The organism is Flavobacteriales bacterium, from assembly GCA_016715895.1.
Lineage (GTDB): Bacteria > Bacteroidota > Bacteroidia > Flavobacteriales_F > PHOS-HE28 > PHOS-HE28.
Map to the genome: position 1 here is coordinate 171,454 of JADJXH010000004.1, position 57,671 is coordinate 229,124.

Annotated in this window: 49 protein-coding genes, 1 tRNA gene and 1 riboswitch (2 of these 51 only partly in view); of the genes, 17 read left to right on the top strand and 33 right to left on the bottom strand. The window is 66.0% G+C overall.

All coding sequences use genetic code 11. The features are described 5' to 3' along the window. Positions 1 to 244, top strand: partial view of a DUF5615 family PIN-like protein gene (locus IPM49_09355; GenBank protein ID MBK9274732.1) — the 3' portion only. 110 nt of this gene lie to the left of the window's left edge; the window shows 244 of its 354 coding nt (coding positions 111-354); its start codon lies off the left edge, out of view; its stop codon occupies positions 242 to 244. 159 nt (positions 245 to 403) lie between these two features. Here IPM49_09355 and frr read toward each other — a convergent pair whose 3' ends face one another. From frr to kbl, 8 genes are all read right to left on the bottom strand, one after another. Beyond that, complete coding sequence (frr, locus tag IPM49_09360; protein MBK9274733.1) at positions 404 to 958, bottom strand: ribosome recycling factor; 555 nt, start codon at positions 956 to 958, stop codon at positions 404 to 406. Between the two features lie 208 nt (positions 959 to 1,166). Beyond that, entirely contained in the window at positions 1,167 to 1,877 is a 711-nt protein-coding gene (locus IPM49_09365) for a UMP kinase (protein ID MBK9274734.1), read from the bottom strand. Between the two features lie 72 nt (positions 1,878 to 1,949). Continuing rightward, on the bottom strand, positions 1,950 to 2,780 hold the full coding sequence (locus tag IPM49_09370; GenBank protein ID MBK9274735.1) for an elongation factor Ts: 831 nt from the start codon (positions 2,778 to 2,780) through the stop codon (positions 1,950 to 1,952). Between the two features lie 35 nt (positions 2,781 to 2,815). Next, positions 2,816 to 3,595 carry a 30S ribosomal protein S2 gene (gene rpsB / locus IPM49_09375; GenBank protein MBK9274736.1) on the bottom strand — a complete coding sequence of 260 codons (780 nt, stop codon included), beginning with the start codon at positions 3,593 to 3,595 and terminating at the stop codon, positions 2,816 to 2,818. Between the two features lie 150 nt (positions 3,596 to 3,745). Continuing rightward, positions 3,746 to 4,132 (bottom strand): 30S ribosomal protein S9, encoded by a 387-nt coding sequence (gene rpsI, locus IPM49_09380; GenBank protein ID MBK9274737.1) that lies wholly within the window; start codon positions 4,130 to 4,132, stop codon positions 3,746 to 3,748. Position 4,133: 1 nt separating this feature from the next. After that, positions 4,134 to 4,589, bottom strand: a complete 456-nt coding sequence (gene rplM, locus IPM49_09385) for a 50S ribosomal protein L13 (GenBank protein ID MBK9274738.1) — start codon at positions 4,587 to 4,589, stop codon at positions 4,134 to 4,136. Positions 4,590 to 4,781: 192 nt separating this feature from the next. Further along, positions 4,782 to 8,189: a beta-propeller fold lactonase family protein gene (locus tag IPM49_09390; protein MBK9274739.1), complete on the bottom strand. Its 3,408-nt coding sequence runs from the start codon at positions 8,187 to 8,189 to the stop codon at positions 4,782 to 4,784. 90 nt (positions 8,190 to 8,279) lie between these two features. Continuing rightward, a complete protein-coding gene (gene kbl / locus IPM49_09395) occupies positions 8,280 to 9,473 on the bottom strand; it encodes a glycine C-acetyltransferase (GenBank protein MBK9274740.1) in 1,194 nt (397 codons plus the stop codon). 173 nt (positions 9,474 to 9,646) lie between these two features. Between kbl and IPM49_09400 the strand changes: the two genes are divergently transcribed. Further along, positions 9,647 to 10,552, top strand: a complete 906-nt coding sequence (locus IPM49_09400) for a hypothetical protein (protein ID MBK9274741.1) — start codon at positions 9,647 to 9,649, stop codon at positions 10,550 to 10,552. 4 nt (positions 10,553 to 10,556) lie between these two features. On the opposite strand, the gene gatC is transcribed toward IPM49_09400, so the two are convergent. Next, positions 10,557 to 10,853, bottom strand: a complete 297-nt coding sequence (gene gatC / locus IPM49_09405; protein ID MBK9274742.1) for an Asp-tRNA(Asn)/Glu-tRNA(Gln) amidotransferase subunit GatC — start codon at positions 10,851 to 10,853, stop codon at positions 10,557 to 10,559. Then, the gene (locus IPM49_09410) at positions 10,840 to 11,652 is read right to left on the bottom strand and encodes a 1-acyl-sn-glycerol-3-phosphate acyltransferase (GenBank protein MBK9274743.1); all 813 of its coding nucleotides are present in this window, start codon (positions 11,650 to 11,652) and stop codon (positions 10,840 to 10,842) included. The genes gatC and IPM49_09410 overlap by 14 nt, the downstream gene beginning before the upstream one ends. A 50-nt stretch (positions 11,653 to 11,702) precedes the next feature. On the opposite strand from IPM49_09410, the gene trpS reads away from it, so the two are divergent. The 7 genes from trpS to rodA all read left to right on the top strand — a co-directional run bounded on the left by trpS (position 11,703) and on the right by rodA (position 19,972). Next, positions 11,703 to 12,680: a tryptophan--tRNA ligase gene (trpS, locus tag IPM49_09415; protein ID MBK9274744.1), complete on the top strand. Its 978-nt coding sequence runs from the start codon at positions 11,703 to 11,705 to the stop codon at positions 12,678 to 12,680. 105 nt (positions 12,681 to 12,785) lie between these two features. After that, a complete protein-coding gene (gene purH / locus IPM49_09420) occupies positions 12,786 to 14,318 on the top strand; it encodes a bifunctional phosphoribosylaminoimidazolecarboxamide formyltransferase/IMP cyclohydrolase (GenBank protein ID MBK9274745.1) in 1,533 nt (510 codons plus the stop codon). Between the two features lie 9 nt (positions 14,319 to 14,327). After that, entirely contained in the window at positions 14,328 to 15,353 is a 1,026-nt protein-coding gene (locus IPM49_09425) for a rod shape-determining protein (GenBank protein MBK9274746.1), read from the top strand. 98 nt (positions 15,354 to 15,451) lie between these two features. Then, positions 15,452 to 16,282, top strand: a complete 831-nt coding sequence (locus tag IPM49_09430; GenBank protein ID MBK9274747.1) for a rod shape-determining protein MreC — start codon at positions 15,452 to 15,454, stop codon at positions 16,280 to 16,282. Further along, positions 16,279 to 16,803, top strand: a complete 525-nt coding sequence (gene mreD, locus IPM49_09435; GenBank protein MBK9274748.1) for a rod shape-determining protein MreD — start codon at positions 16,279 to 16,281, stop codon at positions 16,801 to 16,803. Before IPM49_09430 ends, mreD begins: the two co-directional genes overlap by 4 nt. Beyond that, a complete protein-coding gene (mrdA, locus tag IPM49_09440) occupies positions 16,800 to 18,653 on the top strand; it encodes a penicillin-binding protein 2 (protein MBK9274749.1) in 1,854 nt (617 codons plus the stop codon). The genes mreD and mrdA overlap by 4 nt, the downstream gene beginning before the upstream one ends. Continuing rightward, a complete protein-coding gene (gene rodA / locus IPM49_09445; protein ID MBK9274750.1) occupies positions 18,650 to 19,972 on the top strand; it encodes a rod shape-determining protein RodA in 1,323 nt (440 codons plus the stop codon). Before mrdA ends, rodA begins: the two co-directional genes overlap by 4 nt. 52 nt (positions 19,973 to 20,024) lie before the next feature. Here rodA and IPM49_09450 read toward each other — a convergent pair whose 3' ends face one another. Genes IPM49_09450 through IPM49_09475 form a run of 6 tightly spaced genes read right to left on the bottom strand, consistent with a single transcriptional unit; the run spans position 20,025 to position 26,308 of the window. Continuing rightward, positions 20,025 to 22,109: a peptidylprolyl isomerase gene (locus IPM49_09450; protein MBK9274751.1), complete on the bottom strand. Its 2,085-nt coding sequence runs from the start codon at positions 22,107 to 22,109 to the stop codon at positions 20,025 to 20,027. Positions 22,110 to 22,151: 42 nt separating this feature from the next. Next, entirely contained in the window at positions 22,152 to 23,429 is a 1,278-nt protein-coding gene (locus tag IPM49_09455; GenBank protein MBK9274752.1) for an HlyC/CorC family transporter, read from the bottom strand. Between the two features lie 8 nt (positions 23,430 to 23,437). After that, a complete protein-coding gene (locus tag IPM49_09460) occupies positions 23,438 to 23,647 on the bottom strand; it encodes a hypothetical protein (protein ID MBK9274753.1) in 210 nt (69 codons plus the stop codon). 6 nt (positions 23,648 to 23,653) lie between these two features. Continuing rightward, entirely contained in the window at positions 23,654 to 24,238 is a 585-nt protein-coding gene (gene lptC, locus IPM49_09465) for an LPS export ABC transporter periplasmic protein LptC (GenBank protein ID MBK9274754.1), read from the bottom strand. Next, a complete protein-coding gene (locus IPM49_09470; protein MBK9274755.1) occupies positions 24,235 to 25,590 on the bottom strand; it encodes a hypothetical protein in 1,356 nt (451 codons plus the stop codon). Before IPM49_09470 ends, lptC begins: the two co-directional genes overlap by 4 nt. Next, positions 25,505 to 26,308 (bottom strand): type III pantothenate kinase, encoded by an 804-nt coding sequence (locus tag IPM49_09475; protein MBK9274756.1) that lies wholly within the window; start codon positions 26,306 to 26,308, stop codon positions 25,505 to 25,507. Before IPM49_09475 ends, IPM49_09470 begins: the two co-directional genes overlap by 86 nt. Before the next feature lie 60 nt (positions 26,309 to 26,368). Here IPM49_09475 and IPM49_09480 point away from each other — a divergent pair. After that, positions 26,369 to 26,444: transfer RNA gene (locus IPM49_09480), tRNA-Phe, on the top strand. 34 nt (positions 26,445 to 26,478) lie between these two features. Here IPM49_09480 and IPM49_09485 read toward each other — a convergent pair. After that, positions 26,479 to 27,072 carry an HD domain-containing protein gene (locus IPM49_09485; GenBank protein ID MBK9274757.1) on the bottom strand — a complete coding sequence of 198 codons (594 nt, stop codon included), beginning with the start codon at positions 27,070 to 27,072 and terminating at the stop codon, positions 26,479 to 26,481. Positions 27,073 to 27,121: 49 nt separating this feature from the next. Between IPM49_09485 and IPM49_09490 the strand changes: the two genes are divergently transcribed. Together IPM49_09490 and IPM49_09495 are read left to right on the top strand one after the other, a co-directional pair. Further along, entirely contained in the window at positions 27,122 to 28,072 is a 951-nt protein-coding gene (locus tag IPM49_09490; protein MBK9274758.1) for a hypothetical protein, read from the top strand. Continuing rightward, the gene (locus tag IPM49_09495; GenBank protein MBK9274759.1) at positions 28,072 to 29,604 is read left to right on the top strand and encodes a 2,3-bisphosphoglycerate-independent phosphoglycerate mutase; all 1,533 of its coding nucleotides are present in this window, start codon (positions 28,072 to 28,074) and stop codon (positions 29,602 to 29,604) included. The genes IPM49_09490 and IPM49_09495 overlap by 1 nt, the downstream gene beginning before the upstream one ends. A gap of 10 nt (positions 29,605 to 29,614) precedes the next feature. Here the strand turns inward: IPM49_09495 and IPM49_09500 are convergent, their stop codons facing one another. The 5 genes from IPM49_09500 to IPM49_09520 all read right to left on the bottom strand — a co-directional run bounded on the left by IPM49_09500 (position 29,615) and on the right by IPM49_09520 (position 39,305). After that, positions 29,615 to 30,709 (bottom strand): T9SS type A sorting domain-containing protein, encoded by a 1,095-nt coding sequence (locus IPM49_09500; GenBank protein ID MBK9274760.1) that lies wholly within the window; start codon positions 30,707 to 30,709, stop codon positions 29,615 to 29,617. A 278-nt stretch (positions 30,710 to 30,987) separates the two neighbouring features. Next, positions 30,988 to 31,194: a T9SS type A sorting domain-containing protein gene (locus IPM49_09505; GenBank protein MBK9274761.1), complete on the bottom strand. Its 207-nt coding sequence runs from the start codon at positions 31,192 to 31,194 to the stop codon at positions 30,988 to 30,990. Positions 31,195 to 31,214: 20 nt separating this feature from the next. After that, on the bottom strand, positions 31,215 to 33,443 hold the full coding sequence (locus IPM49_09510; GenBank protein MBK9274762.1) for a choice-of-anchor L domain-containing protein: 2,229 nt from the start codon (positions 33,441 to 33,443) through the stop codon (positions 31,215 to 31,217). 1 nt (position 33,444) lies between these two features. Beyond that, positions 33,445 to 36,111 (bottom strand): choice-of-anchor L domain-containing protein, encoded by a 2,667-nt coding sequence (locus tag IPM49_09515; protein MBK9274763.1) that lies wholly within the window; start codon positions 36,109 to 36,111, stop codon positions 33,445 to 33,447. 107 nt (positions 36,112 to 36,218) lie between these two features. Beyond that, positions 36,219 to 39,305 carry a choice-of-anchor L domain-containing protein gene (locus tag IPM49_09520; GenBank protein MBK9274764.1) on the bottom strand — a complete coding sequence of 1,029 codons (3,087 nt, stop codon included), beginning with the start codon at positions 39,303 to 39,305 and terminating at the stop codon, positions 36,219 to 36,221. Between the two features lie 168 nt (positions 39,306 to 39,473). On the opposite strand from IPM49_09520, the gene IPM49_09525 reads away from it, so the two are divergent. The 5 genes from IPM49_09525 (at position 39,474) to IPM49_09545 (ending at position 44,942) form a co-directional block, all read left to right on the top strand. Beyond that, entirely contained in the window at positions 39,474 to 40,853 is a 1,380-nt protein-coding gene (locus tag IPM49_09525; GenBank protein MBK9274765.1) for a dipeptidase, read from the top strand. Positions 40,854 to 40,882: 29 nt separating this feature from the next. Next, positions 40,883 to 41,332, top strand: a complete 450-nt coding sequence (locus IPM49_09530; GenBank protein ID MBK9274766.1) for an LEA type 2 family protein — start codon at positions 40,883 to 40,885, stop codon at positions 41,330 to 41,332. Positions 41,333 to 41,506: 174 nt separating this feature from the next. Continuing rightward, a complete protein-coding gene (locus tag IPM49_09535; protein ID MBK9274767.1) occupies positions 41,507 to 43,537 on the top strand; it encodes a thioredoxin domain-containing protein in 2,031 nt (676 codons plus the stop codon). Beyond that, entirely contained in the window at positions 43,534 to 44,430 is an 897-nt protein-coding gene (locus IPM49_09540) for a hypothetical protein (protein ID MBK9274768.1), read from the top strand. The genes IPM49_09535 and IPM49_09540 overlap by 4 nt, the downstream gene beginning before the upstream one ends. Beyond that, positions 44,427 to 44,942, top strand: coding sequence for a hypothetical protein (locus IPM49_09545; GenBank protein ID MBK9274769.1), 516 nt, complete (start codon positions 44,427 to 44,429; stop codon positions 44,940 to 44,942). Before IPM49_09540 ends, IPM49_09545 begins: the two co-directional genes overlap by 4 nt. Before the next feature lie 5 nt (positions 44,943 to 44,947). Here IPM49_09545 and tsaB read toward each other — a convergent pair whose 3' ends face one another. The 11 genes from tsaB to IPM49_09600 form a co-directional block, all read right to left on the bottom strand. Then, entirely contained in the window at positions 44,948 to 45,631 is a 684-nt protein-coding gene (gene tsaB / locus IPM49_09550) for a tRNA (adenosine(37)-N6)-threonylcarbamoyltransferase complex dimerization subunit type 1 TsaB (protein MBK9274770.1), read from the bottom strand. Positions 45,632 to 45,634: 3 nt separating this feature from the next. Beyond that, the gene (locus IPM49_09555; GenBank protein MBK9274771.1) at positions 45,635 to 47,050 is read right to left on the bottom strand and encodes a TolC family protein; all 1,416 of its coding nucleotides are present in this window, start codon (positions 47,048 to 47,050) and stop codon (positions 45,635 to 45,637) included. Between the two features lie 114 nt (positions 47,051 to 47,164). Next, positions 47,165 to 48,394 carry an OmpA family protein gene (locus tag IPM49_09560; GenBank protein ID MBK9274772.1) on the bottom strand — a complete coding sequence of 410 codons (1,230 nt, stop codon included), beginning with the start codon at positions 48,392 to 48,394 and terminating at the stop codon, positions 47,165 to 47,167. A 33-nt stretch (positions 48,395 to 48,427) separates the two neighbouring features. Continuing rightward, positions 48,428 to 51,244, bottom strand: coding sequence for a methionine synthase (gene metH, locus IPM49_09565; protein ID MBK9274773.1), 2,817 nt, complete (start codon positions 51,242 to 51,244; stop codon positions 48,428 to 48,430). Between the two features lie 354 nt (positions 51,245 to 51,598). Then, positions 51,599 to 52,390 carry a site-specific DNA-methyltransferase gene (locus IPM49_09570; GenBank protein ID MBK9274774.1) on the bottom strand — a complete coding sequence of 264 codons (792 nt, stop codon included), beginning with the start codon at positions 52,388 to 52,390 and terminating at the stop codon, positions 51,599 to 51,601. Between the two features lie 101 nt (positions 52,391 to 52,491). Beyond that, on the bottom strand, positions 52,492 to 53,493 hold the full coding sequence (locus tag IPM49_09575) for a homocysteine S-methyltransferase family protein (protein ID MBK9274775.1): 1,002 nt from the start codon (positions 53,491 to 53,493) through the stop codon (positions 52,492 to 52,494). Positions 53,494 to 53,743: 250 nt separating this feature from the next. Then, a riboswitch (SAM riboswitch) is annotated at positions 53,744 to 53,885 on the bottom strand. Between the two features lie 49 nt (positions 53,886 to 53,934). Continuing rightward, positions 53,935 to 55,638, bottom strand: a complete 1,704-nt coding sequence (locus IPM49_09580; protein MBK9274776.1) for a hypothetical protein — start codon at positions 55,636 to 55,638, stop codon at positions 53,935 to 53,937. Positions 55,639 to 55,812: 174 nt separating this feature from the next. Further along, positions 55,813 to 56,256 (bottom strand): hypothetical protein, encoded by a 444-nt coding sequence (locus IPM49_09585; GenBank protein ID MBK9274777.1) that lies wholly within the window; start codon positions 56,254 to 56,256, stop codon positions 55,813 to 55,815. Between the two features lie 19 nt (positions 56,257 to 56,275). Next, positions 56,276 to 56,650 (bottom strand): type II toxin-antitoxin system VapC family toxin, encoded by a 375-nt coding sequence (locus IPM49_09590; protein ID MBK9274778.1) that lies wholly within the window; start codon positions 56,648 to 56,650, stop codon positions 56,276 to 56,278. Continuing rightward, a complete protein-coding gene (locus IPM49_09595) occupies positions 56,640 to 56,816 on the bottom strand; it encodes a hypothetical protein (GenBank protein MBK9274779.1) in 177 nt (58 codons plus the stop codon). Before IPM49_09595 ends, IPM49_09590 begins: the two co-directional genes overlap by 11 nt. Positions 56,817 to 56,851: 35 nt before the next feature. Then, on the bottom strand, positions 56,852 to 57,671 hold the final stretch of the coding sequence (locus IPM49_09600) for a S9 family peptidase (protein MBK9274780.1). Its footprint extends 1,247 nt past the window's final position; 820 of the gene's 2,067 nt are visible here — the last part of the coding sequence; the start codon falls outside the window, past its right edge; the stop codon is at positions 56,852 to 56,854.

Genomic DNA, 57,671 nt, shown 5'->3' on the forward strand with positions numbered 1-57,671 from the left:
GGACGTGCTCGCGTTCGCGGTCGAACGGAACGAGATATTGCTGACGGAGGACAAGGACTTCGGCGACATCGTTCACAACAGAAGGCATCGTCACGCAGGGGTGATCCTCTTGCGCATGAACGAACTGGCGCCCGCCGACCGCGTCGCGCGAACATTGATGGTCCTGTCCATCCATGAGCCTCGGCTCACGGATGCCTTCACCGTCATCAGCGCCAAACGCGTCAGGATCCGGCCCAGGACCTGAACGCCTGCCCTTCCCGGACCGGTCCGATCGAAGGACCAGGAACCTGATCAGCTACGCTCACGCAGTTCGGTCGGAATGTGCAGGAATTGCCGTGTGGGGGGACTGGTGTGGGCGTAAGTTCATGTGCACATGTGCTCATGGGCCCATGTGCGCACGCCCTTACACCTTCATGATGTCCTTCTCCTTGGCCTCGATGAGCACCTCCACCTTCTTGTTGTAGCCGGCGGTGAGCTTTTCCACCTGGTCCTGCCCGTCCTTGATCACGTCCTCGGGGAGCTTGGAGCCCTTGATCGCCTCCATGGCCTTCTGGCGCGCGCCGCGGATGCTGACACGGGCATGCTCGCCTTCCTTGTGCGCGGCCTTCACCAGGTCCTTGCGGCGCTCCTCGGTGAGCATGGGCACATTGATGATGACGCTCTCGCCATTGTTGCTGGGGTTGAAGCCCAGGTTGGCGGCCTGGATGGCCTTCTCGATGGCGTCGATCATCTTCTTGTCCCACGGCTGGATCATCAGCGTCCGCGCGTCGGGGGTGTTCACGTTCGCCACCTGGTTCAGCGGCATGTGCGACCCATAGGCCTCCACCCGCACGGTGTCCAGCATGGCGGGGTTGGCACGGCCTGCGCGCACCTTGGTGAGCTCATGCTCCAAGTGGTCGATGGCCTTCTTCATCAGGTCCTCGCTCGGGGCGATCAGCGTCTTCACGTCCATCGTCAGGTGGATTACGGAATGGCGAAATTAACAGGAGCCCCGGGATGCGGCCTCCAGCCTCACAGCATTGCCTTCGGCCTCAAGCCACCGGCCTCAAGCTCGCACCCTCGCACCGATCCACCTCACCCACATCCCGCCGGCTGCCTGCCGCTCCGCGCCCCCTGCCCACTGCGTGAGCCTCGATGGTACGTTCGTCCCGCGGCGCGCCCTCCGCTCAGAACTCCACCAACGTACCCACGCGCTCACCCGCCACCACCTTGCGCAGGTTGCCGGGCTTGTTCATGTCGAAGACGATGATGGGCAGCTTGTTCTCGTTGCAGAGCGTGAAGGCGGTGAGGTCCATCACGTTGAGGCCCTTGTCGTAGACCTCGGTGAAGGTGATGCGCTCGTAGCGCACGGCGGCAGGGTCCTTTTCGGGATCCGCGGTGTAGATGCCGTCCACGCGGGTGCCCTTGAGGATCACGTCGGCCTCGATCTCGATGGCGCGCAGGCTGGCGGCGGTGTCGGTGGTGAAGTAGGGGTTGCCGGTGCCGGCACCGAAGATCACGATGCGGCCCTTCTCCAGGTGGCGCACGGCCCGGCGGCGGATGAAGGGCTCGGCGATGGTGTCCATCTTGATGGCGCTCATCAGCCGGGTCTTGTAGCCCTTGGCCTCCAGGGCGCTCTGCAGGGCGAGGCTGTTGATCATGGTGGCCAGCATGCCCATGTGGTCGCCCTGCACGCGGTCGATGGCGCCCTCGGCCTCCATGCCGCGGTAGATGTTGCCGCCGCCGATCACCACGGCCACCTGCACGCCGCTCTCGGCCACCGCGATGATCTCGTCGGCGTAGGCGCCCAGGCGATCGCTGTCGATGCCGTACGCTTTGGTGCCCATGAGGCTTTCACCGGAGAGTTTCAGCAGGATGCGGGTGTAGGGGCGGGCCATGGTGCGGGGGTGGGGACAAAGAAAAAAGAGGGAGGCCGAAGCCCCCCTCCCCTGTTCAATGCGGCGTGAACATCAGATCGTGAGCGAGTGCCGTTTGAAGTCGGTCACCGTGAGGTCCTTGTCCACGCTCTTGAGGTACTGCTCCACGCTCAGCTTGTTGTCCTTGATGAACTCCTGGGCCAGCAGGGTGCTCTCCTTGAAGAACTTGTTGAGGCGGCCCATGGCGATCTTCTCGGCCATGTCGGCGGGCTTGCCCTCCTGGATGGCGAGCTCCTTGCCGATCTCGATCTCCTTGTCGATCACGCTCTGGGGCACGGTCTCCTTGTTGACGGCCACGGGGGCCATGGCGGCCACCTGCATGGCGACGTCCTTGGCGGCGTTCTCGAAGCCGGCCTTGTTGAGGCCCACGACGCTGGCCACCTTGTTGCCGGGGTGGTTGTAGGCCAGCACGAAGGCGGCCTTCACCTCATGACAGGCGCTGATGTCAATCTTCTCGCCGATGACGCCGGTCTGCTCCACGAGCTTTTCGGCGATGCTCAGCCCGTTGCTGTCATACGGCAGGGCCTTGAGGGCCTCCACACTGTCCGCGCCCTTGTCCAGGGCGATCTGGGCCATGCGCTCGGCCATCGCGGCGAAGTCGGCGTTCTTGGCCACGAAGTCGGTCTCGCAGTTCACGCACACCAGCACGCCGTGGGTGCCGTCGGCGGTGGTCTTGGCGATCACCAGGCCCTCGTTGGCATCCCGGTCGGCGCGCTTGGCGGCCACTTTCTGGCCCTTCTTGCGCAGGATGTCGATGGCGGCGTCGAAGTCGCCGTTGGCCTCGCTGAGGGCCTGTTTGCAATCCATCATGCCTGCGCCGGTCATCTGGCGCAGCTTGTTCACGTCGGCGGCGGTGATGGCCATGGTCGTGCTCACTTGCGTTCGGTTGATGTTGGGGTTCAGTTGGCCTCCTCCTCGGAGCCCTCGGCCTCCACCTCCTCGCCCTCCTCGGTCTCCTCGGCCTCGCCCTCGGGCAGGCTGCTCTTGTCGTTCTTGCGCTCCTCAAGGCCCTCGTTGATGGCGGCGATGGCCACGTCCACGATCAGCTCGATGCTCTTGGTGGCATCGTCGTTGGCCGGGATGGGGAAATCCACCAGGGTGGGGTCGCTGTTGGTGTCCACCATGGCGAACACCGGGATGTTGAGCTTGCGGGCCTCGGCCACGGCGATGTGCTCCTTCACGATGTCCACCACGAAGAGGGCGGCGGGCTGACGGGTGAGGTCGGCGATGGAGCCCAGGTTCTTCTCCATCTTCTCGCGCTGCCGCATCACCTGCAGGCGCTCGCGCTTGCTCATGTTGTCGAAGGTGCCGTCGGTCTTCATCCGGTCGATGGCGGCCATCTTCTTGATGGCGCGGCGGATGGTGCCGAAGTTGGTGAGCATGCCACCGCTCCAGCGCTCGGTGACGTAGGGCATGCCGGTGGCCTTCACCTTCTCGGCCACGATGTCCTTCGCCTGCTTCTTGGTGGCGACGAACAGGATCTTCTTGCCGCTCCGTGCAACGCTCTTCAGGGCGGAGGCCGCCTCGTCGAGCTTGACGACGGTCTTGTTGAGGTCGATGATGTGGATCCCCTTCTTCTCCCCGAAGATGTAGGGGGCCATGTTGGGGTTCCACTTGCGGCGCAGGTGACCGAAGTGGACGCCGGCGTCGAGCAGTTTGTTGAAATCAGTGCGGGCCATGTGCGTTGTCTGGTACTGGGTTCACGTTCCTTGTTCCCGTTGAGCAGGCATCCGGGTGGTAGCCTTTCCCGCTAGGCGGGACCGAGTCCGTCCGGATTGGATGCTGAACCCGCCGGTGCCAGGGCCCGTGCGGGTCTCGCAAGCGCGGGCTTAACGCTTGCTGAACTGGTAGCGCTTGCGCGCCTTCTTGCGGCCGAACTTCTTGCGCTCCACGGCACGGGGGTCGCGGGTCATGAGGTTCTCGGCCTTGAGCTTGGGTTTGTTCTCGGCGTCCACCTCCACCAGCGCACGGGCGATGCCCAGGCGCAGGGCGTCGGCCTGACCGGTGATGCCACCGCCGTCCACGCGGGCCTGCACGTCGTACTTGCCCTCGGTGCCCGTGAGCTTGAAGGGCTGGTTCATCTTGAACTGCTGGGCCAGCAGGGGGAAGTACTCCTTGGCTTCCACGCCGTTGATGGTGACCGCGCCGCTGCCCTCGGTGAGGATCACGCGGGCCACGGAGGTCTTGCGGCGGCCGATGGTGTTGATGGGCTCCATCTTACTTGATGCTGTTCAGGTCGATCTTGCGGGGGTTCTGCGCGCCGTGCTTGTGCTCGGTGCCGGCCACCACGTGCAGGTTGTTGAACTGGGCGCGGCCCAGGCGGGTCTTGGGGAGCATGCCGCGCACGGCGATCTCCACCAGGGCCGTGGGCTTGCGGCGGTGCAGCTTGTGCGCCACCTCCACGGTGCGACCGCCGGGGTAACCGCTGAAGCGCTGGTACTCCTTGTCGTCCATCTTGGTGCCCGTGAGGCGCACCTTGTCGGCGTTGATCACCACCACGTGGTCACCGGTGTCCACATGCGAAGTGAAGGTCGGCTTGTGCTTGCCGCGCACCAGCATGGCCACCATGCTCGCCAGGCGGCCCAGCGTTTCGTTCTCGGCGTCCACCAGGAGCCATTCCTTGATGACGGTGGCCTTGTTGGCCATGCTCGTCGTATGCGTTGTCGATGCCATGGGCGTGCGGGTCGGATACACCTCCCCTCGGAAGGGGCCGCGAAGTTAGATCCTTTCCGTGATCGCACAAACGCCACCGTTCACAAGTTCCCCACCGCACCGTCCACCGACCCCGACCGACCCAAGGAAGGACGGGCGGCCCGAAAGGCCGCCCGTCCCATTATCTCCTTGTTGATCAGTACCTTATACGATCTACGGCAGCTGCTGCACCTTGACCGCCGTGGGCAGGGTGCCGCCCACCGACTGCAGAATGGGGTCCCGGTCGTTGTTGCTGCCGGTGTACTTCACCACCCCGTCCAGGTTCACGTCCTCGTCCAGGTAACCGGGGGCCGTGGCCGTAGGCACCGTACCGCCCACCCCCACCAGGATCGGGTCGCGGTCGTTGGTGCTGCCGGCATACTTGATGGTGCCCTCCCCGGTGACGTCCCCCGCCCACAGCACCATCACGCCGTTGCGGTTGCGGCGGGCATCGGTGCCATAGGTGGGCGTCGACGGGCTGGTGAGGTCGATCATCGTGTTCCAGTCACGCAGCAGCACCGGTTGGAAGGTCATCGCCCCCAGATGGTTGCGGTGGCGCACCACCACGTGGTAGTCGCCGGCCGCCACGGTGGGGAAGGTGATGGTCTGCTCGCCACCGGGCATCATCACATCACCGGAGCGCTGCACCAGCACCGCGCGTGTGGCCACCACCTGCGTGGGGTTGGCGTTGTTGCGCAGCTCCACCAGGGCCCAGTCCACCGGGGCGGTAATGCCCTGGCGGGCCAGCACGTCGGGCGCGGCCTGGGTGTTGAGGCCATAGGGATCCGTGGCGGGCAGCAGGCCGGCCGGGCCCAGGTCCGCCTTCATGCCACCGGTCTGGTAGGGACCGTCGAGGAACATGCGCAGGTTCACCCGGGCATGGGTATCGTCCTGGTCGAGGATGCCATCGGCATCGGCGTCCACCCCCATGCGGATGCGGGTGGTGGGTTGCACCAGCGTCCAGCTCAGCGGACCACCCGAGCCCTGCGCGGAGGACACCAGCTGGGCGTGGGTCACCGTCTGCCCGGCGATGTCGCTCTGGTAGTTCTCCCCGCCCAGGTAGTAGAAGCCGCGCATCACGCCGCCGTAGCGGCCCTTCACGATCATCCCGTACTCGGTGGGTCGGTCGTTCGCCAGGTTCTTCATGGTCGTCAGTCGCGTGGTGCTGCCGATGGTGCTGCCGTTCAAGGTCTCCCGGAAGCCCACGGCCGGCATCGCGTCGTTCACCACATTGCTCGACAAGGGGAAGTTGAAGCTCTGCGGGCTGTTGGCAAAGGTGATCCCACCGGACCAGGAGAGCAGTTCGGGCTCATAATCACCCAGGTAGTTGCCCACCCCGCCGCCGTTGAACCAGGTCTCCATCACCCCCTCGCTCATCATGCCGAAGCCGCTGGTGCACTCGGTGGTGTTGTAGAAGAATCCGTTCTTGCGGTAGGTGCTGCGCAGGTCCGCGGCCATGTTCCGGTTGGGGCCGAAGTCGACCAGGGTCCCCGCACCCGTGCCCTGCACGTTGCCGTTGCCGGGCAGTTCACCGCGGCCGGTCTGGGCGTTGTGGCAGTGCGAGCAGTTCGCCTGCACGCTCACGAACAGGTTCACGGCCGGTGGAACGGTCTGGAAGGTGGTGCCGGTGCCCCGCACGCGGTTGGGGTTGATGCGGAGGGTGCTGCTCTCGCTCTCGGGCCGCAGGGTGCGGAAGGGATTGGGCACGTACCAGGTGGCGGCCAGGAAGTCGGCGAACTCCTGCATCTCGCCTTCGGACTTCGGGGCGTCCATGCCTTGCAGGTGCTGGAAGGCGCCGGCGAACTCGCCGAAGTTCCGCTTGTCGCCCCGCCAGTGCAGGTTGCCGCGGCCGCGCCCGATGATGTCGATGAGGAATTGCGTGGTCTTCACGCCCTTCATGGGGTGCAGCACCTTGCCGTCCACGGTGTCCATGGGCAGGCTCGGGTCGCCCAGGTCCCAGCCCAGGCGGTCCCAGCGGCCATCCACGTGGCAGCTGCCGCAGGCGATGTGGCCGGTGCCGGATCCTTCGTGCGTGTTGTACAGGTGCTTCCGCCCGGCCTTGATCACCATCGGCGTGGGGTCGAAGAAGTTGGCCCGGGCCACCTCCTTGTTGGTGGCGAGGTCCACGGTGCTCACCGTGCCCTCGAACTTGTTGAGCACGTAGGCGCGGGTGTTGCCGGCGTTCAGCTTGATGCCCGTCGGACCCTCACCCACCGGGATGGGATCGGCCAGGTTGCGCGTGCCGTCGCTGTTGATCACCACCACGTTGTTGGAGCCCATGCCGGTGACGTAGGCCTTGGTGCCGTCCGCGGTGAACGCGATGCCGCGCGGGTCGCCGAGGGACTGTTTGCGCAGGGCCGGGGCCACGCTGGGCGTGGTGTAGGTGAGGTGGGGGTTGAGGTCGGTGATGGTGTTGGCCCCGCCCACGCTGGAGAACCGGCTGATGTTCACCCGGAGGAACTTGCCGTTGAGGATGGGCTCGAAGCGCACCTCGTTGGTGGCATCGGTGCCCACCACGCTCACCTGGCCGTTGCTGGGGTTCACCGCCATCGCCATCAGGATGTTGCCCAAGCGGGTCTGGTACTGCACGCTCCCGGTGCTGGGGGCGTTGGCATCGATCACGGCCACATCCCGGTCGGGCATGTCCCAGCCCGTGATGCGGGCCTTGCCGGCCGCATTGCCGCTCACCATGTTGGTCCAGTTGCCGCCGTTATCGTCCAGCCATTGGCCGGCGGCGTTCTTGCGCACGATGATGCTGTGCGTGTTGATGAGGTTGGTGGGGTTGGCCGGGTTCATCGGCGGGTTGAAGCCCGTGCCGGCATTGGGGATGGGCACCGCGCCTCCGTAAGGGCCTGCGGGGTTGGTGGCATCGTTCGGGATCACCGTGCAGCCACCCTGCGGGGAGCAGATGCCGAAGCGGTTGGTCCCGTGCTGGAAGTTGAAGAAGGTGTTGCCGTTGAGGACGGTGGTGGCGTTGCCGCTCTCGAAGAAGGCGCAGTACACGGTGTTGCCGTTGGGGCTCACGGCCAGGGCACGGGGCTGCTCGCCCTTCAGCAGCACCTCGGTGGGCGCCGCGCTGAGGTCGGCGAGGTTGAACACCTGCACGCTCTCGCGGCCGGCGCAGGAGACGAAGGCCTTGGTGGCGGGCACGCCCCCGGCGAAGACCACGTCGGCGGGTTCATCCTCGGTGAGCAGGCTGCGCACCACGATGTTCTGGGTGAGGTCCACGATGCTCACCTCGTCGCTCACCTGGTTCACCACCCAGGCCTCGGTGTTGCTCCGCACCCGCACGGTCACCGGGTCGAGGCCCACCGGGATGCTGGCCTGCAGCAGCAGGTTGTTGGGCGTCACCTGGAACACCTCCAGGGCGTTGTTGGCCGTGTTCACGGCCAGCAGCTTGGTGCCGTCGGGCGTCAGGTCGAGCGGGTGCACATGGGCGCTCTCGAAGTTGACGAACTGGTCCGCCGGCACGGCCGAGCCCACGTTGGGCAGCTCGTAGGCCTGGAAGGCCGAGGTGAAGACGACGCCCCCGAGGAGGACGCCGGCGATCAGGAACTTGTTGCGCGTAATGAGCTTGACCATGGATCCGGGATGTGTTGACGCCGCGTCTCCCCCGCACAAGGGTCGGGGAAGTTAAGCGGATCGCCCGCAAAAGGGAAATCCCAGCGGCGCTCAGGCGATGATGCCCATCTCGCGGCCCACCTTGGCGAAGGCGGCCAGGGCCCTGTCGATGTGGGCGTCGGTGTGGGCCGCGCTCAGCTGCACCCGGATGCGGGCCGTGTCCTTGGGCACCACGGGGTAGAAGAACCCGATGACGTAGATGCCTTCGTCCAGCAACCGGTCGGCCATCACCTGGCTCAGCTTGGCATCGCCGAGCATCACCGGCACGATGGCCGCTCCGGCCCCCCGGGTCGTGAAGCCCAGCGCCTCGATGCCGGTGCGGAAACGGTCCACGTTCCGCTCCAGCTGGTCGCGCAGCTCGGTGGTGCGGCTCAGCAGGTCGATCACGGCGATGCTGGCGCCCACGATGGCCGGGGCCAGGGAGTTGCTGAAGAGGTAGGGCCGGCTGCGCTGCCGCAGCATCTCGATGATCTCCCTGCGACCGGTGGTGTATCCACCCATGGCGCCGCCAAGGGCCTTGCCCAGGGTGCCGGTGATGATGTCCACGCGACCCATCACGCCACAGTGCTCCACGCTGCCCCGTCCGGTCCTCCCGATGAAGCCGGCGGCATGGCACTCGTCCACCATCACCAGCGCCTCGTACCGGTCGGCCAGGTCGCAGATGCCCTTCAGGTCGGCCACGATCCCGTCCATGCTGAACACGCCGTCGGTGACCACCATGATGTGCCGGCACCCATCGGCGCGGGCCGCCTTGAGCTGCTGCTCCAGGTCGGCCATGTCGTTGTTGGCATAGCGGTAGCGCCTGGCCTTGCACAGCCGCACCCCGTCGATGATGCTGGCGTGGTTGAGCGCATCGCTGATGATGGCGTCCTCCTCGCCCAGCAGCGGCTCGAACACCCCGCCGTTGGCGTCGAAGCAGGCGGCGTAAAGGATGGTGTCTTCCGTGCCGTGGAACTCCGCCAGCTTCCGCTCCAGTTCCTTGTGGATGTCCTGGGTGCCGCAGATGAAGCGCACGCTGCTCATGCCGTAGCCGTGCGTGTCGAGGGTGACGTGGGCGGCCTTCACCACCTCGGGGTGGGAGCTGAGGCCCAGATAGTTGTTCGCGCAGAAGTTCAGGACCTGCCGGCCGTTCACCGTGATCTCCGCGCCCTGTTCACTGGTGATGATGCGCTCGCGTTTGAACAGGCCGGCCTCGTCGATGACCTTCAGTTCGCGCTGCAGGTGGTGCTGGAGGGGGCCGTACATGGGTGCCGGATGTGGTGGGCGGCGAAGGTACTGGCCGGGCTGCTAGCCGGGAACGCGCGCCAAGGCCCATGCAATCTCTTGGTTATGAAAGCATTAAATCATCCACCCAGGTTATCAACACATGTTGACAACTATTTTCTTTCGTCTATATTCGCACTTCCTTCGTCGAACCCATGCGTGCCTTCATCACCAAAAATCCGGTGCTCACCTTCGTGGTGTTCACATGGATCCTGCAATGGGGCCTGATCGGCATCGTGATGCGGATCACGCCCGAGGGCCTTCATGTCACGGAGGATGCCACGGCCCACATGGTATTCCGGCTGCGGTTGCTGGGGCCGCTTCTGGTCTGCCTGGCGGTGACGTACTACCTGGAGGGGGGCAAGGGCGTGGGGAAACTGTTCGCGGCCTACTCGCGGTGGAAGGTGCCCGCACCCTGGTACGCGCTCGCCTTCAGCTGGAAGTTCATCAATGCCTACCTGGCCATCGGGTTCGTGTTCCTGATCAACGGGACCTTCCCGGGCCTGTACGTGGACCGGTTCTGGGAGGGCTGGGCGATCAACCTGCCGGCCATCATCTACATCGCGCTGATGGAGGAGACCTCCTGGATGAAGTTCGGGGTCACCCGCTTGCAGATGCGCTACAACGCGCTCACCTCGGCCCTGATCATCGGCTTCTGCTGGGGCATGTGGTACATGCCCATGCTGATCATCAACGAAGGCGTTCCACCGGGCTACCCGGTGCCGGTGTTCATGGGCTGCATGCTGGGCTTGGGCATCATGCTCACCTGGGCCTACAACATGACCCGCAGCGGGTTGGTGCTGCTGGTGATGCAGATCATCAGCAACACGGCCTTCTTCGTCACCCCGGTGCTCTTCGCGGTCACCAACGACCAGAGCTACATCGTGGCCTACAGCTGGGTGTTCATGGCGTTCTGCGCCGCGCTGCCCATCCTGTTCGGGGCGAAGGACCTGGCGCGGCGGCCCCGGGCGCGGTGGGATACGGACACCGTGTTCCCCGCTCCGGATGAGCAGGAGGAGGTGGCCACCCCGGTGGTCGCGAGCGTTGGGGCGCGGCGGTGACCGCTCACCCCTTGTCCACCACGCGGGGCACCTTGAAGTAGTCGCTGTCCTTCACCGGGGCGTTGCGCAGCGCGTCCTTCTTGCTGACGCCCGGCAGGGCCACGTCCTCCCGCAGCACGTTCTCCTCCTCGGTCATGAACACGAGGGGCTCCACACCGCGGGTGTCCACCTGGTTGAGCTGTTCCACGAAGGATAGCACGCGCTCCATATCCTTCAGGATCGCCGCACGCCGGGCGGGGTCGCTGAAGTCGAGCCGTGCCAGTTCGGCGATGCGGTCCAGGGTGGCGTCATCCAGCTTCATGCTCCAACAGAGGTGCTTCGATGAGGTCGAACACGCGGTGCCGCAAAGCTACCACATCGCTCTCCTGCAGGCCGGTGGTGTGCACGGCGGGGTGCACCACGGCCCGGCTGATGCCGGGATGACCGCGGCTCAGCAGGTCCTCCGGATCGCCGAAGAGACGCCAGTGATTGAGGAAGGTGACCGGCACCACCGGCACCTGCTTCTCGATGGCCAGCCGGAAGGCCCCATCCTTGAACGGTTTCATGCGGGGCACGGTATGCGGGATGGTCCCCTCGGGAAAGAGCACCACGCAGGCGCCGCTGTCCAACGCCTTGGCGGCACGGCGGAAGGCCTTCGCCGCCTCGATGTGGCTGCCGCGGTTGACGGCGATGTCCATGTCCTTGAAGAAGATGCGGAACAGGGGCCAGCGCTGCAGCTCGTACTTGCCCATCATCAGGAAGTAGTGCGGCACCAGGTTGAACATCTGCACGATGTCGATGTAGCTGCTGTGGTTGCTCACCACCACGTAGGGCGGATCGGGGAGGCGCCCACGCCAGGTGACCTTCTGCGGGAAGAGCCCGGCCCAATGGAGGAAGGCCCCCCAGACGCGCTTCAACCGGAAGGCGGCGCGGTAGCGGCTCGGGCGATGCAGCGTCAGCTTGAAGGGGATGTAGAGCACCAGAAGGCTGAGCCAGAACACGATCCCGAACCAGAGCTTGTAGGCCAGACGCAGCGGGGCGAAGAGCCATTTGAGCACGGGGCTCCTGCGCTCCTCGCCCGTGCGGATGGCCGGACGGTCGTGGTGAGGATGCGCAGACATGGCCGGTGGAAAGCCCGCAAAGCTAACCGGCTATCTTCGCGACCCTTCCCATGACCCGCGTCCTCACCGGCATTCAGAGCACCGGCACCCCGCACCTCGGCAACGTCCTTGGGGCCATCCGGCCGGCGGTCTCCCTGGCGAACAGCGGCGCCGGGGGATCGTTCCTGTTCATCGCCGACCTGCACGCCCTCACCCAGGTGAAGGACCCGGAGGCCATGCGCGAGAACACCGACCGGGTGGCGGCCGCCTGGCTGGCCTGCGGGCTCGACCCCTCGCGTTCGGTGTTCTACCGGCAGAGCGATGTGCCCGAGGTCACCGAACTGGCCTGGTACCTGAGCTGCTTCTTCCCTTACTCGCGCCTGGCGTTGGCGCACAGCTTCAAGGACAAGGCCGATCGCCTGGAGGACGTGAACGGCGGGCTCTTCACCTACCCGATGCTGATGGCGGCGGACATCCTGCTGTACGACGCGGAGGTGGTGCCGGTCGGCAAGGACCAGAAGCAGCACCTGGAGTTCACGCGGGACGTGGCCGAGCGCTTCAACCACCAGATGGGCGACACCTTCGTGCTGCCCGAGGCCCGCACCGACGAGGCCGTGATGATCGTGCCGGGCACGGACGGGGAGAAGATGAGCAAGAGCCGGGGCAACCTCATCCGCCTCTTCGCCCCCGAAAAGGAGCTCAAGCAGGAGGTGATGGGCATCGTGACCGACAGCGCACCGCTGGAAGCCCCGAAGGATCCCGAGGCCAACACCGTGTACCGGCTGTTCAAGCTGGTCGCCCCATCGGACGCGGTGGCCGACATGGCCGCGAAGTTCCGCGCGGGCGGCTATGGCTACGGCCACGCGAAGAAGGAGCTGCTCGCCGCGCTGCTGGACGGGTTCCGCGCCGAGCGGGTCACCTTCGACCAGCTGATGAACGACCGCGGTGAGATGGAGCGGCAGTTGCGCATCGGCGCCGATAAGGCGCGTACGGTCGCCGCGGCCACCCTGGCGCGGGTCCGCGAGCGCCTCGGGCTTCGCGCACGATGACCGTGTGCAACCTTGTTCGTAACCTTTGGGCAACCTGACCGGAGGGGCCATCACACGCCGTTGGCCGTGGCGTAAACTTGCGCCCATCCTCCACCACCGGGCACGTTGAGCGGAACGAAGCGTATCGGAAGCGCACTGATATCGGTCTATCACAAGGACGGGCTGGACCCCATCGTCCGCGAACTGCATCGGCTCGGTGTCACGCTGTACAGCACCGGTGGCACGCAGGAGTTCATCGCCTCACTGGGGATCCCCGTGGTGCCCGTGGAGGACCTCACGAGCTACCCGAGCATCCTGGGCGGTCGCGTGAAGACCCTGCACCCGAAGGTGTTCGGTGGCATCCTGGGGCGGCGCGACCTCGCGAGCGATGTGGCGCAGCTGGAGGAGTATGCGATCCCGCCGATCGATCTGGTGATCGTGGACCTCTACCCCTTCGAGGCCACGGTGGCCGCCGGCGGCAGCGAACAGGCCATCATCGAGAAGATCGACATCGGCGGCATCAGCCTGATCCGCGCAGGGGCCAAGAACCACGCGGACGTGGTGATCATCGCTTCGCAGGCCCAGTACGGCGACCTGCTGGCCATCCTGCGTGAACAGGACGGGAGCACGGAGCTGGCGGAGCGAAAGCGGCTGGCAGGGCTGGCCTTTGGCGTGAGCAGCCGCTACGACAGCGCGATCCATGGATGGTTCACCGGCGGGTCGGAGGTCATGCCCCCCCTCACCGGTCAACCCACCCACACGCTCCGGTACGGCGAGAACCCCCACCAGCCGGCGAGCTTCCACGGCGATCTCGACGGCCTGTTCGAGCAGGTGCACGGCAAGGCGCTCAGCTACAACAACCTGCTGGACCTGGACGCGGCGCTGGAGCTCATCGACGATCTGGCCACGCTGCCGGGCGTCCCCTTCGCCATCCTGAAGCACAACAACGCCTGCGGTGCCGCGGTGCGCCCCACGGTGAAGGAGGCCTGGGACGCCGCGCTGGCCGGCGACCCGGTGAGCGCCTTCGGCGGCGTGCTCATCACCACCGCGCCGATCGACAAGGTCACCGCGGAGGCCATCGACACCATCTTCTTCGAGATCATCTGCGCACCGGACTATGCCCCTGAGGCCTTGGAGGTGCTGCGCCGCAGGAAGAACCGCATCATCCTCGAACGACGGGCGTCAGGACACCTCGCGCGCAAGTGGCGCAGCGCATTGAACGGCCTGCTCGTCCAGGCTCCGGACGCGGTGGTCGACGGCGTGGCGGACATGCGCACGGCCACACGCCGGGCGCCGACGGAGGCGGAGCTGCAGGACCTGGTCTTCGCCAACATCCTGGTGAAGCACACGAAGAGCAACGCCATCGTGCTGGCCAAAGGCCGGCAGCTGCACGCGAGCGGAACGGGCCAGACCAGCCGCGTGGACGCGTTGGAACAGGCCATCGCGAAAGCGGGGAAGTTCAACTTCGACCTGAAGGGGGCGGTGATGGCCAGCGATGCCTTCTTCCCCTTCCCGGACTGTGTGACCATCGCCGGTGCGGCCGGCATCACGGCGGTGGTGCAGCCGGGCGGCAGCATCAAGGACCAGGAGAGCGTGGACGCCTGCGACGAACGCGGGATGGCCATGTGCATCACCGGCAACCGACACTTCAAACACTGACGCGTCCGCATGGGCCTGCTCAACTTCTTCACCCAGGAGATCGCGATCGACCTCGGGACGGCGAACACCCTGATCATCCACAACGACAAGGTGGTGGTGGATGAGCCGAGCATCGTGGCGGTGGACCGCACCACCGGTCGGGTGATCGCCATCGGCCGCCAGGCGCAGCAGATGCACGGCAAGACGCACGAGAACATCAAGACGGTGAGGCCGTTGCGCGACGGGGTGATCGCCGATTTCCAGGCGGCCGAGGAGATGATCAAGGGCATGATCAAGATGATCAAGCCGGGCCGGCAGCTGTTCACCCCGAACCTTCGCATGGTGATCTGCATCCCCAGCGGCATCACCGAGGTGGAGAAGCGGGCCGTGCGCGACAGCGCCGAGCACGCCGGCGCCAAGGAGGTGTACCTGATCCACGAGCCCATGGCCGCCGCCATCGGCATCGGCATCGACGTGGAGGAGCCGATGGGCAACATGATCATCGACATCGGGGGCGGCACCTCGGAGATCGCGGTGATCGCCCTGGGCGGCATCGTGTGCGACAAGAACATCCGCGTGGCGGGTGACGAGTTCACACAGGACATTGAGGAGTACATGCGCCGCCAGCACAACATCCTGGTGGGCGAGCGCACCGCCGAACAGATCAAGATCGAAGTGGGCGCTGCGATGACCGAACTGGAGAACCCGCCACCCGACTACGCCGTGCGTGGCCGCGACCTGATGACCGGCATCCCCAAGGAGATTACCGTCACCTACAGCGAGATCGCGCAGGCGCTGGACAAGAGCATCAGCAAGATCGAGGAGGCCATCCTCAGCGCCTTGGAGGCCACCCCGCCCGAACTGAGCGCGGACATCTACAAGACGGGCATCTACATGGCCGGCGGAGGGGCTCTGCTGCGCGGGCTGGACAAGCGCATCAGCATCAAGACCAAGCTTCCGGTGCACGTGAGCGAGGACCCGCTGCGGGCCGTGGCGCGCGGCACCGGCATCGCCCTGAAGAACATCGACCGGTTCCAGTTCCTGATGAGGGAGTAATGAGCTGCGAGCGGCGAGTGGCGGGTGCTGCCACGGGGCCTGCGGCCGGCCATCAGGGCAGCACCTGCCACTCGCCGCTCGTCACTCGCCACTCGACCATGCGCGACCTCTTCCGCTTCCTCTTCCGCATCCGCAGCACGCTGCTCTTCCTGCTGCTGATGGCGCTGGCCTACGGATGGGCGCTGAACGGCAACGAGCACCACCGCTCGCGCGCCATCGGCTCGGCCAACACCGCGATCGGCACGCTGTACACCTGGCGATCGGACGTGACCACCTACGCCGGGCTGCGCGAGGAGAACGAGCGGCTGGCCCGCGCCAACGCCGACCTGATGACGCGCGGACGCGGCAACTACGCGCCGGTCTCCGCGCGGTTCATCGCCTTCCACGACACCGTGCACGAACAGCGCTACGCCCACCTGGCCGCGCGGGTGGTGAACAGCACCACGCACAAGCAGCGCAACAGCCTCACGCTGGACAAGGGCAGCCTGGCCGGCGTGGCGCCCGACATGGGCGTCATCGGTGACCAGGGCATCGTGGGCGTGGTGCGGCAGGTGGGTCCCCGCTTCTGCGTGGCCGCAAGCGTGCTCGACCCGGACCTGAACACGAGCGTGCAGCTGAAACGCACCGGGCACTTCGGACTGCTGAGCTGGGACACCGGCGACCCGCGCACGGCCTCCGCGGTGGACATCGCCAAGCACGCCCCGGTGGCCGTGGGCGATACGTTGGTGACGCGCGGAGGCGACGGCATCTTCCCGGCGGGGATCGATGTGGGCGTGGTCACCGAGGTGGTCAACGACCCCAGCAGCAACTATCATACGATCCGCCTGCGGCTCACCGAGGACCTCACGCGCGGCGGCCATGTGTACATCGTGAAGGACCTGCACCGCGTGGAACGGGACACGCTGGAGGCGCGCACCCAGGCCCCATGATCGCCACCATCGTCGCCAACCTGCTGCGCTTCGTGGTGCTCGTCGCCCTGCAGGTGATCGTGCTGGACCACCTCGACGTGGCGAACGGCTGGCTGGTGCCCTACCTCTACGTGCTGTTCCTGCTGATGCTGCCCTTCGAGCTGCCGGCCTGGTCCCTGCTGCTGGCCGGAGGCGCCATGGGCGGGTTGATGGACCTGCTGAGCGACACACCGGGCATGCACACCACCGCGTGCCTCGTGATGATGTACGTGCGCGGCATCTGGCAGCGGCTCATCGCCCCACGCGAGGGATACGAGTACGGCATGCGCCCCGATGTTCAGCACATGGGCCTCTCCTGGACGCTCACCTACGCGGGGGTCCTTGTGCTCGTGCACCACCTGTGGCTGTTCTTCTTCGAACTGCACCGCTTCGACCGCGCGGGCGGCACCCTGCTGCGCGCCGTGGGCAGCGCGACCTTCACCCTGGTGCTGGTGCTGCTGGCCCAGTTCCTGATGCGCACCGACCGACGCGCCCGGGCATGAACTTCGAGGAGCGCAAATACGTCCTGATCGCCGCGGTGGTCCTGATCAGCTCGGTGTTCCTGCTGCGTCTTTTCTGGGTGCAGGTGGTGGACGACCAGTGGAAGGCCGAGGCGGCGAACATCAGTGAGCGCAAGGTGACCGTTTACCCCGCACGCGGGCTCATCCTGGACCGGAACGGCGAGCTCCTGGTGGCCAATACACCGGTGTACGACATCATGGTGGTGCCGCGCGAGGTCGTCGCCTTCGACACCAATGCCTTCGCCGCCCTGGTGGGCGTGCCCGTCGATGAGGTGAAGCGGCGCATCGCCGAGGCCGGCGGTTACAGCAGCTACAAACCCTCGGTGTTCGAAAAGCAGATCACCGCGGACCAGTACGCCGCCATCGCGCCCCACCTGTCGAAGTACCAGGGCTTCTACGGGCAGAGCCGCACGCTGCGCACCTATCCGCGGCGCATCGCGGCGCACCTGCTCGGCTACCTGAGCGAGGTGGACGCGCGGAAGGTGGAACAGGACCCCTACTACAAACCGGGCGACGTGATCGGCGTGGGGGGGCTGGAGCAGTACTACGAGAAGGAGCTCCGCGGCCGGCGTGGCGTGAAGTACGTCGTGGTGGACGTTCACAACAAGGTGCAGGGGCCGTTCCGCGAGGGCCTGTACGACACCCTGGCGCACGAGGGGAAGCACCTGTACACCAGCATCGATGCCCGCATGCAGGCCTATGGGGAGCGCCTCATGAAGGGCAAGAAGGGCAGCATCGTGGCCATCGAACCCGCCACGGGCGAGATCCTCTGCCTGGTGACCTCCCCCACCTACGACCCCGAGCTGCTCGTGGGCCGGGTGCGCAACACGAACTATGGCGTGCTGCAGCGCGACAGCCTGAAGCCGCTCTTCGACCGGGCGTTGCAGGCGCAGTATCCCCCCGGCTCCATCTACAAGATCGTGCAATCGCTGCTGGCGCTGCAGGACTCGGTCATCACGCCGAACACGGGCTTCCCGTGCAACAAGGCATTGGTCGGCTGCCACGCGCATCCCAACGCCGGCACCATCCAGAGCGCGATCCAGTACTCGTGCAACCCGTACTTCTACATGGTGTTCAAGCGGCTGATGGAGCAGGGTGATCACAAGGACCGCTTCACGGCCGCCAGCATCAACCTGGACCATTGGAACACGGGCATGCGGTCCTTCGGCCTGGGGCAGCGTCCCCGGGTCGACCTGCCTGCGCTCAAGGGGGGCAGCATCCCCGACGCGAAGTTCTACGACCGCATCTACGGCAAGGGGCGCTGGGCCTTCAGCACCATCTACAGCGTGAGCATCGGGCAGGGCGAGGTGCTGGTGGTGCCCATGCAGATGGCCAACCTGGCGGCCATCTTCGCCAACAAGGGCTGGTACCGGGACCCGCATGTGGTGCGGGCCGTGGGCCGGCCGGACAGCCTGCTGCCGCAGTGGCAGGAGAAGCATGTGACCGATGTGGATGCGCACTGGTACGACCTGATCCAGGAGGGCATGCGGCGCGTGGTGAACGAACCCGGCGGCACCGCGCGGCAGGCGCGCATCCCCGGCATCACCGTGTGCGGCAAGACGGGCACGGCGGAGAACCCGCACGGGCAGGACCACGCGGTGTTCGTGTGCTTCGCACCGATGGAGGAGCCGCGGATCGCGATGGCCGTGTATGTGGAGAACAGTGGTTTCGGCGGCACCTGGGCGGCGCCGATCGCCAGCCTGCTCATGGAGCAGTACCTCACGGACAGCATCAGCCGGCCCGACCTGGAGCAGCGCATGCTGGAGGCCGACCTGATCGCGCAGGAGAAGTTCTTCCGCAAGAAACCCAAGCCCCCCCGGAGCCGGCGATGAGCACCACACGCGACCGCATCACGGCGCATCTGGACCCGGTGCTGGTGATCCTGTACCTGGTGCTGATGGGCGCCGGCTGGGCCAACATCTACTCCGCGGCCTACCACCCCGACCATCCCGGCCTGTTCGACCAGGGCATGGAGTACGGGCGCCAGAGCGTGTGGATCGTGGCCAGCCTGGTGCTGGGCGCCGGCATCCTCCTCATCCAGGGCCGCTTCTTCCGCGACCTCGCCTGGGCCATCTACGCGGTGGTGCTCGTATTGCTCGCTTTGGTGCTGCTCGTGGGCAAGGAGGTGAACGGCGCCAAGGCCTGGTTCGGTGTCGGCAGCTTCGGCATCCAGCCCGCCGAGTTCGCCAAGTTCGCCACGAGCCTGGCGCTCTCCCGCTACCTCAGCGGCCTCAAGGCCCTGGCCGACCTGCGTTCGCGCGCCATCGCCACGCTCCTCATCCTGGCCCCGGTCGCCCTGATCATGCTGCAGCCCGACACGGGCACCGCGCTCGTCTCCGGTGCCTTCATCCTGGTGCTCTATCGCGAGGGCTTGTCCGGCAACATCCTGCTGATCGCCATCGTGGCCGCGGTCCTCAGCGTGCTGGCGCTGATCCTCAAGGAGAGCAGCTTCGGCCTGCCCTTCACCGAGGTGCGGCTGGGCGGCCAGTACTTCCTCATGGCCCTGATCGCCGGGTTCGCCCTGCTGGCCTTCTGGGCGGTGCGGAACCTGGTGGTGCGGCGCTACCGCAAGCGCTTCTACGGCCTCATCCTCTTCGCCCTGCTGGGCAGCATCGGCTTCATCAGCAGCGTGGACCACCTGGTGAGCGGGCTGGCCCAGCACCAGCGCGACCGCATCCTGGTGATGCTCGGGCAGATGGAGGACCCGCAGGGGCTCGGCTACAACGTGAAGCAGAGCCAGACGGCGATCGGCAGCGGCGGTTTCTCGGGCAAGGGCTACCTGAAAGGCACCCTGACCAAATACAAGTACGTGCCCATGCAGAGCACCGACTTCATCTTCTGCACGGTGGGCGAGGAATGGGGCTTCCTGGGGACCACGACGGTGGTGTTGCTCTTCACGCTGCTCATCCTGCGATGCATCCAGATCAGCGACCGGCAGCGGAGCCGGTTCTCGCGCATCTACGCCTACTGCGTGGCCTGCGTCTTCTTCCTGCACCTGATGATCAACGTGGGCATGACCATCGGTCTGGCGCCTGTGATCGGCATCCCACTGCCCTTCTTCAGCTACGGCGGCAGCTCGCTGCTCGGCTTCACCATCCTGCTGGGCATCCTGGTGCGGCTGGATGCCGAACGCCTCACCCAGCTGCGCTGAAACGAGGAGCGGGCCCCGGAAGGCCCGCCCGAAAGGAGGATGAGCGGTCCGCTCAGTAGAACCGGCTGCGTTCGTCCACCACGTTGGCGGCCTCGCGCAGGGCGCCGAACAGGTTGCCCTCGGCCCGGCCCTGCATGCGCTGCAACAGGCTGGTGCGTTCGGCGTTCACGTCGGCCAGCTCGGGCGCAGGCGTCAGGGCGGTCATGTTCACCACGTACACCGCATTATCACCCTTGATGGGGCCGCGGGTCTCCCCGGCCGGGATGGCGAAGATGTGCCCGATGACCTCGGTCTCGGTGAAACCGCCGGGGATGCTGGTGGCGCTGAAGGCCAGGTCGGCGGCGTTCTGTACGGTGCCACCCAGTTCAGCGGCCAGGGCATTGAGGTCGGTCTTGCCCGTCATGCCGGCCATCCAGGCCTCGGCCTTCTTCTCCTTCACCGCCTCGCGGGTGAAGACCTCACGCACGTCATCGAGTTCGGGGCGGCCCTGGGCACGCACCTTGCGCAATAGGGCCACCACGTAGCTCTCGCCCACTTCGATGGGCTCGCTGGCCTTGCCGACCTCTGCGCGGTTCACCCAGCTGATGAGGCTGAACGGCTCCTGAAGGCCGGGTACGAAACGCTGATCGGCGCGCAGCTCGTCCACGTTCATGAACTGCAGCCCACGCTGCTCCGCGGCGGCCTTCATGCTGTCGACCGTGGCGTGGTTGAGGCTGAACTCGTTGGCGGTCTTGTACACCTCCTTGTAGGTGGCGGGCAACGGCTTGATGCGGCGGGTGAGGCTCACCACACGGCGCTCATCGCGGTCACGCTGACCCAGCACCTCCACGATGTGGTAGCCGTAGGTGGTCTTGGCGATGGTGATCGCACCGACCTTCTCATCGAAGCTCGCCTTGGTGAACTCGGGCACCATGCGGGTGCGGTCGAACCACTCGTAGACGCCGCCGTTGGGCACGCTGCCGGGGTCCTCGCTGTACTTCTTCACCAGGTCCTCGAACACGCCCTTGTTGCGCTTCACGGCGGCGAGCACGCTGTCGGCGCGTTGCTTCACCTCATCCTCGGGCTTGCCGCTCTGGGTGCTGAGCAGGATGTGGCGCACACGGGCCTCCTCCACCTTGGCCAGTTCCTTCACCTTCACCAGCTTGAAGTTCTGCCCCTCGCGGAACGGTCCCACCACGGTGCCCACGGCCGCGGCCTGGATCAGGCTGTCGTTGAGCGCATCGGCGGTGCCCGGGCTGTACGGGGTCACGGTGTAGCTCCGGTCCTCGCTGTTGGCGGTGATGAAGAGGGAGTCGTTGGTGGCGGCCTCCAGATCGGGCTTCAGGGCGGCCATCTCGGAGCGCAGCTGCTCGATGTCGGCGGCGGTGGCCGTCACCGGGAAGGTGACGTAGTCGAAGGCGCGCGAAGGCTTCTGGGCGTACCGCTTGTCGTCCTTGTGGGCCTCGTAATAGCGGCGCAGCTCCTGGTCGCTGACGGTGTACAGGCTGTCCGGCTCGCTGTCGTACCGCTTGGCCACGAAGTTGAACGTGGCCTTGGCGTTGCGCTGCATGTGGTCGTCCTTCACCTGGGCGGCGTTGACGAAGACGCTCTTGCGCACCAGGGTGTTGTACTTCGTGATCAGCCGGTTGGTGATCATCCGGCGTTTCTGGATCTCGTGGTAGACCGGGGCATTGGTCTGCACGCTCTCGAAGTAGTTCCGGAGGGCATCCTTGCTGGGCTGGCCATCGGGACCCTGGAAGTTGGGGTTGCCCTTGAACTCGGCCAGGACGTTGTTGCCGAAGCGGATGTCGTCGTACTCCTCCTTGCTGAGGGAGGAGCCGAAGCCGGCCTCCTCGGCGCTGCGCAGCAGGGTGTGCTCACGCACCACCTCCTGCCACACGCTGTTGCGCACCTGCTCGGTCATCTGGCCGTCCACGGTCTGCCCGAAGTCGTTCCGGTAGCTGTCCAGTTCATCGCTCACGCGCTTCTCGAACTGCACCAGGGGGATCTCCTCGCCGTTGATGGCGCCGACGGCCTGGTCGTTGATGTTGCTGCCGCGGTTGCTGAAGAGGTCGGTGAGGATGAAGGCCACCATGGCGCCGCCCACCAGGACGAGGAGGAGGCCGCTGCGCTCACGGATCTTGCCAATGACTGCCATGGGTGCTCTGTTGAAAGGGGTGCAAATATAGGCGGCTGGCCCTTAGGGGATATAGCCCTTCACGGGGTCGGTCACCAGCAGGCGCACCAGGTCGATGCGGCTGTGGGCGATCTGGGCCACGGTGAAGCGGAAGGGCCCCAGGTCGATCACCTGCCCCTGCTCGGGCAGCGAGCCGGTGTGGTGCAGCAGCAGGCCGGCCAGGGTGTCGTACTCCTCGCTCACCGGCAGGGCCAGTCGGTGGGCCTCCACCAGGTGCTCCACCTCGGTGCGGGCGCTCAGCAGGAACTCGTGCTCGCCCACCCGCTCCTCGACCCCCTCGCCGCTGTCGTGCTCGTCCTCGATGTCGCCCACGATGGTCTCCACCACGTCCTCGATGGTGAGCAGCCCGGCGGTGCCCCCGAACTCATCCACCACCACGGCCACATGGGTGCGCTGCTTGGTGAACTTCTGCAGGACCTCATCGGCCGGCATGGTGCCCGGGATGAAGTCCACCGGCCGCAGCACCGAGCGGATGGTGCGTGGCTTGCGGAACATCTCGTAGCTGTGCACGTAGCCGATGATGTTGTCGATGCTGTCCTTGTAGACCAGCATCTTGCTGAGGCCGCTCTCGGCGAAGCGCTGGTGGAGGACGCCCACGGGCTCCTCCACCTCGATGGCCTCGATCTCGGCGCGCGGCACCATGACATCGCGGGCCTTGGTGGCGCTCAGGGCCAGGGTGTTGCGGAAGTACTCCACCTCGGCGTCCATCTGCTCGGGCCGGGGGCCGTCGGCGCTCATCTCGCGCAGGAAGGCATCAAGGTCCACCCGCCCGAAGGTGGGGCGGCGCGCCTGGCCCCTGACCCCGAAAAGCCGCAGCAGGCCCTGGCTCACCCCGGTGAGCAGCATCACGAGGGGCCAGAGCAGCACATAGAGCAGACGCAGGGGCAGGGCGAAGAGGGCCAGGCTGTTGTTGGGGTCGATGCGGAACACGGCCTTCGGAAGGAACTCCGCCAGGATGAGGATCACCAGGGTGCTGAGGCCGGTCTGGGCCGCCAGCACGAAGAGCTCGTTGGGGTGGATGCCGCGCAGCCAGGGCTCCAGGACCTGGGCGGTCACCAGGCCGAAGACCACCAGGGCGATGTTGTTGCCCACCAGCAGGGCGCCGATGACGCGTGCCGGCCTGTCCAGCAGCGGCGCCACCAGGACCGCCCACCACGCGCCCTGCTTGCGCTGCAACTCGATGTAGAGCTTGTTGCTGGTGACGAAGGCGATCTCCAGCCCCGAACAGAGAGCGGACACCAACAGGCTGGTGATGAGCAGGATGACGTCGGCCGTGGCCATGGGAGTGCCTAGGCCTTGCGGGCCCGGTCGTCCATGGCCTCCAGCTTGCCGCGCACCATGCGGCGCATGCCCCACATGGCCGCGGCGATCACGGGGAACCACAGCCAGCGCGCACCCTCCTGCCAGCCGTTCACGGCGATGGCCCAGATGGCGGCCAGCAGGGTGCCGATGGCCACGGCGAGCCAGAAATGCTCCATGAAGCGGTGGACCTTGCGCATGGCGGGTCAGGGGGCCTGGGTGGCGAAGGTATCGCCCGTGGCGACAACGAAGGTGCCGGTGATGCGCGTGATGGTGTAGCGGCTGAAGTCCTCATTGGCCTCCAGGCCCACCCCATGGATGACGTCGGTGCCGCGGGCGATGCGGACCGGCCGGTCGGTGTGCACCCGTCCGCTGTCCTGGCGCCACACCAGGTGCTCGGTCTCCAGCCGTTCGCCGCGGGCGTTGGTGAACACGACGTTCTCGCTGACCTCCATGCGCTTCTCGGCCGGCAGGATCACGCCACGCCGGGCGGTGAGGACGCTGCCGGGCCTGCCGGTGCGGTCGAAGAACGTCAGCTCCAGGCCCTCGCTCAGCTCGGTGCGGCGCCTGTCCTTGGCAAGGTGTTCGGCGATGCGGCCTGCACGCAACCGGTTCTGCAGGCGACCGCTGTCGGTGAAGAGGTACTCGGCATCACTGGTGATGCGGTCCGGCGCGTCGGCGGCCACCTCCACGGCGGCCACACGGTCCAGGTCGTTGGTGCAGGCCACGGGCAAGGTGGCCAGCGCGCCGAGGACGAGCCAGGGCAGGGGGCGGCCCGCGCCCGGGGTCATTCGATGCGGCGCTTTCGGAACCACACCTCGCGGATGTCCGGGGTGATGGTGAAGCCCACGTACAGGTCGAGGAATCCCTCGCTGATCCGACCCGCTGCGGGGGTGGTGCGCTGGCCCAGGTCCGCTCCGATGGTGAAGCGTGAGCGCGTCATGGAGCCCATCAGGGGCAGCGACAGACCGGCGCTCACCGCGGTCTCGCGCAAGGCCTCGCCGCCCACGCGGAGGTAATCCTGAGCATGGCGCAGGCCAAGGCGGTAGGTGGTGCGGCCCAGGAAGGAGCCGTTGCGCAGGCCGAGGGGGGTCCAGGCCGCGCCGACGGCATACGCGATGCTCGGCCCAAGGTCCTCCGGCAGGCTGTAGCCCTCCACGTCCAGACGCAGGCTGCTCCAGTCACGCAGACGGGCCTCGGCCGTCACGGTCCAGGTGGGGCTCACGAGCCCCACGCCCAGCCCCCAGGCGGTGGGAAGGCCCACGGTGCCCCGGGCCCCGTCCGAGAAGACGATGGTGTCGCGGAAGGTCTCCACCCCCGTGGTGGTGGCCGTGAAGGAGTTCACGAGCTCGGTGCGGCGCGCGCTGATGGCCAGGCCGGGGTCGACGCTCAGGGCCACGGTGTACCGGAGCGGCTCCTCGTCCAGCGTGGTGCGGCGGCGCAGGTCGCCGAGGTATTGCAGGCCGATGGTGGCCCCGGGCCCCCGCATCACCAGCGAGGAGAAGGCCTGGGTGTTGAGGTAGTTGGCGCCCTCGGGGTAGTAGGCCTTGCGGGTGCGCTCGATGCCACCGAAGAGGTACATGAAATTCGCCCCGGCGGTGAGCTTGTGCCCGTTGCCCAGGGAGTCGCGCTGCTGCCACACCGTGGCCCCCACCCCGGCGAAGGCCTTGTTCAGGCCTCCGGAACCCTCGTACGTGTAGCGCACGGTGCTTCCGTCGGGCAGGGTGCCACTGTCGCTGATGCGGTAGCCCACATCGGTGAACGGGGAAAGGCCCACCGCAAGACCGGCCTTGCCTCTGGCGAAGGGGATCCCGACGCTGAGGCCCAGGGGCCGCACGGCGCCGCGCTGCTGTTCACCTTCATCGGAACGCAGGCGCACCCAACGGGCGAGGCCTCCGATCTCGAAGGTGGGCTTCAGCAGATGGGCGTAACTGGCGGGCTGCTGGGCACTGACGCTGTAGGGATCGGTGGCGGCCACGCCCACCCCGCCCATGGCGGCCTGCACCACCTGGTTGGTGTTCAGCAGGTCGCCGAAGCCGTAGGAACTGTACGGCGATTCATCGCTTTCCTGCGCCTGCATCGGCCGCGGGCCCGCCAGTCCCAGGACCGCGAGGATGGAGGCGGTGATGCGCGAGCAGGACATGGAGGCCACGAAGGGTCAGGAGCGGGTCGGCAAAGATGCCACTTTTGAGGGCCGCAGCGTAGCCGGGCGCAGCGCCGCCGGTGAGCACAACGGCCAGGTCAGGGTGTTGTTGCCGCAACTCACCGATCATTCCGCTCAGTTCGAACCGCACGCCGTGGTGGATGCCCGAGGCCAGGCCCCCCTGCGTGTCGGCACCCACGAGGGCTGGTCGACCGGGATCCTCCACCAGGGGGAGGCGCGCGCTGTACCGATGCATGGCCTGGCCGCGCATGCGGGGTCCGGGGCTGATGGCCCCCCCCACGAAGCCGGAGCCGGGGATCACCAGGTCGTAGGTGATGCAGGTGCCCAGGTCGATGGCCAGGGCGGGACGATGGGGGAACAGGTGGTGCAACGCGGCCGCGTTGGCCAGGCGGTCCACCCCCAAGGTGCCGGGGCTCGCATAGGCGTTGGGCACAGGCGCGGGCGAGCCACCGGTGAGCTCCACCACGGGGGCATGCGCGTGGAGCAGCGGCAGCAGCGGGGCGACCGGGACGCCCACCGAGGCCACCGCGATGTGCATGGGACGGTCGGCGCCCAGGAAGTCGCGCAGCACCAGCGGGTCGAGCCGCTCCACCCGGGTGAAGCGCAGCACCCGGGTGCCGCGGAACAGCGCCAGCTTCACCCGCGAGTTGCCGATGTCGACCACCAGGTCGAGGTCGGGTTGGTCCGTGGATCCCATCCTACTATCTTTGCCGCCCTTGTCCGCCGTCCTGTTCGGCAGGAAGCGGGCGAAACATAGGGTGCCTTAGCTCAGCTGGTAGAGCAACGGACTGAAAATCCGTGTGTCCCCAGTTCGATTCTGGGAGGCACCACCACCCGGAGGCCGGTCGCATGACCGGCCTTCGGCGTTCAGGCGGGGTCGTGGTCGGCCAGCCAGCGCCGCAAGCCGTTGAGGTGCTCGGCCTTCAGGGGATCGCGCTCGCGCTGGTTGGTGGCGGTGAAGAAGCGGTGCTCCTCCAGAAAGCGCACCTGGATGCGGTTCCATTCCAACTCCGTGGAGAGCACGCCATAGGCCCGCAGCTCGGCGAACAACAAGGCCCCGATGCGCTCGAAATCCGTACGCCCGAGGTAGTCGAGGTCCGCATCGCACAGGATCCGCGAGAGGTCGTCCTCGGGCTGGTGCGGGATCCGCGTGGCCTGGATCATGGTGCACACCCGCTCCACCTGCCGCCCCTCGTAGCCGAACCCGGGCAGCGTCCTGCGGGCGATGGCGCAACTGGCGTCCTCGTGCTGCAGATCCTGCTCGGTGAATCCCGAATCGTGGTAGAGCGCGGCCGTCTTCAACAGCACAAGGTCCTCCCCTTCCACCCCTTCCTGCGCCGCGATGTCGATCACCGCGGCGTACACGTCCAGCGTGTGCTCCAGGCTGTGGTACGTGCGGCGGTCCGGAAGCTCCTCGCGGAGCTTCAGCAGGATGTAGGCTTTGGCGGCCTGATGATCCATGCGGCTGCGGCCAAGATAACGCCCCCCTGCACACCAGTACCTTCGTGCCGTGTTCCCGAAAGGCCACCGCCGCACGCTCCTGCTCTTCGGCATCCTGGCGGTGTACATCGTGCTGCAATCGCTGTGGTGGGCCTACCTGCTGGTGCGCAAGGACCAGGAGATGCAGGGCCTGATCGATGCGTTCCACCTGGCCACGGGCACCGACCCCGGCCGCGCCGACCGCACCTTCCGCATGGTGGTGGGCGAGGGCAGTGTGTTCCTGGCCCTGCTCATCGCCGCGCTGGTGCTCACCTACCGGGCCATCCGGCGCGACCTGCAGCTGGCGCGCGCGCAGCGCAACTTCCTGCTGGCCGTCACCCACGAGCTGCGCACCCCCATCGCCGGGGCCAAGCTGAACGTGCAGACCCTCCAGCGCCACGCCCTGTCGCCCGAACAACGCGAGGCCCTCGCCGCGCGCGCCGTGGGCGACCTGGACCGGCTGGCGGCGCTCACCGACAAGGTGCTTCTGGCGGCGCGGGCCGAGGAGACCGACCTGCCCCTGGAGGTGGGCCCCGTGGATGTGGCCTCCGTGCTGCGGCAGGCCGTGGACCAGGCGCACGGCACCGGCCTCGCCGGGCACGCGGTGGAGCTGGAGGCCCCGGACACGCTCACCGTACAGGCCGAGGCCCTCGCGTTGCGCTCGGTGCTGGACAATCTGCTGGAGAACGCCGGCAAGTACACCCCGCCCGGCAGCCGGGTGCGCGTGAGCCTGCGCCCGCAGGGCGGTGCCGCCGTGATCGAAGTGGCCGATGAAGGCCCCGGCGTGCCCGAGGAGGAGCGCGAACGCATCTTCCATCGGCTCTACCGCGGGGGCGACGAGTCCACGCGGCGCGCACAGGGCACCGGGCTCGGCCTCTACATCGCGCGGCGGCTCATGCGGCGCATGGGCGGCACCCTCACGGTGCGCAACGCCCCGCAGGGGGGGGCTATCTTCGCGGCCTCCTTCCCCACCGCCTCCTGATGCCCGCAACCCGCAAAATCGCCCTGGTCGTGCTCGACGGCTGGGGCATCGGCGCCGGCGACCGCACCGACGCGATCGCGCAGGCCCGCACGCCGCGTTTCACGGAACTGCTGGCCACCTGCCCGCACGCCACCCTGCGCACCGACGGTGAGCACGTGGGCCTGCCCGCCGGCCAGATGGGCAACAGCGAAGTGGGCCACCTGAACATCGGCGCGGGCCGCGTGGTGTACCAGGACCTTCTGCGCGTGGACAAGGCCGTGGAGGACGGTTCCCTGGCGCGCAACGCCGTGCTGCAGGAGGCGTTCCGGACAGCCTGCGCCCCCGGTGTCCGGCTGCACTTCATCGGGCTGCTCAGCAAGGGCGGCGTGCACAGCCACCAGGACCACCTGCGCGCGCTGTGCCACGCGGCCATGGACGCGGGCGTGCCGCAGGTGTTCGTGCACGCTTTCACGGACGGGCGCGACGCGGACCCGAAGAGCGGACTGGGCTATTTGCGCAACTTCCTCGCCGGGGTGCAGGGGCTGCCGGTGCACATCGCCAGCGTGGTGGGCCGCTACTACGCCATGGACCGCGACAAGCGCTGGGAGCGGGTGAAGCGCGCCTACGACCTGCTCGTCCACGGCACGGGCACGGCGGTGGCCGACGCCACGGAGGCCTACACGCGCAGCTACGCCGAAGGCATCACCGACGAGTTCATCGTGCCGCACGTGATCACGGGACCCGACGGTGCGCCGCTCGCCATCATCCGCCCCGGCGACGTGGTGATCTGCTTCAACTTCCGCACCGACCGCTGCCGCGAGATCACCCAGGCCCTCACGCAGCAGCCCTTCCCAGAGCACGGCATGGCGCCGCTCCCGCTGCACTACGTCACCCTCACCGAGTACGACCCCACCTACCGCGATGTGCGCGTGGTGCTGGGCAAGGACGAGTTGCCGATGACGCTGGGCGAAACGGTGAGCGCGGCGGGGCTGCGGCAGGTGCGCGCGGCGGAGACGGAGAAGTACCCGCACGTCACCTTCTTCTTCAGCGGCGGGCGCGAAGCGCCATACCCCGGCGAGGAGCGCATCCTGGTGGCCAGCCCCAAGGTGGCCACCTACGACCTGCAGCCCGAGATGAGCGCGCCGGAACTGGCCGACCGCGTGGCGCAGGCGCTCACGCCCGATGGTCCCGATCTGGTGATCCTCAACTTCGCCAACCCGGACATGGTGGGCCACACGGGCGTGTTCAGCGCGGTGGTGAAGGCCGTGGAGACCACGGACACCTGCCTGGGCCGCGTGGTGGACGCCGGCCGGGCGGCGGGCTACAGCTTCGTGATCATCGCCGACCACGGCAACGCGGACAAGGCCCTGAACCCCGACGGTTCGCCCAACACCGCCCACAGCACCAACCCGGTGCCCATCGTGTTGGTGGACGACCGGCGATGCACGCTGCGCGATGGGATCCTGGCCGATGTGGCGCCCACCCTGCTGCAGCTCATGGGCCTTCCCCAGCCCGCGCAGATGACCGGGCGCTCGCTCGTGGTGGCCGGGTGAGGGTGCCCGTTCAGTGCTTGATGAAGCGTGCGGAACCCCGGCGGCCGTGCTGGTCCTCCACCCGTACCAGGTAACAGCCGGCCGGCCACGTGGCCACCTCCAGCGTCATCGCGCTCCGCGCCCGTAGCGCCTGGCGATGCACCACGCGCCCCAGAGCATCCTGCACCTCCACCGTGCGGAGGACCCCACCTACTGACAAGGCCACCTGCACCAGTTCCGTGGCCGGGTTGGGGTGGATCGAGATCGGCACGGCCACACCCCGCTCTGGAAGCCCCGTGCTCACCTGCACACACGTGTCCGGCTCCACCGTGTCCAAGTCCAGGTAGCCCACGAACTCATAGGCCAGTTGCGGGTTCTGCGGAGGGAGCACCATGTACAGGTCGTTCTGGAAGAAGGCCATCTCCCCATGATCCGAATACATGTGCCCGCCCAAGGCGCAGAGCTGCTGCCCGTCATAGCGCAGTACTCCGTATAAGGTGGTGTCCCCCACGAAGTGGTACACCCCGCTGATGTACAGCGCGCCCGCATGCACCTGGATGTCCGTCACGCTGCCCTCGAAGTCCACCTCGGGAAAGAACGGATGCCATGCCGTGCCGTCCCACACCTGCAGGTGGTCGCTGTACACATCGGGATCCGACCCGTTCAGGAAGAAACCGCCCACATACAGGGAGTCCCCATAGCCGCACAGGGTGGACACGAAGTTGCCGCCCACGCCGCCGGCCAGGCCCTCCCACTGGTCCACCCCATCAAAGGACACGATCTTGCGGGTGCCCAACACCTGGAACACCCCGCCGAAGTAATAGCGGTCCTTCCACAAGGCGGCACCGTACACCGAGGCCGGCAGCGTCCAGGGCGCGTTCGGCAGGGGGCGCAGCGAATCCATCCGCCACTCCCGCACCCCGGGCATGTACTGGCCGTTCACCGTGCTGGCCACCCCGCCCACGAACAGGCGGTCATGCACTGGGAGAATTGCTAGTGGACCATCCATCACACCCATGCCGTGCCATTGCCCGTTGGCCAGGTACACCCCATCCCCCCAGTCATCGACCCATTGGAAACCACTACAGAATGGCCCGATGAACAGCGTATCATGAAACCAAGCCATGGTTGACATGTTGCATCCCAGCGAATTCAATGGGAAGCCATCACCACCCGCAAGGTCATCCACAGTCCAAGCTGCGCCATCCCACGCAGCCAAACCATGCGCGGGAATACTATCTGCACCGCAATACCGGAAGTTGCCACCGACCACGAGTTCTGTGGAGTCCGGAGTGATGGCTAACGAGTAAGCCATCCAACTGACACCACCATCCATGGTCAACCACTGACCACTGACCGACATGGTGCAAACCAAGCCAACAAGGCCAAGCGTACGAAATGAGGTCATTGCTTCACGAATCGGGCCAGCGAGATCCGACCCTCCCGGTCAGTAGCTCGCACAACATAGACACCGGCGGAGAGCCGGGAGACATCGAGCTCGGCACTTCCCTTAGTGCGCGTGATCTCGGTACTGCACGTCCTTCCGCGCAGGTCGAACACCGCCACCGATATCAGTTCCTTACCACGAGAGAGGCCGACGCTGTTGTTCATCGTGGCCGGGTGAGGGTCCGCTAGTTGTTCAGGATGGTCAGGTGGCCGGTGAAGGGCCCTTCACCACCTTCCACCACCACCTCATAGAAGTAGGTGCCGTCGGGCACGTTGCGCCCATCCCAAGTGTTGCGGTAGTTGTTGGCCTCGAAGACCACCTGGCCCCAGCGGTTGAACACGCGCACCGTGTTCTGCCGGCTCTGGATGCCCTCGATCTCGAAGCGGTCGTTCTGGCCATCGCCGTTCGGGCTGAACACGTTCGGGATGAAGATCTCGCAGTCCACCTCCACATCGATCGCGAGGGTGGCCGTCTGTCCGCAGGCATCGGTGGCCGTCACCGGATAAGTGCCGTCCACATCACCGGGCACCCAGAGCGTGGTGCCCACGGTCCCGTCCGCCCACAGCAGACCGATGGTCCCCGTTCCTCCGGAGGCCGCCACCACCAGCACCAGGCTGTCCGTGCATTCGGCCAGCACGTCATCGCCCAGCAGGCTCAGCGGTTGCGGGTCGGTGATGGTGATCGTCACGTTCGCGGTCACGGCCTGCCCGCAGGCGTTCGTGTAGGTGGCGGTGATCGTCGCGGTCTCCGTGCCATCCGCAGTGCCATCGTTCAGCGCGTTCACCGGCAGGTCGATCTGGTTGCTGCCGTTGGGGATGGTGATGAGGGCGGGCACGGTGCTGTGGTCGGTGCCGTTGGTGGCCGTGCCGCTCTGCACCAGCTGGAGGGTGAGGTCGCCGGTGGTGCCTTGCGGGCGTGTCACGCGGACCACGGTGGAATCGCAGCCCTCCACGAGGTCGTCCGGGCCGATGATGCTCAGCGAAATGGGCGGCGGCGGCGTCAACGTGATGGTGGCGAAGGCCGTGTCCGGGGCCAGGCCGCAGGTGTCCGTGGCGATCACGGTGATGTCCTGCGCGGCGAAGGCCGTGACGGTGATGGTGGCGCTGGTGTCGCCCGTGCTCCACAACAGGTCATGGAAGCCGAAGCCTCCGGTGATGGTGGCCGTCAGGTCCACGCTCTCGCCGCAGGCCACGGTCGCACCCGTGGAGGTCACCTGCAGCTCGGGCACGCTCTGGATGAAGAAGGTGTAGGTGACCTCGATGGGCTGGCCGTTGCAGCCGCCAGGCACCAGCAGGGTGATCTCGATGGTCTCATCGCCATCGCCGTCCACCGGCACGTTGAGCTGGAAAGGGATGCTGCCCTGGCCGCCGGCGAAGAGCAGCGTGTCGGGCAGTGGTGGGAAGTAGTCCAAGCCGGGTGTGGAGGTGCCGCCGTAGGTGAGGTACACCGTGTCCGGCTGGCTGATGTCGCCCACCCGCACGAAGTTGAGGGCCACCGGGAAGCAGCTCTCGAAGACCACATCGCCGAACACGCCCGGACCGGGCTGCAGCGCGGGGATGAAGGGATTGCTGCTGAAGCTGCCGCCCTCCAGGAACACGCCGCTGTCCAGGGCCGAATCGAAGGCATCGGCGATGGCCAGCTTGATGTGGTAGGTCTCGCCGCACTGCACCAGTGCGCGGGCCGTGAGCACCACGGTGAAGCCGTCGTACTGCACGGTGAGGCCGCCGGCGTTGTCGAAGTAGAAGCTGCTGTTGCTCTGCCAGTTCGGGTCCACCGCCGCGCAGTTGGCGGGGTCGCCGAAGGTGCCGGCCGAGCCGTTGTTCACCGTGTTGATGCCGATGGGCACGCTGGTGCCGGGGATCAGGGCGATGTTCTCGGCGTTGTTGCTGAAGGGCCCGTTGATGCCGGGACCGCTCAGGAAGAAGCCGAAGACATCGTTGAAGGTGGAGCAGACGTACTCGTTGTACTCCTCGCTGCCGAAGACGAAGCGGAACTTGAGCGAATCACCGGCCGGCACGAAGTCGAACTCGAGCACGGCCTTGTCGTTCACGTTCTGCTGGGAGATGGTCTCCAGGTCGATATCCCCGGTGAAGTCCGGGGATGCGGGTCCCAGCGTCAACCCGTCGGTGTTGTTGGGGCCCACCACCTCGTCGATGGTGCCGCTGCACATCACCAGGCCCTGGGCGATGTTCACGTTGGAGTTGGTGCCGTCGAAGCTGCCGATCTGGTCGTTGATCACGTTGCCCGGCTGCCCGTTGAAAGTCACGTTGCTCACCGTGATGCCACCGCCCAACAGCACGTTCTGCACGAGCTGCTCCGGGGTCTGGGTGTTGTCCACGGTGATCTGCGCCCCCGCCACGGCGGGCAGCAGCAGGGTGGCCAGCAGCAGGCCACGGTCGGTTCCTCGCATCATGTCAGTTCTCCTGGATCGTGCCACGGATGAGGGTCACGTGACCGTACCCTTCCTGCGGCGGCATGTAGTGGCCCTCGGCCTTGTACTTGTACACGTAGACGCCGGTGGGCGCCATGTTGCCGTTCACCTTGCCGTCCCACACCGGCTCTTCCTCCGACGAGGCGAAGATCTGCTCGCCCCAGCGGTCGAAGATGGTCATCTCGTAGCTGGACACCATGTGGCTCACCGGCCCGAAGACCTCGTTGATGCCGTCGCCGTCGGGCGTGAAGGCGTTGGGGAAGTGGATCTGCGCCGGCGGGATGATGTACACCGAGTCGGTTGCCCGGCAGCCGTTGGCCGTCACGATCTCCAGATGCACCCAGTGGTCCTCCATGTCGGTGTAGCTGTGCGACACCTGCTGGGTGCTCGCCTTCGTGCCGTCGCCGAGGTTCCAGAAGTAGTAGATGGGTTCCGGATAGGTGGCCGCGTCGAACTGCCAGTCGTCGATGCCCTCGTTGGTCACCACGATATCGGCCAGGGTGGGCTCCACCTCGATCTCCACCTGGGCGCTGTTGAACAGGCCACATTCCTCGTACACGTTCACCACGTAGGTGGTCGCGCTCAGCGGGGTCACCATCACCTCAGGGTCGGTGTGCGCCAGCAGCGGCCACTCGATGCGGTAGATGCCGGACCCGCCGGTGATCTGCGCGCTGAGCAGGATGCTGTCGCCGTAGCAGATCACCTGGTCCTCGGTGAGGTCGATCACCAGGGGCTCCGGGTGCGGGATGTAGGTGGCCACGACGGCGCTGCCGGTGTAGCCGCACTGGTCGCTGGCCGTGAAGGTGTACACGGCGTCGGCCGGCACCGGGACATCCACGCTGGTCCCCGTGGCGATCACCGTTCCGTTCGCATCCTCCCAGATGTAGGTGTATACGCCGTTGCCACCGGTGACGGAGGCGATCGAGATGGTGGTGGTGTCACCGACGCAGATGACGGTCGGGTCGCCGTTGGTGACGATCTCGATCGGCGGCAGCGGGGCCGTGGTGGTGAGCACGCTGTCCTGGGCGGTGGATCCGCAGCCATCGGTCACCGTGGCCACATAGTAGGTGGGCGGACCGGCATCGACGTTCACCGTGGCGGTGGAGCCCACCACCGTGGTGCCGGTGGTCCATTCGTAACTGAAGTTGCCATCACCGCCGGCCACGTTCAGCACGCTGAGGTCCGCATCGCCCAGGCAGGGAATGGCCGTGTCGGGCGTCAGCGTCAGCACCATGGGGGCGTACACCGGCACGTCGACGGTGATGTCCACGGTGGCCGGCACGATGCTGCACGTGTCGCTCACGGTGAGGGTGTAGGTGGTGGTCACGCCCGGCGATACGGAGATGGTGGGCGTGGTCTCGCCCGTGCTCCAGCTGTACTGGTAGTTGCCGGATCCCCCGGACACGACCGGCGCCAGGACCTCCGTGAGGTTGCAGTCGCTCTGGATGTTGCTGGCCTGGATGTCCAGCGGGGGTGGTGAATCGATGTAGAAGTGGAACTCGGTCTGGATCTGGATGCCGGCGCACTGGATCAGCTGCTGGATCTGGATGATGATGGATTCCATGCCATCGGCATCCTGCGGGATGGTGAGCAGGAAGGTGATGGCCGTGTCGCCGGGATAGTAGATCAGCTGGCTGGGAAAGGGCGGGCTGTAGTCCACACCCGGTGTGGCCGTGCCCAGGATGGCGAGGTTCACCGTGTCGGTGTTGGAGGTGTCGCCCATGCGGTAGAAGGTGAAATCCACCAGCCCGCAGCCCTCCAGCATGGTGCTGTCGTTCACGAGCACGCCGCTCACGAGGTCGGGGATCACCTGCCCGGTGCTCACGAAACTTCCCGCCTCCAGGAACACGCCGCTGTCGAAAGCGGTGTCGCCACCGTCCGCGATCGCGATCTTGATGTGGTAGGTCTGGCCGCAAACGACCTGGGCACGGGCGGTCAGCACCACGGTCATGCCGTCGTACTGCACCGTGGTGCCGTTGGCGTTCGAGCTGTAGTAGATGTTGTTGTTCATCCAGTTCGGGTCCAGTGCGGCGCAGTTGGAGGCCGTTCCGTTCGCGCCTACGGTCCCGTTGTTCACGGTGTTGATCGATACGGGCACCTGGGTGCCGGGCACCAGGGCGATGTTGATGGCGTTGTTGGTGAAGGGACCGGCGATGCCCGGCCCGCTGAGGAAGAAGCCGAACACGTCGTTCACGGTCCCACAGACGTACTCATCGTACTCCTCGGAGCCAAAGACGTAATTGAACTTGAGCGAATCCCCGGTGGGGATGAAGTCGAACTCCAGGATGGCGGCATCGTGGGTGGCCACACCGCTCAATTGGTCCAGATCAGGGTCGTTGAAGCCCCAGTTGCCGCCGCCGGCCGAGCCGCTGCCGATGTTGTTGGGGCCGATGGCGAAGGTGACATCGCCGGATCCCATGATCATGCCGGCGGCCAGGCCCACATTGGAGGTCGTGCCGTCGAACTCGCCGGCCTGGGGGTTGATGGTGTTGGCCGGCAATCCATTGAAGGTGAAGTTGCTGGCCGTCACCCCGCCGCCGAGGAGCACGTTCTGCACCAGCTGGGCCGGGGTCTGCGTATTGGTCACCACCAACTGGGCGGAACTGCCCAGGGGAAGCAGCGCGCACAGGGCGAGAAGGGAGCGGTTCATCGGGGCCATGGCGGGTGGAAAAAGCCTTGAAAATTAAGCCTTGACGACCACATGACTGCCTGCGGTGCCCATCCGTTGCCCGACGGCCACCCCGAAAAGGCCCGGACTCACTCCGACGCGATGTCCTGGCCCAGCAGGGTCACCGAACCGATGCCCTTGGTGGAGGGGAACCGCTGGCCCTTAGCTTGGTACTGGTACACATAGACCCCCGTGGGGCAGGGCTGCCCGTTGGCGAAACGGCCGTCCCAGGTGCGGCCCAGCTCCTCCGTGGTGAAGACCACCGCGCCCCAGCGGTCGAAGATCGTGTAGGTCACCTCGGTCAGGGCGTAACCCACTGGGCCCCAAGCATCGTTGATGCCGTCCCCGTCCGGGGTGAACGCATTGGGGAAGAAGAGCTGTGCGGAGGGCTGCATGAACACCGAGTCCACATCGGTGCAGCCGGCGGGGGTGGTGGCCGTCACCGTGGCCCAGTACTGGTCACCGTCGGCGAAGGTGTTCTCCACGGTGGCCCCGAAGGCCTGCGCACCGGTGCTGAAGGTCCAATGGAAGGTCTCGGCGCCCGGCAGGCATTGCGCGATGAAGCGGAACTCATCCCCGCCGAGCTCGCTGACGGTGATGTCCACCACGGGGATCTCCACCAACACGGTCACCGCCCCGCTCGCGCTGGCGCCGCAGGCATCGGTCACCGTCACCGTCAGGGTGGTGTCGGCCTCGGGGAACACGGTCACCGCGGCGGTGGTGTCGCCCGAGGGCTGCCAGAGGAAGGTGTAGTCCCCTCCCCCGCCCACCCCGCCTGCGGTCACCGTGGCGCTGCCGCCTTCGCAGGCCACGGCCGTGGTGGGCAGCACCAGCTCCAGCGGCGCCGGGGCGTCCACCACCACGGTGGCGCTGGTCTGCTGGCCGCAATTATCGGCCACCTCCAGGGTGTATGTCGCATCGCCGGTCACCGGCACGGTCAGGGAAGGTCCGGAACCGACGTTGTTCCCGGCATCATCGGTCCACACATAGCTGTACTGGCCGTCGCCACCGGTCACGCCAGGGGTCAGGGTCGCGGCATCGCCCAGGCAGGGCACGGTATAGGGTCCACCAGGGGTGATGGTAAGCGTGGGCATGTTCGGCGGGCTCACCTGCACGGTCGCCGTACCCGAGCCTCCGCAGGCATCCTGTACAGTGACCAGATAAGCCCCGGGCGAGCCGGCGGGCACGCTCAGGGTGGTGCCATTGCCCTGGCTGGTGCCGTTCACCGTCCACTCGTAGGTGTACGGACCCACCCCACCGGCCACGTTCAGTACCTCCAGCAGCACACTGCCCTGGCAGGGGAGCTCCACGTCGGGCGAAGCCGTGACGGCCAGCACGGCCGGGGGCAGCACCGTCACGGTGATGGTGCCCTGTTGCACACCGGCGCAATTGTCGTTCACGGTCACGGTGTAGGTGCCTGGGGCGGTGGCGTCCACGGGGATGGTGGTGCCCGTGCCCACCGGGTTGCCGTTCAGGGTCCAGCTGTACGTGAAGGGGGGCGTGCCGCCCGCGACGTTGATCACACTGAGGTCGGCGGTGCCCAGGCAGTCGAGGGTCACGTCCGGGCTCAGGGTCAGGGTCATGGGGGGGCTCACGGGGGCGCCCACCACCACGGTCCCTTGCACCGTGCCGGCGCAGTTGTCATCCACTGTGAGCACATAGGTGCCAGGGGCCGTGTTGGGCACCGTGATGGAGGTGCCGTTGCCGACCGGTGCACCGTTGAGGGTCCACGCATAGGTGAAGGGGGCCGTGCCACCGGTGAGGCTCAACACCTCCAGGTCCACCGAACCGCTGCAGGGCAGGTTGAGGTCGGCCGTCAGCGTCAGGTTCATGGGTGGGCTGATGGGGGCGCCGACCACGACGCTCTCCTGGACGCTGCCGCCGCAGTTGTCATCCACCGTCAGCACGTAGGTGCCAGGAGCGGTGTTGGGCACGGTGATGGTGGTGCCATTGCCCACCGGCGCACCGTTGAGCGTCCATGCGTAGGTGAAAGGTGCCGTGCCACCAGTGAGGCTCAGCACCTCCAAGTCCACCGAACCGCTGCAGGGCAGGTTGAGGTCCGGGGTCACCGTCAGGTTCATGGGCGGGCTGATGGGGGCGCCGACCACCACGGGTTCCTGCACCACCGCACCGCAGCCGTCGGTCACCGTGGCCACGTAGGTGCCTTGCTGGCCCTGCCCCACGGTGATGGTCTGGTTGGTGCTCACCGGGGTGCCGTTCAGGGTCCATTCGTAGGTGTAGGGCGGGGTGCCGCCGTTGACGTTCAGGATGCTGATGTCCACCGAGCCGCTGCACGGGAGGTTCACATCGGGCGAGGCGTTCACCACCGGCTGGGCGCTGGCGAAGCTGCCGCCCTCCAGGAACACGGCCGAGTCGTAGATCTCATCGCCGCCGTCGCCGATGGCCAGCTTGATGTGATAGGTCTGGCCGCACTGCACCTGGGCACCTGCCGTCAGCACGGAGGTCATCCCGTCGTAGGTGATGGTGTTGCCGAAGAAGTTGTCCACGTAATACGCGCTGTTGGCCACCCAGTTGGGATCGGCGGCGGCACAGTTGAAGGGGTCGCAGCCGTTCAGGGGATCGCCGGGCGTTCCGCCATTGAGGGTGTTGATGGTCACCGGCACACCGGTGCCGGGGATCTGGGCCAGGTTGATCGCGTTGTTGGTGAACGGGCCGTTGATGCCCGGACCGCTGAGGAAGAAGCCGAAGGCATCGTTCACCAGGGCGCACACATACTCCGGATACTCCTCAGAGGCGAACACAAAGCGGAACTCGACGGAGTTGCCGGTCGGCACGAAGTCGAACTCCAGGACCGTGGCATCGCTGATCTGCACACCGGAAAGTGCGGCCAGGTCGGGGTCGGTCCCGGTGAAAAGGCCGGCGCTGGCGAAGGTCATGTCGCCCATGCCGGGCGCGTCGGAAACAAAGCCTGTGGAGAGGATGATGCCCGAGGCCAGACCCAGGTTGGTGCCGTTGGCGGTGAAGGCGCCACAGCCGGGCTGACCGCCCGGAGCACCGATGATGCCGTTGTACTCCACGTTGCTGGCCACCACACCGCCCCCCAGCAGGGTGCTCTGCACCAGGTTCTGAGGCGTGGGAGCGTTGTTGATCAGCAACTGGGCGCTGGCGGGCCCGGTGGCAAGGACGATCAGGACGGGTAGAAGGGCGCGGGTCATGGCGTGGGGGTCGTTCGGGAGGCGAAACAAGCGCCGGTCCGGCAGGGCGGGCAGCGGGGACGAGCAACTGGCAGGGGTGATCGCGCAGCCGGCGGGCGGCTATCTTGCGGGCCCTTACCCACCGCGAAGGTCCGCCAGGAGCCTTCGTGGGTCAAATACCGAAATGTCGTGAAGGACCTCCTCGCCTACGTCGATGCCAACCAGGACCGCTACCTGGCCGAACTGATGGACCTGCTGCGCATCCCCAGCGTCAGCGCCGACCCCAAGTACAAGGCCGATGTGCAGCGTTGCGCCGAGGCCGTCAAGCAGCGCCTGGTGGAGGCCGGGGTGGACCGCGCGGAGATCTGCCCCACGGCCGGCCACCCCATCGTGTACGGGGAGAAGATCGTGGACCCCGCCAAGCCGACGGTGCTGGTCTATGGGCACTACGATGTGCAGCCGCCCGACCCGCTGGACCTGTGGACCTCCCCGCCGTTCGAACCGGTGATCAAGGACGGAGTGATCTATGCCCGCGGCAGCGCCGACGACAAGGGCCAGTTCTACATGCACGTGAAGGCGGTGGAAGCCATGCTCAGGAACGGCGGACTGCCCTGCAACGTGAAGTTCATGATCGAGGGGGAGGAGGAAGTGGGCAGCGACAATCTCGGGGTCTTCGTGAAGGCCAACAAGGAGCGCCTCAAGGCCGACGTGGTGCTGATCAGCGACACGGCGATGATCGCCAATGACGTGCCCAGCATCAACACGGGCCTGCGGGGCCTGAGCTATCTGGAGGTGGAGGTCACCGGCCCCAACCGCGACCTGCACAGCGGGGTGTACGGCGGCGCCGTGGCCAACCCGATCAACGCCCTGTGCGAGATGATCGCCAGCCTGCACGATGCCGACCGGCGCATCACGATCCCCGGTTTCTACGAGGCGGTGCGTGAACTGAGCGCCGCTGAACGCAAGGCCCTGGCCGAGGCCCCCTTCGACGAGGAGGCGTACAAGAAGGACCTGGCCATCGATGCGGTGCGCGGGGAAAAGGGCTACACCACCGAGGAGCGCAGCAGCATCCGGCCCACGCTCGACGTCAACGGCATCTGGGGGGGCTACATCGGCGAGGGCGCCAAGACGGTGCTGCCATCGAAGGCCTTCGCCAAGATCAGCATGCGCCTGGTGCCCGACCAGAAGAGCGAGGCGATCACCCGCCTGTTCCAGGAGCACTTCGTGCGCATCGCGCCGCCGGGCGTCAAGGTGGCGGTGCGTCCCCACCATGGCGGCGAGGCCGCAGTGACGCCCATCGACTCGGTGGCCTACCGCGCTGCGAGCAAGGCCATGGAGGAGGCGTTCGGCAAGACCCCGATCCCCACCCGTGGCGGGGGCAGCATCCCCATCGTGGCCCTGTTCGAGGCGGAGCTGGGCTTGAAGACCGTGCTGTTCGGCTTCGGGCTGGACTCGGACAACATCCACAGCCCGGACGAGCACTACGGCGTGTTCAACTACATGATGGGCATCCGCACGATCCCGCGCTTCTTCCATCACTACGCCGCGCTGATGAACGGCCGGGCGTGAGCCCGGCACGGTCGTTGACCGGTACCCGCATGCTTCGTCGCTGCGGCCCTCCGGCCCTGATCCTGTGGCTGGCGCTGGCCGGCTGCGGCACCTACCGCGAGGTCACCATCGACGGCGTGGAGGCGGTGCACCTCGCCGGGATGGACGCCAACGGCCTGTCGGTGCGTGCCGAGGTCAAGGTGACGAACCCCAACGGCTATCGGATCCGCGTGGGCGAGCCCGAGCTCGACCTGTTCCTGAACGACACGCGCATCGGCACGGCGGTGCTGGACACCGCGCTGGTGGTGCCCGCGCGAGGCACGACCCTTCTGCACGTTCCGTTCCACGCGCGGATGGAGGGCGAGCCGCTGCTGGTGATGGGCCTGGGCGTGCTGCTCGGCGACCGACCGCTGTTGAGTGCCGAGGGCACGGTGCGCGCCCGGGCCGGGCTGGTGCGGAAGCGCATCCCGATCCGCCTGGAGGCCCCCCTTCAGCCATGAGGCGGCATACCGCACGCCCGGTTGTTGACGACCCGCAGCGGAACGCTCGTTCGGACGCCCCGCCACCGGGCTTACTTTGAACCCATGACCCACCACCTGCTGCTCCCCGGATGCGCGGCCCTGCTCCTGTCCGCCGGGGGGTGCGGAGGTGGCGGTACCGACGATCCCGGATCCATGAACGACAGCACCGCGCACCGACACACCAACCGCCTGGTCCACGAATCGAGCCCCTACCTGCTGCAGCATGCCCACAACCCGGTGGACTGGTACCCCTGGGGCCAGGAGGCCTTCGATTCCGCGCGCGCTCAGAACAAGCTGGTGCTGATCAGTGTGGGCTACAGCAGCTGCCACTGGTGCCACGTGATGGAGCGCGAGAGCTTCGAGAACGACAGCATCGCCGAACTGATGAACGAGCGCTTCATCTGCATCAAGGTGGACCGCGAGGAGCGGCCGGACGTGGACCAGGTGTACATGGGCGCGGTGCAGCTGATGACCGGGCGTGGGGGCTGGCCGCTCAACTGCTTCGCGCTGCCCGATGGCCGCCCGGTGTACGGAGGCACCTACTTCGCACCGGCGCAATGGAAACAGTTGCTGCAGGACCTGGGCACCACCTGGGCGCAGGAGCCCGACCGGGTGCGCAGCTATGCCGACCGCCTGCAACAGGGCATCGCCGAGCTGGACCTCGTGGTGCTCAATGAGGATCCGGCGCCCTTCTCCCGCAAGGAGCTCGACCGCTTCGTGGACGTGTGGGAAAAGCAGTTCGACAACGAGCACGGCGGGCCGGACCGCGCGCCGAAGTTCCCCATGCCCAACAACTACCTGTTCCTGCTGCAGCAGGCCTGGCTCACGAACGACCCGGCGCTGAAGGCCCACGTGAAGCTCACCCTGGACCGCATGGCGCGCGGCGGTCTCTTCGACCAGGTGGGCGGTGGCTTCGCGCGCTACAGCACCGATGTGCTGTGGAAGGTGCCGCACTTCGAGAAGATGCTGTACGACAACGCACAGCTCGTGAGCCTTTACAGCCAGGCGTGGAAGGCCTATGGCGACCCGGAGCATCGGCGGGTGGTGGAGCGCACGCTCGCGTTCCTCGAGCGCGAGATGCGTTCTCCGGAAGGCGCGTACTTCAGCGCGCTCGACGCCGACAGCGAGGGCGAGGAGGGCCGGTTCTATGTGTGGACCGAAGAGGAGCTGCGCACGGCGCTCGGCACCGACCATGAGCTGGCGATGAAGCTGTACGCCGTGGGCGGGGAAGGGCTGTGGGAACATGGACGCAACATCCTGCTGCGCCCGGTGGACGACAGCACCTTCGCGCAGCGCAACGGCATGGACCCGGCCGCCTTGCGCACCCGCATCGACGCCATCAACACCAAGCTGCTGGAGGCCCGCGCAGGCCGCGAACGGCCCGGCCTGGACGACAAGGCGTTGGTGAGCTGGAACGCGCTCACCGTGCAGGCCTACGCGGATGCGTACGAAGCCCTGGGGACACCGGCCTACCTGGAACAGGCGAAGCGCACCATGGCCCTGCTGCTCGGCCTATGCCGGAGGCCCGACGGCGGCCTGTGGCACAGCTACAAGAACGGCAAGGCCACCATCAACGGCTACCTGGAGGACTACTGCTTCACCATCGAGGCCCTGCTGGCGCTGTACGGCGTCACCTTCGACGAGGCGCACGTGCGCGAAGCGGAGAAGCTCGCTGAATACGCGATCGCCCACTTCCACGACAGCACCAGCGCCATGTTCCACTTCACCAGCGACCTCGACCCGCCGTTGGTGGCCCGCCGCAAGGAGGTGAACGACAACGTGATCCCCGCCTCCAACAGCAGCATGGCCCGGGGGCTCTTCCTGCTGGGCCACCTGCTGGACCGACCGCGCTATCTGGCCCTCAGCGAGCAGATGCTGCAGAACGTGAAGGGGCAGATGGACAGCTATCCCGGGGGCTACAGCAACTGGGCGCTGCTGATGCAGGCGCACGTGTTCCCCTTCCACGAGATCGCCATAACGGGTCCTGATGCACAGGCACTGCGGCTCGGTTTCGGACGGCACTACGTGCCCAACGCGGTGTTCCTCGGCGGCTCGGCCGCATCAACGCTTCCGCTGCTGGAGGGCAAGCTGCTGCCGGGCGCCTCCACCATCTACGTGTGCGAGAACAAGACCTGCCGGATGCCGGTGGGCACCGTGGACGAGGCCCTTCGACAACTGCGATGAGGCTGGTCCTGCTCTCCCTGCTCCTGCTGCCCGAAACAGCGGCGGCACAGATGCTCCGCGTGGTCCCCAGCGACCGCGAGACCGAACACCCACCCTGGGATGCGGCCTTCATGCAACGCAACCGCGTGTCCGCCATCACCGGCGTTCCCTCGGTGAAACCGGAGGGCCAGCCCATGCGCGAGCTGCCCGAACGGCTGCTCCACCGCTTTGATGCGGAGGGTCGCCTGGTATACAGCAACAGCACCCACGGCCGTCCGGGCAGCGGGCTGGACACCACCTCGGTGGCCTGGACGTACGATGCCGTCGGACGATCGGTGGCCCAACTGCGCACGGACCTGGCCGGGCACTACCTGTTGGAGACCGCCCTGGACAGCCTAGGACGGCCGGTAAGCGAGACCTATGTGCGCGTGGCCAACACGGGGCCCGATCGCTACCGGTTCCAACCGGGCGAGCGCACCGTGATCAGCGATGAGCGGTACACCTACCGCACCGAGAGCGACACCGCCTGGGTGCGGGAGTACCGCAACAACCTGGGCCTGCCCTACCGCGAGCAACGCCACGCCTACGATCAATGGGGCTACCTGCGCAGCATCGAGGACCGCTACCCGGTGAGCGGACGGCGCTCGCGCGTGAGCTTCCGCTACGACGAGAAGGGCCGGCTGGCGGAACGCATCGTGCAGCCCGATCTTCGGGAGGCCCGCAGCACCATGGCGACCTACCGGTATGACCCCGCCGGGAACCTCACCACGCGGGAGGTGTACCACGATGACCGCCATGTGCGCCATGAGGAGTACCTGTACGAGGAGCACACGATGTTCCTGAAGGCGCGGCTCACCAAGGACATGACCACCGGCCAGATCCATGTGGTCCGCTATCATACCGAACGACGATGACACGGCACACCGCTTCCCTCCTGTTGGCGCTCCTGTTGATGTCCGGTGCGGGCAGCGTTCGTGCGCAGCAGGCGCTTGTGCGCTGGGCCTACGGCCCCCTGGCCCGTCCGGGTGATGCGGCCTTCGTGGTCGAGGGCGGCGCCATCCACACGGCGAGCGGTCCCTTCGGAACCCGCGGTCCTTGCGTCTACCTCATCGAGGGCGATCGGGTGTTCCGCAGTGCCGACGGCAACTGGTCGCGCGGCGATTGCGCCTACCTGCTGGACGGGAACGGGCTCGTGCATGCTTCGGGGCCGTTGTGCGCGCGGGGCACCTGTGCCCTGGTGGCCGATGGGCCCGCCGTGTTCCGCAGCGATGGCGCCTTCTGCAGCAAGGCGGAGGCGGCCTTCCTCATCGAGGGCAACGCGGTGTTCCTGGCGGACGGGGCCTTCGCGCGCAAGGGCGACGCCGTCCTGGTGATCGAAGGGGAGCTGAGCCCCGCAGCGCTGCTGGTGATCCTGGCCGCCTTGTGACCCGCTCAGGTGCGCGGCTTCGTCACACCCGCCTCCTTGCCGTACAGGGGCACCAGATAGGCCAGGTCGTCCACCGCACCCGTGCGCAACCGCTCCTCCGCAACGCCGAGCAAGGCCCGCGCCCAGGGACGGATCCCCGGCACGTGCACCACGCCCTCCGTGTCGTTCCAAAGCGCTGCCGCCTTGTCGGCACCATCGCCGAAGACCACCGCTGCACCAAGCCCCTGAGCCCATTCCGGATCGAGCACACGGGGCTCCGGTGCGGTCATGGGCCGGCCATCCGCCGTGAAGGCCGCCGTGAACACCTCCATCCTCCGTGCATCGATCATGGGGTGCCGCACGACACCGGGCGCAGGGTCGCTGCCGGTGGCCTGCAGGGCGGCGGTCAGCACCTCCAGCGTGCCCACACCGATGAGCGGACGGCCGAGGGCATGCGCATAGCCCTTGGCGGCACTGAGCCCGATGCGCAGGCCGGTGTAGCTGCCCGGGCCGATGCCCACGGCCACGGCATCCAACGCCGGGAACCCGAAGCCCGCTTCACGCATCACCTCCTCCACCAGCACATGCAGCCGCTCGGCATGGATGAAGCCCTCCCCCTCCTCGTTGCGCTCGGCCAGCACAGCGCCATCGCGCCCCACCGCCACCGAACACAGATGCGTGGAGGTCTCAATGGCGAGCACCAGGCCCATGGCTCAGAGCGTGAGAGGCAGTCCCTGCAGGATGTCGAGCAGCTTCACCGCGAGCACGTAGGTGTACTTGGCCGTGATGCGGTCGGCGGTGACGCGCTGCAGATCGTTGCGGGCGGTGTTCAGTTCCAGGGCATTGGCGGCTCCCTGTTCGAAGCGGGCCTCGGCGAAGCGCAAGTTCTCCTCCGCCGCCTCCACGCTTCGTTGCGCGGCCTGGTACTGCTGGTAGGCGGCGCGTTGGGCCAGGATGGCATCCTGCACATCGCGCCGGCGGCGGTCGCGCACGCTCACGACCTCCAGTTCGGCCCGTTCCTGTTGGATCCGGGCCTGGCTGACGGCCAGTTCGGTACGGCGGTTGTTGAAGATGGGAAGCGAAAGGGTGAGCCCGAGGGATTCGTTGAGGTTGTCGTCCAATTGCTTGCCGAAGGGCCGCACCTGGGTCTCATAGTCCACGTTGGGCACGAAGACGGCCTCATTGCTCTCGGTGAAGCCGATCTGCTCGGGCGGGCCGATGATGGGATCGCCGATGGCCTCGAAGTTCCGACCGGAGTATCCGGTGCCGGCCGAGGCGTTGAACGAGAGCACCGGGTAGCTGCCGGCCCGTGCGATGGCCACGCCGCGCTCGGCGCTCGAGGCGCGCAGCTCGGCCTGGCGGTACAAGGGGTCCTGCGCGAGCACGGCCGCGAGCACGGTCTCCACGTCGGCGGTCGGCTCGGCCACGTTCATGGCGGAGAGCGCGGGACCGGACACGGTGAAGCCGCGCAGCTCCTCGGACGAGAGCTGAAGGGTCTGGGCCAGCTGCAGGAGCGCCTGCTCCCGTCGGTTGCGCAGGTCCACCAGGGTGAATTCCTGCTGGGCCTGCTGGGAGCGGAGGTTGATCAGCTCGGACCGGGCGTTCCGTCCGGCGTCCACCAGCGCCTGCATGCGCTCGGTCTGCTGCGTGGTGCTGGCCAGCTGGGCCTCGGCCGCACGGATGCGCTCCTCGGCGCTGAGCACCTCGATGAACTGGCGGGCCACGGTGGTGCGCACATCGTTCCGCACCGCATCACCAGCCTCCTGGGCGGCCTGCAGGTCAAGCCCTGCGCGGCGACGTTCGTTGTGCAGCCGGAGCCCGTTGAACACGGTGAGGTCGCTGCTCAGGAAGAAGTTGTTGGTGCGCACCCGGTCGGTGGCGAAGGTGTTGGTGAAGCGATCGATCACCCGGCCGTAGTTGTAGCCGTGGGTGGCCCCGCCGTTCAGGTCGGGGAAGAAGCTCCAGAACGACTGTTCCCGTGTGCGGTCGGCGAGCTCGGTATCGAGCAGGGCGCCGCGCAGGGTGAGGTTCCGCTCCTCGGCGCGCGCGACGCATTGCTCAAGGGTCCAGGCGGATTGGGCGTGCGCCATGTGCACGACCAGCAGAAGCAACGGGGCGATGGATCGCATGTCCCCCACCCGGCTGCATCGGAACAGCGGGCGGTACGGACAAAAATACCCGGGTGGGCCGGGCGGGTCGGGACGAACGGATGAACGGTGATGGACCGGGGCGAGCGGTGGGGCTCAGTTGCTCACCACCTTCACCTCCACGCGGCGGTTGGCCTCGCTCTCCTCCTTGGTCTTCGGCTCGGGGAAGAGCATGCGCGAGTTGCCCAGGCCGACATAGGTCACCCGCTCGGGTTCCACATCGTTCACCATCAGGAAGTCGTAGACGGCACGGGCGCGCGCGGCGCTCAGATCGATGAACTCCTTCTTGTTCTTGAAGGTGGGTCCGTTCACGTGGCCCTCCACCTCGATCCGGAGCCGCGGGTTCTCCTGCAGGAAACGCAGCAGCAGCAGCAGGGAGGCCTCCGAGGAGCGGAGCACCTTGTCCTCGTTGCCCACGAAGCGGATGTCCTCCAGCACCACATGCTCGCCCGGAGCGATCGGCGTGAGCTTCAGGTCCACTGTGACGGTGGGCTCCATGCTGCCCTTCACCTTCATCGTGGTGAACATGTAGCCTTCGCGCACGCAGCCGATCTTCAGGTTGCGGTACATGTCCATGTCGAACGTGTACGTGCTCCTGCCCTTGGCCTCCACCACCTTGTCGAACACCATGCCGTCGATGGTGAGGCTCGCGTCCACGGGCCTGCCGCTCTTGGCATCGGTGATGTTGATGACGAGCTGCTGTTTCTGCGTCGTCGTTTCCTCCACCACCGGCTTCGGCGGCGGGTCGTAGTGGAAGTGGATCGTGTAGCCGGCCAGCGGACGGTCCTGATAGTCGACGACCAGATAGAACAGGTCGCCCTCCTTCACCTCGATGGCTCGGCTGTAGCTCGCACCCACACCGGAGCGCACGAAGTCCTCGGTCGCGTCCTTGCTGAGGCCGCAGCGGCTGCCGAGCGCGGGGTCGTTGCGGCTGATGTTCGAGCGCACCGGTTGCACCAGGCGGCTCGGGATCTTGTCGCAGATGCCCGGGATGGCTCCCTCGAAGAGCAGGAAGTCGATGTCGTCCTCGGGGTTGTCCGGGATGATGTCGAAGGTGAGCGTGGTGGTCACCGGGCTCCTGAACTTGTACCAGGTGCTGTGGTGCTCGCGCTCAAGCCACTGCAGGTGGTCCACCGGGTTCTCCCTGATCTCCAGCTTGTTGCCGAAACCGCGCACGGCGTCGGCCTGGTGGAAGATGGAGTCGGCGATGGGGATGGCCCCGGTGCAGTCCCCGTTCTCCTGCGTGAGCCGCGGGTTCTGCTGCGCCTGGACCGCGGTCGCGGCCAGGCTCAAGCCCAGGAGGTACAGGATGCGGATGGTTCGCACGGGACCTGCATACGCAGGGACCCCGACCAAGGTTCAGTAGGCCAGGTTGCTGCCGAGCCACTTCTCCATCCACTCCGTGGGCTGGCCCTTGCGCCGCGCCAGATCCTCCACCTGGTCCCTGGCCACGCGCCCCACGCCGAAGTACTTGGCCTTGGGGTGCGCGAAGTACCAGCCGCTCACCGCGGCCGCAGGGCTCATGGCCAGGCTCTCGGTGAGGGTGATGCCCGTGTGCTTGGTGGCATCGAGCAGGCGGAAGAGCTCAGGCTTCTCGGTGTGGTCCGGGCAGGCAGGGTAGCCCGGCGCCGGGCGGATGCCCTGGTACTCCTCCTTGATCAGCTGCTCGTTGGTGAGGCGGCTGGACTCGTAGCCCCAGAGCTCCTCGCGCACCACCTCGTGCAGCTTCTCGGCGAAGGCCTCGGCGAGGCGGTCGGCCAGGGCCTTCAGCAGGATCGCGCTGTAGTCGTCGTGCGCGGCCTCGAAGCGCTTCACGCGTTCGTCCACGCCGTGGCCCGCGCTTACGGCGAAACCGCCGAGGAAGTCGGGCGTGCCTTGCGGTGCGATGAAGTCCGCGAGGGCGATGTAGGGCACGCCGGGTGCCTTCTTGCTCTGCTGGCGGAGGGTGTGGAAGCGGCCGATGACCTTGGTGCGGGCAGGGTCGCCGTAGATCTCGATGTCCTCATGCGCAACGGTGTTCGCAGGCAGGATGCCTGCGATACCGTGCGCCTGGATCCACTGCTCCTTCACGATGCGTTCCAGCATCTTCTGGGCATCGGCATAGAGCTGCGTGGCCTGCTTGCCCACCACCTCGTCCTCCAGGATGCGCGGGAACTTGCCGGCCAGCTCCCAAGCCATGAAGAAGGGCGTCCAGTCAATGTAGGGCACCAGCTCGGCCAGCGGGTAGTTGCGGTAGGTGAAGATGCCCGTGCTCTTCGGTGCCACGGGGGGCTCGGCCGCAAAGTCGATGGCGAACTTCTTGGCGCGGGCCTCTTCCAGCGGCACATACTCCTTCTCGCGCTGACTGCCTTCGTACTGCGTGCGCACCTTGGCGTACTCCTCCAGCACCTCCGCGGCGAAGCGGTCGCGCTCGTTGTCGCTGAGCAGGTTGCTCACCACGGGCACGCTGCGGCTGGCATCGATCACGTGCACCACGGGCTTGCTATAGTGCGGCGCGATCTTCACGGCGGTATGCACGCGGCTGGTGGTGGCGCCGCCGATCAGCAGCGGGGTGTCGAAGCCCTCGCGCTCCATCTCCTTGGCCACGTGCACCATCTCGTCGAGCGAGGGCGTGATCAGGCCGCTGAGGCCGATGATGTCCACCTTCATCTCGCGGGCGGTCTTGAGGATGGTGGCGCTCTGCACCATCACGCCCAGGTCGATCACCTGCCAGCCGTTGCACGCGAGGATCACGCCCACGATGTTCTTGCCGATGTCGTGCACGTCGCCCTTCACGGTGGCAAGCAGCACCTTCTTCGCATCCGACTTCATGGACCCCATCACCAAGCCCGCCTTCTTCTCCTGCAGGAAGGGCTCGAGGTAGGCCACGGCGCGCTTCATCACCCGGGCGCTCTTCACCACCTGGGGCAGGAACATCTTGCCGCTGCCGAAGAGGTCGCCCACCACGTTCATGCCGGCCATCAGCGGACCTTCGATCACCAGCACGGGGTCCACGTACTGCACGCGGGCCTCCTCCACATCGGTGTCGATGAACTCGGTGACGCCATGCACTAACGCATGCTTTAAGCGTTCCTCCACGCTGCCTTCGCGCCAGGCGGCTTGTGCGGCCACCACCTCGGCTGAAGGCGCGCCCTTGAACTGCTCCGCAAAGGCCACCATGCGTTCGGTGGCATCGGGGCGGCGCGCGAGCAGCACGTCCTCCACGTGCTCCAGCAGGTCCTTGGGGATGTCGTCGTACACACCGATCTGCCCGGCGTTGACGATGCCCATGTCGAGGCCAGCTTTGATCGCGTGGTAGAGGAAGGCCGTGTGGATGGCCTCGCGCACGGGCTCGTTGCCGCGGAAGCTGAAGCTGACGTTGCTGACGCCGCCGCTGGTGAGCGCCCCCGGCAGGTGCTGCTTGATCCACCGCACGGCCTCGATGAAGTCGATGGCGTAGCGGTCGTGCTCGGCCATGCCGGTGGCCACGGTGAGGATGTTGGCGTCGATGATGATGTCGTGCGGCGCGAAGCCGGCCTTCTGCGTGAGCAGGTCGTAGCTGCGCTGCGCGATGGCGATGCGGCGCTCGTAATTGTCGGCCTGGCCCTGCTCGTCGAAGCACATCACCACGGTGGCGGCGCCGAGGCGGTGGATGATCTTCGCCTGCCGCAGGAACTCGGCCTCCCCTTCCTTCAGGCTGATGCTGTTGGCGATGCCCTTGCCCTGCAGGCACTTCAGGCCCGCCTCGATCACGCTGAACTTCGAGGAATCCACCATCACCGGCACACGGGCGATGTCGGGCTCGGCGGCGATGAGGTTGATGAACTTGCGCATGGCTTCCACGCCATCGATCATGCCCTCATCCATGTTCACGTCGATCACCTGCGCGCCGTTCTCCACCTGCTGGCGGGCCACGCTCACGGCCTCATCGTAGTTGCCGTTCTTGATCAGCTTGCGGAAGGCCGCGCTGCCCGTGACGTTGGTGCGCTCGCCGATGTTGACGAAGTTGGAACCCGGGAAGATGCGGAGCGGCTCGAGGCCGGAGTAGGTGGGGATGGACATGTCACCCAGCTGAATAAACCAACTTGCCATTATCCTTAGCCCACGCTTCCGTGAAGCCAACGTGCGAAATGGCATTGGTGCTTCGATCGAGCTTGGCTTCGGTCTCCTTGCAAACGATTTCTGGGGCCAGTTCATATATGACCTTCACTTCCAAAGGCCTCTTCTTGAAGAAGACGGCTAGGTAGATCTTGCGATTGCGTCGTATCCTCTCTAATGATGCCTGCCTCTTGTCCTCCGGCTTATTGAACACCCGGTCCAACTGTCCGGATCCGCCTTCGAGACATGATAGATACTCGTACAGCAAGTCCTTGTCCTTGCGATCACGCGCGTCAGAGTCGTGCTTGGTCACGATTACCTCATGGCCTAGTATCTCGGCGATGATTATCTCCTTCACAAGCCCCGGCTGCAGGACGTTGAGGATGCCTATGCTGGTGGCCAATTCTTGCGCCTGCCTGACCAAAGCCACAATGCTCTTCAGTACCGTCGGACTCATACGAACAATGTGTATTCAGCCTCTTTTGAAATAGAGGCCACCCTCTCATTCGCTATGCGCACATAGTCGCTGTTTTGCTCGAATCCGATGAAGCTCCGCTTCAACCGCTGACAAACAGCCCATGTAGTACCGACACCGCTGAAAGGGTCCAACACTAGATCGCCCTCGTTCGAGCTGGCACGTACCAGTCGGTCGATCAACTTCTCCGGCTTCTGAATCGTATTCAATAGGTCACGGCTAATGAGCTCTTTGCTCTTGTAGGTAAGCTGTTTGATATCCCCCCAGACATCGCCAGGGTTCTTTCCTGCTTCATTAAAGCGTGTCTTTCCATACGTGCCGTTCTGAACACTTGGCACACGTTCACATCGAAGTCGATGCTCAAGCTCCACCAACTGAGGGACCCGGATATCATCAAGGTTGAAGGTCTTCGCCTTGCCTTTACTGAAGTAGCAGATGAGATCGTAGTTGTTGGTGTAATTGGTTCGACCCTGCGCCAAGCGACTAGGTTGATACCAAACGATGCGCGCGTTCAACTTCAAGTAAGGCCTATAGTCGATGAAGTCGATGCAATCCTCCTTGCCGAAGAGGTACATGGCACCACCAGGCTTGAGCACTCGACTGAACAAACGCAACAGGTTAAAATTATACCCTTGGATATCGCCGATCCGATCCCAGTCCTGATCGGTCACACCGTATGGCCCATCGCAAATGATGAGATCGACGCTTTCGTCCGGCACATGTGCAATGAGCTTCAATGCATCTCCTTGGTGAATGGTCTCGTGTTCCATGATGTTGAAGTTCGGGATGGTCCTTAATCTAACTCAGTACGGCGATCATCATTTATCCACAGCGGATCTCCTTACTGCCAACCCAACTATCGTCGCGTCAATCATGCCATTACCGGTGTTGCGCGTGGTGCGTGCCGCTTGGCTTCTGCCGCCAGCGCCGCGATATGCTCCGGCGTCGTTCCGCAACATCCCCCCACCACGTTCACCCAGCCGTTGGCCATGAATTCGCTCACGAGGCGTGCGGTGACGTCGGGGGTTTCGCGGTACTCGCCCATCTGGTCGGGCAGGCCGGCGTTGGGGTAGATGCTCACGCGGCATGGGCTCTGCTCGGCGATCACCTCCAGGTAGGGCCGCATCTGGGCCGCGCCCAGCGCGCAGTTGAGGCCCATGCTGAAGAGCGGCACATGCTGCATGCTGATGAGGAAGGCCTCGATGGTCTGGCCGCTGAGGGTGCGCCCGCTGGCATCGGTGATGGTGACGCTGCACATGAGCGGGACACGTGTGTTGCGTGCTTCAAAGACCTCCTCGATGGCAAAGAAGGCGGCCTTGGCGTTGAGCGTGTCGAAGATGGTCTCCACCAGCAGCAGGTCCACGCCGCCGTCGAGCAGGGCTTCCACCTGTTCCTTGTAGGCCGCCACGAGCTGGTCGAAGGTGACGGCGCGGTAGCCGGGGTCGTTCACATCGGGGCTGAGCGAGGCGGTCTTGTTCATGGGACCGATGGCACCGGCCACGAAGCGCGGCTTGCTCGGGTCCTTCTTGGTGAACGCATCACAGGCCTCCCGGGCCAGGCGCGCGGAGGCGAGGTTAAGCTCGCGCACCAGGTGACCGCATTCGTGCTCGGCCTGCGCGATGCGGGTGGCGCTGAAGGTGTTCGTCTCCACGATGTCGGCACCGGCCTCGAGGTATTGCTCATGGATCTTCTTGATCGCTTCGGGGCGCGAGAGCGAGAGCAGTTCGTTATTGCCTTTCAGCAGGATGGTGTGGTCCTCCATACCGGGCGGATGGAAGTCCTCCTCGGTGAGGCCGAGGCGCTGGATCATGGTGCCCATGGCGCCGTCGAGGACGAGGATGCGTTGTTGGGCGATGCGTTCGAGGTCTGTCATCGGTTCACAAGTGTGCGTGCTTTCCGGTCGCTCCTTCCAAATGCAGGTGAATGGGAGTTGGTGAATGGTGAATGAGACTGAGCGGTTCGGCGATGGGGTCTCCCATTCACCATCGACCATTCGCCATTCACCGCACCCAGAAACCCGCCGTCGTCCTCGTTCTTCGGACTATGGCGGGCAAAGAAAAAAGCCCCACCCGATGGACCGGATGAGGCTGCATGCTCCCGAAGGAGGATCGCTACCTGATCACGGCTCATCTCTCCCACCATGATGGCGGGCTGGATTTAGCACCGATCGTCGGACGTCCGCCTTCGTCCGCTTTCACGGACTTCGGCGGGACGATGGTTGCCAAGGCTTCACAGGGCCAGTCCCTCTGCCTTTCTGGATAAGCGATGGAAAGAACGCGGGGCGAAGATAGGTGGTGGACGGACTCCGGCAGGGTCAAAGGCAATGGACCACGCGCAGGGCTCGCGCTCCTCGAGGGCCTTGAGCAAGGACGAGGTACACCCCGGCCGGTTGGGCGGCCATGGAGAACTCCGTGCGCTCGCGCGCGTGGGTGGTCCGCTCCAGAATGCGGCCGAGACCGTCGAGGAGCAGCAGCTCATCTCCGCGCTCGGTCCCCTCGACGATCAGCACATCCCCCCTGATGATCGCATGCACAGGCAGCGAGGCGTGCTCCGGTAGGGATACGCCCCCCCCGTCGCACGAGGAGTTCACCGATCTGTACCGCGCCACGATCGCCGAACTGCTCGCGCTCGTGCTGATCAGTGCTGGAGAACCAGCCAGACCGACATTGGCGGAATCCGAGCACTGCCCACCGATCACCAAGGCATCTGCAGCGGACCAGGCCATGTCCATGAACCAGTCCTTGCCCGTTCCCTGCACCACGGTGCTCCAAATGTGGGAGCCGTCATCCAGGCAATAGGAACCGATCCATGCTGTACTGGGAGGCCCTTGGGTCTGGTAGAGGATGGACCCGCTGCCCGGATCCGCATCCAAGGAGTGGGTGAAGGTGCCTGAAACCACCACGGCGCCATCCTTGAAGGGGGTCATGCAACTGATCAGTTCATTTCCGTATTCCGAGAACAGGTCGCTCCATCCCGGCTGCCAAATGGTCCCCTCCAAGGTGTGGATGAACGCATCATTCCCCGAAGAGGTCAGTTGCTCCACCGTATCCGCGTTCGTGAACGTGGCCTGGCCGGAAAACGCGCCGCCGAGCACGATACCGCGATCAGGGAGCGGACGGACCAAGGGGGACTGCCACCAGACCGGCCAGTCGAAGCTCTCATGCCGCACATACCCTCCACCGGGGTCCAGCTTGATGGCGACGGCTCCCTGATTCTGGCCGAAGTTGGTCCATGCCGTGTCCGGACCAGGGTCCACATCGAATTGTTGCATCGGGACCGGGCCGACCGTACGTAGGGAAAGGAGCAGGTCGCCTTCGGAGAACGCGAGGTCACAGGCGTACTCCATTCCAACACCACCCATCACGCCCGACCATTCGAGCTGGTCCATGGCATTGAGCTTGGCCACCCATACGTCGGAATACCCGCTGGAGCTCAATATGGCCACGTTCGGACCAGGATCGACATCAATGCTATCGGTGAACTGGCCGAGGAGGAAGACATCGCCCTGGTCGTTCGTGAGCAGGTGCATCGCGATGGAACCCTCGATCACCGAAGCGGCAACGAAGGTGCCATTGGTGGACCATCGGACGAGGGCCATCCCGTTCCCACTGACCATGAAAGTCCCGGGCCCGGGATCCGCATCCCAGCTTCCGTCCAGAAGCACGGACAGCACCACGTCACCTGCTGGTGAGACCGCGATCGCGCGCAGGGCGTCCGCTTTAAGGCCCCATTGGTACGTGCCTGAGCTGTCGTACTTGGCCAGGAAGCAGCCTGACCCCGGTAAACCACCGAAATTCCAGGAAAGGGTGGCCGAACCTGGCCCGGGATCAAGGTCGACGGACCCCGTGTTCGCCATCCGACCGAACACGTAGATGTTGTCCTGCGCATCCGTTCGCACCTCTTGGATCATCGACTCCCCGGATACGCCAAGCAGGTTGGCCCAGTGCAGGACCTGGCCGGCCGACAACAAGGGCAGCTCCATGAGCAGGAGGATCGGGATGATCGCCTTGTGGCGCATCCTGTGAAGGTAGGTCACGCGGTACAACGCGCCGGTGCTTGTTGAATTGCGCCTACCCCCTGACACGCGTCATTCGACAATGCCCGTAGTGAGTTGGATGGACCCGAAGCCCCGGTCCGCTCGACAAAAAGGAAAGGCGATGGGGAAGAACGTTGTGCCCGGAAAGGTTCGCGATCAGAAGCCGTGTTGCTCACCCCGTTCGATGACCTCTTGAAGCAACCGCAGATCCTTCCTCGCCACCCCATTGGGAGCCGTGGCCAACGCCTTCCGTGCCAACTCCGCGAATCCCGGCAGATGGGGATTGCCTGCGCTCCAATACCCTGCGGGGTGGTTGATCCGTAGCAGTGCGTTCAACAGGTCGCCCGGATAGAATTCGGTCTCCATCCAGGGGTCGCTCGCCAATAGCGCCAGGGCTTTCGGCACGAGGTGGCGCAGGCATTCGTTCTGGCCGATCAGGAAGCGCAGGTCGGCAGCCGACAGTTGACCGATAGGGATGCGGTGCAGGGCAAAGTAGCGGCGCACGACCTCACTGTCGTCAGCATCAGGCACAGGCTGCGTCCAGGTCCACCCGCCCAAGGCACTGATGCTATGCCGGTCGGGCTCCTTCTCCTTGTGCATGGAGGTCGTTGCCGCTCAGCTACACTTCGTACATCAACACCGCCACCTCGTCCTTGATCCGCTCGAAGTCGCCATCGGCGGTGAGCAGGGGGATCTGTTGGGTCAGGGCCGTGGCGGCCACGATGGCATCCGGGATCTTCAGGCGGTAGGTCTTCCGTATGCGGATGGCCTCTTCCATGATCCGGGCATCCAGCTCGATCATCGGCCACTCGTTCACGAACGCGGTCACGGCCTTGGCCTCTGCTCGGCTCATGCCCGGCTTGCTGAGCAACTCCATGTAGGTAATGAACGAAATGACCACCCGTTGACCTGAAATGGCATCGGCGGCGGACCTGTCCCCGCGAAGCAGAAAGAGGGCCACATTGGTGTCCAACACCAGGCTCTCACCACTCATCCCGCCACTTGCGCTGGAGTGCAACAGGGTCTTCGTCGAGCTTGAGAACACCCACGTACTTGTAAACGTCCACCGGCTTACACGCCTTGGCACGCTGGGTGCGGAGCTTCCGCAGCTGCATCTGGATGCGCTGCTTGGACATGCCCCGTTTGATGACCACCACCATACCACGAAGATACAGCGGTCGCGGATGGACGTGCGCTACTTCAAGTGCTTCTCCAACCACCCGAACACCTCCGCATGCCATTGCATGGAGTTCTGCGGCTTCAGCACCCAGTGGTTCTCGTCGGGGAAGCGGAGGTACTTGCTCTCGATGCCCTTGGCCTGGCAGGCGGTGAAGCTGCCGATGCCCTGCATGAGCGGCACGCGGAAGTCCTTGTCGCCGTGCACCACGAGCATGGGCACGCGCCATTGGTCGGCATGCAGCAGCGGGTTGAAGGTCTCGTAGTTCGCGGGCTTCGTGAAGACGCTGCCGCCGTTCTCCCAGTCGGTGAACCAGAGCTCCTCGGTGCTGTAGCCCATGGCGCGTGTGTCGAAGATGCCGCAGTGCGACACCAGCGCCTTGAAGGGCTCGTTCCACACGCCGGCGATCCAGTTGATCATGTAGCCGCCGTAGCTCGCGCCCAGCGCCGCCACGTTGCCGTCATCGAGGAAGGGGTATTTGCCCAGCGCGAAGGCCAGGCCCTTCTGCAGGTCCTCCAGCGGGCGGTCGCCCCAGTGCTCGTTGATGGCGTCGGTGAAGGCCTGCCCGTAGCCGGTGCTGCCGTGGAAGTCGATCATCACCACGGCGAAGCCCTGACCTGCGTAGGTCTGCGGGTTCCAGCGGTAGCTCCAACTGTCGCCGAAGCTGCCCTGCGGACCGCCGTGGATGAGGAAGGCCACGGGGTACTTCCTGCCTTCGGTGTAGTTCGAGGGCTTCAGCACGTAACCGTACACGGTCTCGTTGTTCCAGCCGGGGAAGCTGAACTGCTCATAGGCGCCGAAGACCTTGTCCTTCAGCGAAGCGTTCACCTGCGTGAGC

What these genes read in the sequence shown, in the direction of transcription:
- IPM49_09365 (MBK9274734.1), bottom strand. Translation starts at nt 1,877, where the DNA reads ATGGCCCGCCCCTACACCCGCATCCTGCTGAAACTCTCCGGTGAAAGC.
- IPM49_09370 (MBK9274735.1), bottom strand. Translation starts at nt 2,780, where the DNA reads ATGGCCATCACCGCCGCCGACGTGAACAAGCTGCGCCAGATGACCGGC.
- rpsB (MBK9274736.1), bottom strand. Translation starts at nt 3,595, where the DNA reads ATGGCCCGCACTGATTTCAACAAACTGCTCGACGCCGGCGTCCACTTC.
- rpsI (MBK9274737.1), bottom strand. Translation starts at nt 4,132, where the DNA reads ATGGAGCCCATCAACACCATCGGCCGCCGCAAGACCTCCGTGGCCCGC.
- rplM (MBK9274738.1), bottom strand. Translation starts at nt 4,589, where the DNA reads ATGGCATCGACAACGCATACGACGAGCATGGCCAACAAGGCCACCGTC.
- IPM49_09390 (MBK9274739.1), bottom strand. Translation starts at nt 8,189, where the DNA reads ATGGTCAAGCTCATTACGCGCAACAAGTTCCTGATCGCCGGCGTCCTC.
- kbl (MBK9274740.1), bottom strand. Translation starts at nt 9,473, where the DNA reads ATGTACGGCCCCCTCCAGCACCACCTGCAGCGCGAACTGAAGGTCATC.
- IPM49_09400 (MBK9274741.1), top strand. Translation starts at nt 9,647, where the DNA reads ATGCGTGCCTTCATCACCAAAAATCCGGTGCTCACCTTCGTGGTGTTC.
- gatC (MBK9274742.1), bottom strand. Translation starts at nt 10,853, where the DNA reads ATGAAGCTGGATGACGCCACCCTGGACCGCATCGCCGAACTGGCACGG.
- IPM49_09410 (MBK9274743.1), bottom strand. Translation starts at nt 11,652, where the DNA reads ATGTCTGCGCATCCTCACCACGACCGTCCGGCCATCCGCACGGGCGAG.
- trpS (MBK9274744.1), top strand. Translation starts at nt 11,703, where the DNA reads ATGACCCGCGTCCTCACCGGCATTCAGAGCACCGGCACCCCGCACCTC.
- IPM49_09425 (MBK9274746.1), top strand. Translation starts at nt 14,328, where the DNA reads ATGGGCCTGCTCAACTTCTTCACCCAGGAGATCGCGATCGACCTCGGG.
- IPM49_09430 (MBK9274747.1), top strand. Translation starts at nt 15,452, where the DNA reads ATGCGCGACCTCTTCCGCTTCCTCTTCCGCATCCGCAGCACGCTGCTC.
- mreD (MBK9274748.1), top strand. Translation starts at nt 16,279, where the DNA reads ATGATCGCCACCATCGTCGCCAACCTGCTGCGCTTCGTGGTGCTCGTC.
- mrdA (MBK9274749.1), top strand. Translation starts at nt 16,800, where the DNA reads ATGAACTTCGAGGAGCGCAAATACGTCCTGATCGCCGCGGTGGTCCTG.
- rodA (MBK9274750.1), top strand. Translation starts at nt 18,650, where the DNA reads ATGAGCACCACACGCGACCGCATCACGGCGCATCTGGACCCGGTGCTG.
- IPM49_09450 (MBK9274751.1), bottom strand. Translation starts at nt 22,109, where the DNA reads ATGGCAGTCATTGGCAAGATCCGTGAGCGCAGCGGCCTCCTCCTCGTC.
- IPM49_09455 (MBK9274752.1), bottom strand. Translation starts at nt 23,429, where the DNA reads ATGGCCACGGCCGACGTCATCCTGCTCATCACCAGCCTGTTGGTGTCC.
- IPM49_09460 (MBK9274753.1), bottom strand. Translation starts at nt 23,647, where the DNA reads ATGCGCAAGGTCCACCGCTTCATGGAGCATTTCTGGCTCGCCGTGGCC.
- lptC (MBK9274754.1), bottom strand. Translation starts at nt 24,238, where the DNA reads ATGACCCCGGGCGCGGGCCGCCCCCTGCCCTGGCTCGTCCTCGGCGCG.
- IPM49_09470 (MBK9274755.1), bottom strand. Translation starts at nt 25,590, where the DNA reads ATGTCCTGCTCGCGCATCACCGCCTCCATCCTCGCGGTCCTGGGACTG.
- IPM49_09475 (MBK9274756.1), bottom strand. Translation starts at nt 26,308, where the DNA reads ATGGGATCCACGGACCAACCCGACCTCGACCTGGTGGTCGACATCGGC.
- IPM49_09485 (MBK9274757.1), bottom strand. Translation starts at nt 27,072, where the DNA reads ATGGATCATCAGGCCGCCAAAGCCTACATCCTGCTGAAGCTCCGCGAG.
- IPM49_09495 (MBK9274759.1), top strand. Translation starts at nt 28,072, where the DNA reads ATGCCCGCAACCCGCAAAATCGCCCTGGTCGTGCTCGACGGCTGGGGC.
- IPM49_09500 (MBK9274760.1), bottom strand. Translation starts at nt 30,709, where the DNA reads ATGGCTTGGTTTCATGATACGCTGTTCATCGGGCCATTCTGTAGTGGT.
- IPM49_09505 (MBK9274761.1), bottom strand. Translation starts at nt 31,194, where the DNA reads ATGAACAACAGCGTCGGCCTCTCTCGTGGTAAGGAACTGATATCGGTG.
- IPM49_09510 (MBK9274762.1), bottom strand. Translation starts at nt 33,443, where the DNA reads ATGATGCGAGGAACCGACCGTGGCCTGCTGCTGGCCACCCTGCTGCTG.
- IPM49_09515 (MBK9274763.1), bottom strand. Translation starts at nt 36,111, where the DNA reads ATGAACCGCTCCCTTCTCGCCCTGTGCGCGCTGCTTCCCCTGGGCAGT.
- IPM49_09520 (MBK9274764.1), bottom strand. Translation starts at nt 39,305, where the DNA reads ATGACCCGCGCCCTTCTACCCGTCCTGATCGTCCTTGCCACCGGGCCC.
- IPM49_09530 (MBK9274766.1), top strand. Translation starts at nt 40,883, where the DNA reads ATGCTTCGTCGCTGCGGCCCTCCGGCCCTGATCCTGTGGCTGGCGCTG.
- IPM49_09535 (MBK9274767.1), top strand. Translation starts at nt 41,507, where the DNA reads ATGAACGACAGCACCGCGCACCGACACACCAACCGCCTGGTCCACGAA.
- IPM49_09540 (MBK9274768.1), top strand. Translation starts at nt 43,534, where the DNA reads ATGAGGCTGGTCCTGCTCTCCCTGCTCCTGCTGCCCGAAACAGCGGCG.
- IPM49_09545 (MBK9274769.1), top strand. Translation starts at nt 44,427, where the DNA reads ATGACACGGCACACCGCTTCCCTCCTGTTGGCGCTCCTGTTGATGTCC.
- tsaB (MBK9274770.1), bottom strand. Translation starts at nt 45,631, where the DNA reads ATGGGCCTGGTGCTCGCCATTGAGACCTCCACGCATCTGTGTTCGGTG.
- IPM49_09555 (MBK9274771.1), bottom strand. Translation starts at nt 47,050, where the DNA reads ATGCGATCCATCGCCCCGTTGCTTCTGCTGGTCGTGCACATGGCGCAC.
- metH (MBK9274773.1), bottom strand. Translation starts at nt 51,244, where the DNA reads ATGAACTGGCCCCAGAAATCGTTTGCAAGGAGACCGAAGCCAAGCTCG.
- IPM49_09570 (MBK9274774.1), bottom strand. Translation starts at nt 52,390, where the DNA reads ATGGAACACGAGACCATTCACCAAGGAGATGCATTGAAGCTCATTGCA.
- IPM49_09575 (MBK9274775.1), bottom strand. Translation starts at nt 53,493, where the DNA reads ATGACAGACCTCGAACGCATCGCCCAACAACGCATCCTCGTCCTCGAC.
- IPM49_09580 (MBK9274776.1), bottom strand. Translation starts at nt 55,638, where the DNA reads ATGCGCCACAAGGCGATCATCCCGATCCTCCTGCTCATGGAGCTGCCC.
- IPM49_09585 (MBK9274777.1), bottom strand. Translation starts at nt 56,256, where the DNA reads ATGCACAAGGAGAAGGAGCCCGACCGGCATAGCATCAGTGCCTTGGGC.
- IPM49_09590 (MBK9274778.1), bottom strand. Translation starts at nt 56,650, where the DNA reads ATGAGTGGTGAGAGCCTGGTGTTGGACACCAATGTGGCCCTCTTTCTG.
- IPM49_09595 (MBK9274779.1), bottom strand. Translation starts at nt 56,816, where the DNA reads ATGGTGGTGGTCATCAAACGGGGCATGTCCAAGCAGCGCATCCAGATG.